Raw genomic sequence first — 57,671 nt, 5'->3', positions numbered from 1 at the left:
GCGTAATATTTTTTAACAACAGCGATATAAGACCTGCAGTAAATCCAACAAAAACACTAAGTAAAAGGATGAAATTTTTGTTGGAGATATTGCGATACCTCCATTTTAAAATTTTGTATAGCAGTGATTTTTTAGAGGGGCTCGACATCTTTTTACATCTAAATATGATTAAAGGTAATAAAAAATCCCGCCAAAAGCGGGATTAGTTATAGCTACAAATCAAGTTTGATGTTTAATTCTTTTAGTTGCTCTTTATCAATAGTGGCTGGAGCATCGATCATTACATCCCGGCCGCTATTGTTTTTTGGAAAAGCAATAAAATCTCTTATGGTTTCCTGTCCGCCCAGTATAGCAACCAATCTGTCGAATCCAAAGGCAATTCCACCATGTGGTGGGGCACCATATTGAAAAGCATCCATTAAGAAACCAAATTGTGCTTTGGCCTCTTCAGGGGTAAATCCTAGGTGGTCGAACATTAATGCTTGTGTTTCTTTATCATGAATACGAATAGAGCCTCCTCCAATTTCATTTCCATTTAAGACAAGATCATATGCATTTGCTCTTACATCACCTGGTTTAGTGTCTAGTAAAGGAATATCTTCTGGTTTAGGTGAAGTAAACGGATGGTGCATGGCGTGATAGCGCTCTGTATCTTCATCCCATTCAAGTAATGGGAAGTCTACAACCCATAATGGAGCAAATTCTTCTGGATTTCTTAGTCCTAACCTTTCTGCCAACTCCATTCTTAGAGCACTTAATTGAGCTCTTACTTTGTTGGTTTGACCAGAAAGTACGCAAATCAAATCTCCAGGTTTTGCACCTGTAACCTCGGCCCATTTTGCCAAATCATCTTGATCGTAAAATTTATCCACAGAAGATTTATAGGTTCCGTCTTCATTACATTTTACGTATACCATTCCAAGAGCTCCTACTTGTGGTCTCTTAACCCAGTCGATGAGTTTGTCAATTTCTTTACGGGTGTAGGATGCTCCACCAGGAACGGCAATCCCAACAACCAACTCGGCCTCATTAAAAACTTTAAACTCTTTATGTTGGGTTACAGCATTTAGCTCTCCGAATTTCATCCCAAAACGAATATCTGGTTTGTCGTTACCATACATTTTCATGGCTTCGTCATAGGTCATTCTTGGGAAATCACCTATTTCTGCACCTTTAATTTCTTTAAGTAAATGGCGAGTAAGTCCTTCAAAAATGCTTAATATATCTTCTTGTTCAACAAACGCCATTTCACAGTCTATTTGTGTAAACTCTGGCTGTCTGTCTGCTCTTAAGTCTTCATCCCTAAAACATTTTACGATTTGGAAATACTTATCCATTCCTCCAACCATAAGTAATTGCTTGAAGGTTTGTGGGGATTGCGGTAACGCATAAAATTGTCCTTCATTCATTCTAGAAGGCACTACAAAATCTCGTGCCCCTTCGGGAGTAGATTTTATCAAATATGGTGTTTCAACTTCTATAAAGCCTTCTTCCGAAAGATAGTTCCGAACCTTCATGGCAACTTGATGACGAAACATCAAACTATTTTTTACTGGGTTTCTACGGATATCAAGATATCTGTATTTCATTCTAATATCTTCACCACCGTCGGTTTCATCTTCAATAGTAAAAGGAGGTACTATAGCTTCATTTAGCACTGTCAATTCTTTAACCAGAATCTCAATTTCTCCCGTAGGTATATTCGGATTTTTAGATTCACGCTCAATCACCGTTCCTTGTACTTGAATAACGAACTCTCTTCCCAGAGTTTTTGCTTTTTCAACAACATCTGCAGGGGTGCGCTCTTCATCAAATATTAATTGAGTAATGCCATAGCGATCTCTAAGATCTACCCAAATCATAAAACCTTTATCTCTTGTTTTCTGAACCCAACCGGCCAGTGTAACCTCGGTATTGATATTTGATGAGTTTAATTCTCCACAAGAATGACTTCTATACATAGTAGCTCGTATTAAGGCTGCAAAAATAAGAAGTTTATTGGATAAGTAATACTGTCTGAGTGGATAGTTTTTGGGTTAATTGTAATCGACAAATCACTTAATTGCTTTTAAGGTTTTGACTACCATAATACAGGGAGGCATTAAAAAAGAAAACGTAGAATAATGTAAAATATGGTTTTTATGCAAACTTTTAACGGTTTAAACTTAAACTTGATAAATATTGTGGTTTTTAAGTGCGAACACATGTTAGTTTTAACATTTTTTTATAAATATCTTTTAATAGCTTTAACCGAACATTTAAACAAATCATTATGAAAAAACAGGCTCATTTTAGCAAAATGAAGATTTTGCTATTCTTATTTTTTTTGCCAGCTTTAATGATTGCTCAAGAAACGGTTACCGGAAACGTATTGAGCAAATCATCTAACCAAGCGGTTCCATTTATTAATATAGTTGAAAAAGGAACATCCAACGGTACAACCACAGATATTGATGGTAATTTTTCGATGACCGTAAATTCATTTCCAACCACCTTGGTCTTTTCTTCAGTCGGTTTCAAAACAGTAGAGCAAGAAGTTTCTTCAAGTGCTGCAATAACCGTGTATATTGAAGAAGGCGCAGTTCTTGATGAGATTGTAATTGTTGGAAACAGGGCCAAACCAAGAACTGTAATAGAGTCTCCTGTAGCTATCGACAATATCACATCCGAAGAATTAACTATAAGTGCGCAACCAGAATTAGATAAGATGATTGCGTTTAGAGTACCTTCTTATAATTCTACACAACAGACTATCTCTGATGCAACTGCACATTTCGATCCATCTGAACTTAGAAACCTTGGGCCAAGTAGAACCTTGGTTCTTGTTAATGGTAAACGGAAAAACCAAAGTGCTTTGGTGTATGTTAATGAAACTCCGGGCCGTGGTGAGGTAGGGGTCGATATGAAGAGTATTCCTCCCGCAGCTATCGAAAGAGTCGAGGTGTTGAGAGACGGAGCTTCGGCTCAATATGGGTCTGATGCCATTGCAGGTGTAATAAACATTATTTTGAAAGAAGATGTAGAGAAATCTACTATAAATCTTGGTACAGGAGTTACCACAGAAGGTGATGGATTTACCTATAGCGGAAGTTTTAATACTACCATCAATCCAGACTTTGGAGGTTACATTAATTTTACCGCAGATTTTTATCATCAGGATTACACAAATCGGGCGGGAGAACCAGGAAATGATTTACTTTTTGGAAATGTATTTCAACCAGATCCAGATGCAGTAGCCAATGGTGATCTCACGCAAGAAGAGTTTGACGCACAACAGGCCTTGGCAAATAGCCTACTTGATGGGAGCAACCCATGGATTCAGGAAAATCCGGATTTGGGGATGATCGTGGGACAGCCCGAATATGATCGATTAGGGTTGGCAATTAATGCAGGGTTTCCTTATGCAAGTGATACAGCAGAATTTTATGCATTTGGAAGTTTTCAAAAAAGAGATGGAAAAAGTTTTGCACTTTATAGAGCTCCGTACTGGGTGCCAGATCCATTTAATTTATTGCATGAACCGGGAACCGAATATCAAGGTTTTCAACCTACTTTTGAGACCGACATTAGAGACAATTCATTTTCTGTGGGAAACCGATGGAAGATGTTTAAAGAATGGAATTTTGATATAAGTTATACCTTCGGAAGGAATGCGGTCGACTATGAGGTAAACAACTCTTTGAACCCGGATCTTGGAGCGAACAGTCCAACAAGCTTTAATCCTGGAGGATATAGCTTTAGTAATCATATTGGAAACTTGGATATCTCTAGAAATTTCGGAGATGTTAGTGTGTCGTTAGGTTCTGAAGTAAGACAAGAACGATTTGTTACCAAAGCAGGTGAATTGGCTTCTTATTTTGGTGGCGGAGCTCAATCTTTTCCTGGGTTAACACCAGAAAATGCATTGAATGAGACACGATCTAATTTTGGTGTTTATGGAGGGGTAGATTGGGACATCGATGAAGCTTTTCTAGTTAGTGGTGCGGTTAGGTATGAAGATTATAGTGATTTTGGAGAAAATTTTACCTGGAAAGTAGCGGCAAGATATCTTCTTAATAATAGTAGAGGTGCCATTAGAGCATCTGTGAATACGGCCTTCAGAGCACCTTCACTGCATCAGATCTATTTAAGTAACATTCAGACCTTACAGTTGGCAGATGGTTCTATAGGGCAACAGGGGACTTTTAATAATGCAGATCCTATTATTATTGATCCGGTAAATGGCCTTGGAGTTCCACAACTTGATGCCGAAGAATCTTTTAATATTGCGGGTGGGGTAACCTATAGATTTACACCAAACTTTTCTATTGCAGTAGATTATTATAACATAAAGGTAGAGGATAGGGTATTACTTACCAATCCCTTGGGATTTGATGATGATGATACTTCTATCAATGCAGTAGAACAAGTGCTTATCGATAATGCTATCGGTAATATTACATTTTTTGTAAATGCGGTCGACACTAAAACACAAGGGGTAGATTTAGTGGCTAATTATAGAGGAATTTCTTTGGGGAAGGGAACTCTTGATGTGAATGCTGCCTTTAACTGGAATGAAACCGATATTGATGGTACGATTACAGTTCCCGAAAAAATATTGAATGCCGGATATACCAATATTTTTAATAGAGAAGAACAATCACGAATTACAACAGCCAGACCAAATGTCAAAGGTGTACTGGGTTTAAGCTATGATATTGCAAAGTTTAATTTTGTATTAAATAACACTTATTTTGGTGAAGTAACCTGGAGAAGTTCGTCAGGTCCGGATTTTGATCAGACCTTCGCTGGAAAAGTTCTTACCGATCTAACCGTTTCTTATAGATTTGCAGATTGGGTAACAGGAAAGGTCACAGCAAACAATCTATTAGACGTATATCCTGACGAAATCGAAACTTTTGGAGATTTCGGAACTGATTTGGGAGGAAGGTTTAGATATCCTTGGGAGGTAAACCAATTTGGTTTTAATGGAACGTTCTTACAAGCAGGGCTTAATTTTACATTTTAAACCAAATCGATAATGGATAATAAACAAAAAAACGCCGCTAATTGCGGCGTTTTTTCATCAATTTTACATATCCCTATGCGGTTGCAGCTGTAACAGGTACTTCTACAACTTTCTTTTTACTAAATCGTACTTTTACTCTATTCACAATAAAAAACAAACAGGGCACAATAATTAGAGTAAGGAAGGTAGCAATGATCAATCCATAGATTACGGCCCATGCTAATGGCCCCCAGAAAATCACATTGTCACCACCAAAATATACTCTTGGGTCACCTGTGCTAAATAATGAAAAGAAATCAATATTAAAGCCAATAGCTAGTGGGATTAGTCCCAATACCGTTGTGATTGCCGTTAATAATACTGGACGTAAACGAGCTCTTCCTCCTTTAATAATAAGTTTCATTACTTCTTCATTGGGTAAAAGATCCCTTTCGGCAACATTTAGTTCTACTTTTTTACGATCAATAAGTAGCTGGGTGTAATCTAATAATACTACACCATTGTTTACCACAATTCCGGCAAGGGAAATAATTCCCATCATCGTCATCATGATTACAAAGGAGGCTCCTGTCACCAAAATTCCACCAAACACTCCTATAAAACTCAAGAATATAGCGATCATGATAATGGTTGGTTTTGAAATAGAACTAAATTGAAAGATCAAAATCAACATGATTAATCCTAATCCTGCAAAGAAGGCACTCATCAAGAAAGCCATTTGTTTATTTTGCTCCTCTATTTGGCCTGTATAATCTATTTTTATACCTCTAGGTAAAGTTGGGAAACTCGCCATTTCGGTCTGAATTTGCGACACAATTGCTCCTGCATCTGTATATCCTGGTTGAAGACCAGAATATACCGTAACCACACGCTTCGTGTCTTTATGTTTGATAGCACTAAAGGATGAGGTATTCTTTTTTGATGCTACTGCCGAAACAGGGATTTCCTTAAGTCTTCCTGTTGCTTGATCTCTGAACGTGATATTCTGTTCAAAAAGAGCACTGGTATTGTACCTGTTGTCTTCATTAAATCGAACGTATATATCATAATCTTCGCCATCCTTTTTGTAGACCCCAGCTTTCTCTCCAAAAATAGATCGACGTAGTTGATTACCCACTTGCCCAGCGGCAACCCCTAATTCTCCTGCTTTTTCGCGATCTACAACTACTTGCATTGCGGGTTTACCTTTGTTAACATCGATTTTTAATTCTTCGATACCGGCTATATTTTTCTCATTGATGAAGTTTCGCATTTGTTCTGCTATATTGATCAATTCGTCATAATTTGGTCCTTCAATTTCGATATTGATCGGGTATCCTGCAGGTGGACCAACGGGGTCTTTTTCTACAGAGATCGCAACCCCTGGATAAATGCCTTTAAGGTTTTCCTGTACTTTTTGGCGTAGCACTTCAGAGTCTTTCCCTTTTCTGAATTTAAACTCCCTCATCGTTGCAGTGATCTTTGAACGATGTGGCATTTCGGCACTACTTCCTCCATCGGTTTGTGGATTACCGGCACCTTCACCAACCTGTGAAACTGCAGATTCTACCAAGAAATTATAGTTTTCACCTTCTACATATTCACGATCGTTTACAACCGCATATACGCGCTGCTCAATCTCTTTGGTAATGGCATTGGTTTTATCAATATCAGTTCCTTGGGGATATTCGATATACACAACAATTTGGTTGGGTTTATTATCGGGGAAGAACTCTACTTTGGTTCGTTGACTTTCTATAGAACCTCCAAACATGGCAAAAACAACAAACAATAAAATAAATGTACCAAACACAAAACCATAAGCGCGCCACCCTCTAAGGGCAAAAGATAAAAAGCGCTGATATTTATCTTCTAGCCATGCCAAAATTCTTCGTTGAAAGAAATTTGCAGCACCCTTAAGCACATAGCGGTACACCCAAAACATGATTGCGGTAACAATCATTAGGCTACCTAAGGCTCTAACTTGTCCTCCAATAATTAATATGAAAATTCCGATCCCACCAAGAATAATACTAAGTCGAATAAGTTGTTTGCGGGTTAGTTTTTTTTCACCAATTTCCATAAACTGAGAAACGAGCATCGAGTTAATAAAAATGGCCACAAAAAGCGATGATCCTAGTACAACGGATAAAGTAATAGGGAAATAAATCATAAATTCGCCCATTACCCCGGGCCACATTCCCAATGGAATAAAAGCAGCTACGGTTGTGGCGGTTGAAATGATGATAGGATAAGCAATTTCACCAATACCTTTTTTTGCAGCCTGTATACGAGACATGCCTTCTTCTTCCATCAATCGATATACGTTTTCTACCACTACAATACCATTATCTACCAGCATTCCTAATCCCATAATCAGAGCAAAAAGAATCATGGTATTCATAGTGTACCCTAAAGCCGAAAGTATCATAAAAGACATAAACATCGACATAGGGATTGCAAACCCAACAAAAAGTGCATTTCTGAAACCTAGAAAGAACATTAATACTCCCACCACTAGAATAATCCCAAAAATGATATTATTTACCAGGTCGCTTACTTGGTTTTCGGTTTTTTCAGATTGATCGTTGGCTACGGTTACACTAAGATCTGATGGAAAGACATTTTCTTCAGCATTTTCAAGAATCTTATCTATTTTCTCTACGGCTTCAATCATGTTCTTTCCAGAACGTTTCATGACATCCAACATCACTACATTATGGCCAAATTCTCTGGCATACGTGGTCTTGTCTTCCTCTTTAAAAGTTACTTCGGCAATATCCCTAAGATACACTGCACCGTCTTGAGATTTTACAACAAAATCATCAAGTTCTGTTGGGCGATCAATCTCGCCAAGTATTCTTATCGTTCTTCGCTGTCCGCTGGTAATCATATTTCCAGCAGACATGGTTACGTTTCCATTTTTGATGGTGTTGATTATATCATCAAAACTTACTTTGGCGGCCATCATTTTATAAATATCTACGGCAACCTCTACTTCTTTTTCCTGAGCACCTCGAATTTCTGCCTTTTTGATTTCCAAAAGATCCTCTATTTCATCCTCAAGATACTCGGCATATTCTTTTAGCTTGTCTACTGGATAATCACCCGCAATATTGATATTTAAGATTGGTGTTTCTTCTGATATACTGAGATCGAAAACATCTGGTTCTACTTTGGCATCATTAAATGTAGGCCAGTCTTCGTTTGCTTTTTCAGAATCTACTTCATCTTTTACCTTTTGTTTGGCTTCGGCAACAGTAAGTTCTTCTTCAAATTCTATAGTGATAATACCATAATCCTCTTGTGAAGTAGAAAGAATCTCTACTACATTACTTACATTTTTGAGTCTGTCTTCTAGTGGATCAACGATTAATCGCTCAATATCCTCTGCCGTATTTCCTGGGTAGGGAATGCTTATATATATTTTAGTCTCGTTAATTTCTGGAAAATTTTCTCTAGGCATAGAGAAATACGCAGAAAGCCCTAAGACCAAAAATATAGCAATCATTACATATATAGTAGTTGGGTTGTCTATGGCCCAGGAGGATAATTTAAACTCCTTATCTACCTTTTTCTTATTAACTTCCATAGGGTATGTTAGTTTAAAATTTTAACTTTCTGACCATCTTTAACGCTTCGGGCACCTTCACTAATAATAGCATCTCCATTATTGAGTCCATTTATAACCTCTATAAGGTCCCCTTGTGTTTTTCCGGTTTTTATAACTACTCTATTGGCTTGAGCTATGTTTTGAGCATCCTTACCCGAAGTAACATAGGTATATTGATCTCCTTCGGCATTTTCTGAAATGATACTTTGGGGTATCAATATCGCTTTCTCATTGGTGTAATCATTAATCTTTACCTTTGCAGTAAGATTTGGTTTGATAGTTCCCCCGTTTGAAGGAATACCCACTTCTACCATAAAAGATCGGTTGTTTGGGTTAATATAGTTGCCTACTTGTCTTACTTTGGTTTCTATGGTTTTGCCTAGTACCGGAAAGTAAACCTCTACATTTTTACCTTTAGTTATGCTGGCAATATATCGTTCTGGTACTTCAGTCTCGATATACATATCATTAAGATTAACAATACGAATAACTTGGTTTTGGCCAGCAGAAACTACACTACCTTGTTCGGTGATCACATCATCGATTACTCCAGAAAAAGGAGCGTTAATGGTAGTTTTTGCCAACTGTCGTTTAATTTGATTTACTGCATTTTGCTGAGCCTCATAATTTGTTTTTGCTTCGAGATATTGAATTTCAGAACCAATCTTTTGCTCCCAAAGTCTTTTTTGGCGATCAAAAGTTGTTTTTGCTAATTGCGCTTGTACTTCTACTTGCGAAAGTTGCTGACTCAATCCGCCATCGTCAATTCTTGCTAGCAATTGTCCTCTAGTCACTTTTTGACCCTCTTTGACATATACTCGGGTAAGTATACCGCTCATTTCGGGATATAAAACTATGTTCTGTTTTGTTTCAACATTTCCTTGTAACTCAAGGTAGTGATTAAACAAAGTGTCTTTGGCCATTATAGTGGTAACCAGAGGAAGTTTTTTTACGGTATCCAAAGAAGCGATAGCTTCATCAATTTGTTTTAACTGATCAGCAATTTCTTGTTGTTGACCAACAACTTCGGTTCTTTTGGCACGTAAGGCAGTCAGGTCTTTATCTTCAATAATTTTTTCTATCGATTTTGAACTGTTTTGCCCACATGAAATGATCAAAAGCGAAATGAATAAAATGGTAAGTATCTTTTTCATAATTGGTTACTTATTATTTTTTGGTGTGTTTAAAATCGTTTCTAGTTCTGCTTTTTTGTTGATGATATCAAGCATGGCTTGTAATACTTCTTGCTGTGTATTGTATAGTTGTAACTGGGCTTGTCTAAGATCAAAACTTGTGGCAAGACCTTCAGAATATTTAATTTGATTCTTGTTTTCTATTCGTTCGGCAAGTCCCAAGTTTTGCTTGGAGGTATCATAGTTTTCAATAGAAAGTTTATAATCACTTATTGCAGAATTATATTGTAATTGAATTTCCTGTTGTGCTTGTATAAATTCGGTATTAGATTGCTCAAAGGCTATTTTGGCTTGTTGTGTTTTTGCACTGCGTCTAAGAGAACTAAAAATAGGAATCTCCAGACTTGCCCCAAGAATAGATGATTGAAACCATGGAGTTTCACTATCCAAAAACACAAAGTCGTTGTCAAATGCAGCAGTACCATAATTGATAAATGCTGATAGTTTTGGCAATGCTCTACTTTTTTCGAGCTTAAGTTCTAATCTTCTTTGCTCGGTTAAAAGATAGGCTAGTCTGTAGTCTACATTGTTTTCCATTATAAAAGGAGTAGTAGTAACAGATTGATCCATGTTTTTTAAGGTTAAACTATCCAAATCATCTGTCAGCTTAGTGTTAGAGTCAACATCAACACCAATAGCAAGATTAAACATTTGCAGAGCAATTTTCTCCATTCGTTTAGCATTGCTTAGTTGATTTTGAATTTGTAGTAAAGTGATTTGTAGTTGTTCTACATCTTCTTCTTCAGCCAGACCGTTTTCAAAAATTTTCTTAGTCTCTTGATAATTTTTTTCTAGTGCGGCTACATTATTTTCAAGAATTTTTACACTTTCTTGGGCTACAAGTACACTGCCATAGGCATTGATCACACCTTTGCGCACTTCGAGTTGTACTTTTTCTTCAGAATCATTGTTGAATTGTAAGAAACTCTTTGCAGCTTCAAGACCTACAAGATAAGATCCATCAAAAATAAGTTGATTTAATGTGGCAGTGGCCGAGGCTTGTTGTTTAACTCCAAAAACAACAGGTACAAAAGTTCCTGGTTCTCCGCCAACAAGTTCTCCTGGTAAGGGAGTAACAGGTTGTTTTAATTGATTTTGATAATCAACAACTCCGCTAATTTGAGGTAAACCATCTGCCGTAGTTTCCCATTTTCTTTTAATTGCTTTTGCAACATCTCGTCTTGCATTGATTGATTGGTAACTGTTTTCTAATGCAAACTCAATGGCCTCGTCTATAGTAAACGAATAAATAGAATCGGTTGGCGATTGCTGAGCCTGCAAAGAGGCTATCGATAACAAACCAAGACAAAATAACCAAAGGTTGTTTCTCATATTTGATGTTCTTTAATAAGATTGTTTAAAATTTTGCGTCCTTTTTCTGTTGTGATCCCCAGAATATGATATTCCAGATAGTCGTCCATCAGTTTGGCAACCGGAAACATCTGTTCGGGAAACATGTTTTTATCTTTTATTCCGTTGGTACCTATAAAATAGATTCGCGAAATGAATTGGATATCTATGTTTTTTCTAAAAACTCCCTTTTCTATACCTCTTTTAAGATTATCTACTACGCATTCCTGAAATACCTCAAATTGCTTGGATTTTAATCCTTGATGAATTTTTGGATAGTATTTTTCTAATTGATGTAATGGAGCAGTTTTTTCATTTTTAAGATGATGCATCACAAAGGCCTTAATTGCATAAAGTTCTTCAATAGGATCTAGATTTTCTTCGAGAATGGTATTGATTCCTTCGGTTATCTTGCAAAAAAGGTGCTTTGTGGTTTCTTCAACCAGTTTTGTTTTGTTTTGAAAATGCGTGTAGATCGTTTTTTTAGAAATGCCCATTTCCGAAGCAAGGTCATCCATAGTAACGCTCTTAAATCCAAGATTCAAGAACAGATCATTCGCTTTTTCGACTATTTTTTCCTTCATTATTTTGGGGGTAATTGTAATATGACGGGGGCAAATGTACATACGGAAACTATAAAAACAATAAAAGTTTCCAAAGTTTTACATTTATTTAACACATGCATAATAATCCAAACTTTAATGTTAATTTTTTTAAGTAATGACTGATGCTGTGACGTCTAGAGTAATGATTTTTGGACATAAGTTTTGAAATGCATATCCCATTGTTTTACCTTAGCATAAAAATTTGACTGTGCACACAATTTCTGATTATCAGGGGTTCTTTCTAGAGTACCTCTCTAAGAAAACTATTACAAAAGAGCCAAAGAACCTTTACGAACCTATTTCCTATATTTTAAGCCTTGGTGGAAAAAGATTGAGACCAACACTTGTGCTTATGGCGGCTGAAATTTTTGAAGGCTCATATAACGAAGCTTTGGATGCCGCACTGGCTATAGAGATTTTTCATAACTTTTCGCTAATTCATGATGATATCATGGATGATGCTCCTTTAAGAAGAGGAAAAGAGACCGTTCATGAAAAATGGGATGTCAATACCGGGATTCTATCAGGGGATGCCATGCTAATCAATGCATATCAATTATTCGAAAACTATAATGGTACCACATTTAGGGAGCTGGCACAATTATTTACAAAGACCGCAATAGAAGTTTGTGAGGGACAGCAATATGATATTGATTTTGAAACCCGGGATGATGTAACGATTCCTGAATATATCAAAATGATAGAATACAAAACTGCTGTTTTGGTAGGAGCTGCTTTAAAAATGGGAGCGATCGTAGCTGGTGCTTCAGAAACTAGTAAGTCTTCAATTTATGATTTTGGAAGGCTGTTAGGATTGGCTTTTCAGCTTCAGGATGATTATCTCGATGCATTTGGTAACCCTGAAACCTTCGGGAAACAAGTTGGAGGAGATATTATCGAAAATAAAAAAACTTTCTTATACCTCAAGGCATTAGAATATGCTTCTGATGATGAAAAAAAACAACTTCAAGGTTTATTTTCCTTAAACCCCGATGATCCTTCAGAAAAAATCAGTACGGTTAAACATCTCTTTGAAACTACAGGAGCCAAAGATCGTACTCGTGCCGAGATTGAGGCATATACGAAAAAGGCTTTTTCGGCATTAAATGATTTAGAAATTTCAGAAGAAAAGAAAGCGCTTCTACGGCTTTTTGGTTCAACTTTAATGAATAGAAGTGTCTAATAATGATCACATTGTAGCTGTAAATAAACTTTTTGACGAGGTTGCGAAAGCAGATTTGTATCCACAACTGCTGAAACAACTTCAAAAAGATTTACATCGCGCAGGAATTGATCATGACATCGATCCCGAAATAAAGTCAAACAACCTCATTGTGGAGTTAAACAATTTGCTTTATGATCAATTGCAAAATGCTTTTAACGATTTCCTTAATTTATTGTATGCTGTAGATGTGTCGGAAAAAGAAATCAAAGATTTCCAATCCGAGAACATTGAAGAGATCGCTATGTATACTACATATTTAATTCTTAAAAGGGAATGGAAAAAAGTTTGGTTGCGCAATAATCTTTAGAAAAATACTCTCACAAAAGGCGCATAGGCACTTCCATAAATACTTTTATCTTCATCAAAGAGCAAATCGTATCGCAACCCAAAACTTACAAAACCAGTTCTGTATCCTGCGCCAACAAATAATGCAGGATACCAGTAATCCTCGGTAAATGTCTCGCCAGGTACCTCAAAACGACGGTTCACACCCATTTGTTCGAATTCTGCAGAAAATTGAAATTCGGGAACCGGATTAAAAAAAGAAATGATACTAGCACCATAGTTGGTGCTGCTCCCTTCTTCATTAAACCGATCATCATCAAAACTACTATAACCAAAGTTTAATCCAAGTCCGGCACTAAACCAAGGATTAAATTCATATATAGCTGCCGGGGCAAGTACTGCATTGAAGGTATCATTAGAAAAACCAATACCAATATTTCCTCCGAATCTTACATTTGACCAGAAACTTTCCTCTTGAGAATAATTAAATTGTAAGGAAAACAGAATTGTAAATACTAAAACAAAAAGGTTATTATTTTGAGAGGTAAATACTTTCATCGTTAAATTTCAAAAAAAAATGTTGCATAAATATAGATATTTCAATGGTCAATAAATTGTAATTGTTGTATTTTTGTATCGTTTTGTCATAAAAAAGACAATTGAGTACTTACATATGGATAAATATTCATTTTTGAATGCGGCTCATACCGCATTTTTTGCAGATTTATATGATCAATACTTACAAAGCCCTGATAGTGTAGAACCTAGTTGGAGGGCTTTTTTTCAAGGGTTTGATTTTGGTTTAGAAAACGCTAATGGTTCTGGAGAAACGATTTATGTCGAAAAAGAATCTGGAGAAACAACTGCTGTGCCCGAAAGTGTGCAAAAAGAGTTTCAAGTAGTTCGACTTATAGACGGGTACAGAACACGAGGACATTTGTTTACCAAAACGAATCCAGTTAGAGAAAGACGAAAGTATGCACCTACATTAGCTTTAGAAAACTTTGGGTTAAGTCAGGCAGATCTTAATACAGTTTTTAATGCTGGAGAAATTATAGGTATTGGACCAAATACGTTAAGCAATATTATTGTTCATCTGGAACAAATATATTGTGATTCGATAGGGATAGAGTACATGTATATTCGCAACCCAAAAGAACGCGAATGGATCCAGGCCAGGGTTAATTTTAATACCAATCGAACTAAGTTTTCTGCAGATCAGAAAAAACATATTCTTAAAAAACTTAATCAAGCAGTTTCTTTTGAAAGTTTCTTACATACCAAGTACGTAGGTCAAAAACGATTTTCACTTGAAGGTGGAGAGTCTTTGATACCTGCATTGGATGCTTTGGTAGAAAAAGCCGCAGATCTTGGCGTAAAAGAATTTGTGATGGGAATGGCGCATCGTGGTCGCCTGAGTACGCTTACCAATATTTTTGGAAAAAGTCCCAAAGATATTTTTAGTGAGTTTGATGGTAAAGATTATGAAGAAACGGTTTTTGATGGAGATGTAAAATACCATTTGGGATGGACCTCTAAACGAAAAACCGATAACGGTAAGGATATAAACATGAATATTGCTCCAAACCCTTCTCACCTAGAGACTGTAGGAGCAGTAGTAGAAGGGATTACCCGAGCAAAACAGGATCGTCACTATCAAGAGAATACTTCTGCGGTGCTTCCAATTGTTGTGCATGGAGATGCGGCAATTGCTGGTCAGGGATTAGTATATGAGATTGTACAGATGGCCAAGTTGGAGGGGTATAAAACAGAAGGTACCATTCATATAGTAGTGAATAATCAAATTGGTTTTACTACCAATTATCTTGATGCAAGATCTTCAACCTATTGTACCGATGTAGGTAAAGTAACCTTGTCTCCGGTACTTCACGTTAATGCCGATGATGCTGAAGCCGTTGTGCATGCAGCCAATTTTGCCTTGGACTTTAGAATGACATTTAAACGTGACGTGTTTATCGATTTATTAGGGTATAGAAAATATGGTCATAATGAGGGTGATGAACCACGTTTTACGCAACCAAAACTATACAAGGCAATTGCTAAGCATAAAAACCCAAGAGATATCTATGCCGAAAAATTGATTGCCGAAGGTATTATAGATAAGGCTTATGTGACAAAGCTAGAAAAAGAATATAAAGCCTCACTTGAAGAAGAGCTTGAAGACTCTCGCAAACAGGAAAAAACAGTAATTACTCCATTTATGGAGGACGAATGGGCAGGTTTTGAAAGGGTTCAGGAAGATGAAATGATGGAAGTGGTAGATACTACTTTTTCTAAAGAAGGACTTACAGAAATTGCCAAAGTAATTACCAAATTGCCAGAAGATAAAAAGTTTCTTCGCAAAATTGAAAAAATAATTCAGGATAGAAATAAGAGATTTTTTGAAACAGACGAGTTAGATTGGGCGATGGGAGAGCTACTAGCTTATGGATCACTTTTGAAAGAAGGATACGATGTTAGAATGAGTGGGCAGGATGTTGAACGAGGAACATTCTCACATAGACATGGTGTTATTAAGGTAGAAGATAGTGAAGAGGAAGTGCTGCTGCTTAATAATCTTCATGGGGATCAGGGAGATTTCTATATCTACAATTCGTTACTTTCAGAATATGGAGTATTAGGCTTTGATTATGGATATGCCATGGCAAGCCCCGATACTTTGACAATTTGGGAAGCGCAGTTTGGAGATTTCAGTAATGGAGCCCAAATTATGATCGATCAATACATCTCTTCTGCAGAGGATAAATGGAAATTGCAAAACGGTATTATAATGCTATTGCCTCATGGTTATGAAGGTCAGGGAGCCGAGCATTCTTCTGCCAGAATGGAAAGATATCTTCAGTTATGTGCAAAAGACAATATGTTTGTTGCCGATGTTACTACACCAGCCAACATGTTCCATTTGCTTCGTAGACAAATGAAGGCAAAATATCGTAAACCTTTAGTAGTATTTACTCCAAAAAGTTTATTGCGTCACCCAAAAGTAGTTTCTTCAGTAGAAGAGTTAGCCGAAGGTAGTTTCCAAACCATTATTGATGACCCAGATGCCAAGGCTAAAGATGTAAAGACATTGGTTTTCTGTACTGGTAAGTTCTATTACGATTTATTAGAAGAAAAAGAAAAACTAGGCAGAAAAGATGTAGCTTTAGTGCGTATCGAACAGTTATTCCCATTGCCAGCGGCAGAAATGGACAAAATTGTTAAGAAATACAAAGCCGAAGATGTGGTTTGGGCACAAGAAGAGCCTCGTAATATGGGAGCTTTAAGTCATATGCTTATGCATTATGATGATGCAAAAAGTTTTAGATTTGCAAGTAGAAGACCTTATGGAGCTCCGGCAGCGGGAAGCGCAACGCGTTCTAAAAGAAGACATCAGCAAGTAATCGATTATGTTTTTGATAAAACAAAGGATAATCAGAAAAGATAATATTTAATACGTAACTATAATTAAAAGGATTTCCGAAGGAAATTTACAAAGGATAAATTCAAAATTATGGCTTTAGAAATGAAAGTCCCATCACCGGGAGAGTCAATTACAGAAGTAGAAATTGCACAATGGCTTGTAGAAACTGGTGATTATGTTGAAAAAGATCAGGCAATCGCCGAAGTAGATAGTGATAAAGCTACGCTTGAACTTCCGGCAGAAGCAAGTGGTATTATTACATTAATGGCTGAAGAAGGCGATGCTGTGGCTGTAGGACAAGTGGTTTGTCTTATTGATACTGATGCAGCAAAACCAGAAGGTGGTGATTCGGGTCCCGCTCCAGTAGAGGAAGCTCCAAAAGCCGAAGAGAAAAAAGAGGAAGCTCCTGCACCTGCAGCACCTGCGAAAACTGAAACATATGCTACAGGAACAGCTTCGCCTGCTGCCAAAAAAGTGCTTGCCGAAAAAGGAATTGATCCTGCACAAGTACAGGGTACTGGTAGAGACGGACGAATTACAAAAGCCGATGCTCTTGATGCAAAGGCATCTATGGGAACTCCTGGGCCAGGAAGTAGAGGAGAGAGCCGCAAGAAACTATCAATGCTACGCCGTAAAGTTGCCGAACGATTGGTTTCTGTAAAAAATGAAACGGCAATGCTTACCACTTTTAACGAAGTAGATATGCAGCCAATTTTTGATTTACGAAGTAAATACAAAGAAACCTTCAAGGGGAAACATGGTGTAAGTCTTGGATTCATGTCTTTCTTCACTTTGGCATGTGTAAGAGCGTTAAAAATGTATCCTGCTGTTAACTCTATGATTGATGGTAAAGAAATGATTTCTTTCGATTTTCAAGATATTAGTATCGCAGTATCTGGGCCAAAAGGATTAATGGTCCCTGTAATTAGAAATGCAGAAAACCTTAGTTTTAGGGGGGTAGAGTCTGAAGTAAAACGATTGGCCATAAGAGCGCGTGAAGGACAAATTACTGTTGATGAAATGACAGGAGGAACATTTACAATAACCAATGGTGGGGTATTTGGTAGTATGTTATCTACACCAATTATTAATCCACCACAAAGTGCAATTCTAGGAATGCATAATATCGTAGAGCGCCCGATCGTAAGAGATGGACAGATTGTGATCGCTCCGGTAATGTATGTAGCATTATCGTATGACCATAGAATTATCGATGGTAAAGAATCAGTAGGATTCTTGGTAGCTGTAAAAGAAGCACTGGAAAATCCTGAAGAATTACTGATGGATAATAATGTTATGAAGGCGTTAGAATTATAGACACTATCCCATAAAGTGTGTAAGTAAAAATACCGAGGGTTTGGCTTAATTAAAGTTGAACCCTTTTTTCATAGATCATGAGGAACTGATGTAGTATGATGCCCCAGTTCACAGCTGCGCAAAGTCTCCCTACTTTGATTGTTTGGCGAAGTGGGGACTTTGCAGAGGAAGGTGAGTTGGTCTACATAGGTTCTCTAAGCTTCATGGCATCGAGATCTTGTTCTTCGCCAGGCTCTATGACGGTATGCGTGTATTTTGAAAATTATCCATTCTTAAAACTTTTTCATTGTAGCATGACCAATACATGGTTCATAGGTTATATGTAACTTAAATTATTTAGAATGATTCTACACCTGGGAAAAACGCCCCGGAAAACCCGGGATCATTTTCCGGGCCCGGAAAAACGTGCCGGGTTTTCCGGCAGCATATTCCCCGCTCGGAAAGTTGTGCCGGGTTTTCCGGCAACACATTCTGATGGGATAATAAGCTGCCGGAGTTTCAAGCCTGTTTTTCCTTAAAAATTATCCAATAATAGGTGCTACGAGTTTCATTTTTCGTTACAGGGAAGATAAGATAAGAGTGATTTTTTTTAAACTTTTTATTTAAGGCATATCACCGAACTATGAATAGTCGTCTACGAGCGTTTTATAAGGTAGAGAAGTAGCGTTGTAGTATGAGTCATTACAAGGAAATCCAATAAAAGTTTTATCCAGTAGATGCAATGACATTTGTTGTATTTGTAGCTTCTGCCTCCTCCTTTGAAGGAGGATTGAGGAGGATGTTTTAAAAAATCCGAACTATGAATAGTCGTCTACGAGCGTTTTATAAGGTAGAGAAGTAGTGTCATAGCAATCGAAATGACAAAAAAATACTTTTTGGAGGGTCTCTTTACTTTATAAAACCATTTCAAGATAAGAAATAATAGTAGTGTATCCCTTTTCTTTAAAATAATTCATTTCAGAAGATGTACCGGTTACAAGAGCAAAATCTCCACCCCAACCGCCTAAACTTTTTATGCTTCTTGGATAATCTGGAAACAATTTGGATTTCACTGTTTCTGTCTTTATTATTTTAGAGATAGTTTCTTCGTGTTCATCAATTAAACGTTCAAAAGCATCGACAGCAGTGCAATCCACTATTTTTGAAGTTATTTCTGATATTACTTTTTCTGCGTTATCAAAGTCCTTTAAAGGCAAAGATTGATAACGTTTAATAGACTCTTTACTGTCTTGTTTTTGATTCAGATACACAAAGAAAAGTTCTTCTTTAAAGGGAGGATCAAAATCAATTTCTTTAATTATAGGTTTACCTTCGGTACGTGTATATAAAATAGGGGTATCATGTTGCGCGCAGGCTATATCATATCCGCTACCGCCAAAACTTTTTTCCAATAGTTCAAAAGCATCTACTTTTGCCCATTGTGCAATATTATTAATTAGGGTAGAAGAAGAGCCAAGTCCCCATTGGCGATCAAACTCTAATCGAGCCTCAATACTATATCCATGACCAGAAGAAAGAAAATTAGGGTTTAGCTCTTTGGCGGTTGTAAGAATGTTAAGTAAAGTATCGGTAATTGAATCCTCTTCTTGATCATCCTGAACCAGTAGTGGGATACCGTTTTCAATGATTAACATGGTATCAAACCAACAATTCCCATCTTCATCAAAACTTTTCCAGGTTATTTCTTCAGTTTCATTTTCTTCAATAAACAACCATTGTCCTTTTTTGGTAGGTACAGCCAATGCCTCAACTCCATCCAGTACCAAATATTCGGCGGTTAGTAAAAGTTTTCCGTGGCTGTAAAAGGACTTTTTCATTCTCGAAACTTTTATGATTTCAAATTATGACTATTGGCATACAAAAAACCTAAGGATAATAACGATCCCGTAATCAAAGATGTAACCAAAGGTTCGGTAAGAACTGTTTTGTTAAAAATAAAATAATTGCTAAACAGGTTAACCAAAAAGCATCCGGTGCTAATGAGTAAAAAATACGTTATAAAAAATCTTATTTTCATTCTTGTCTCAATTTCTCGATTTGCGTTACCACATCACTATGTGTAACCGTATTTGTTTTAAAATATTTTATAAGCTGTTCTTTTTCACTATCGGTAGCTTTAAATTGATTCAGGATGTTCATAAGGTGCATTTTCATATGTCCTTGCTGAATTCCTGTTGTAATTAAAGAGTTAATAGCAGCAAAGTTTTGAGCAAGTCCTGCTACTGCAGTAATTTCCATTAGTTTTTTTGCATTTGGTTTCCCAAGTAATTGAAGCGCCAATTTAACCAGAGGGTGTAGGTTGGTTAAACCACCAACCGTCCCTAGTGCAAGAGGGATTTCGATAGAAAAAGTAAAAATATCATTCTTTATTTCGGCATGTGTAAGGCTTGAATACTTTCCGTTTCTTGAAGCATAAGCATGAGCTCCGGCTTCGATAGCTCTGAAATCGTTTCCGGTTGCCAAAACCACAGCATCTATACCATTCATGATCCCTTTGTTATGTGTTACGGCTCTATATGGTTCAATTTCGGCAATATTTACGGCTCTAACAAATTTTGTGGCGTACTGCTTTGAAGACAGTTCTGGTTTGGTAGGCAATTCATTAACGGCACAAGAAACAGAGGCTTTTACCAAGCATTCGGGAACATAATTTGATAGGATGCTCATAATGATCTCGATGTTCCTCTCGGTTTCGGTAAATCCATCATACGTTTGTGACTCAGAAATCAGTGTTTTCGCAAATTGCTCCAGGCAGGAATTGATAAAATTTGCTCCCATGGCATCGGCTGTTTCAAAAGTACAGTGCAGCTGGTAGTAATTATCAATTTCTGAAGTTTTACTGCGCAGTTCAATTTCTCGTACACCACCACCGCGTTTTTCCATGTTTTTGGTAATATGAGAAACAGAAGTGATTAACGTATTCTTTATTGTATCAAAAAATTGATTGAGTTTTTCAAAGCTTCCCATATAGCTGAAATGCACTTGCCCAACCTTTGTTGTAGAAATTACCTGGGCCGAAAAACCACCTCTGATCTGCCAAAATTTTGCCGCTTTACTTGCTGCCGCTACCACAGAGCTTTCTTCAATAGTCATAGGTAGGGTATAGCGCTCACCATTGATCAAAAAATTAGGAGCAACCGAAAAGGGTAAATAATAGTTAGAAATCGTGTTTTCTGTAAACTCATCATGAAGACGTTGTAACTGCTCATCAGAATTCCAATAGGTAATAAGCGTATCTGTAGCAGTTACATCATTGTTAAAATGATGTTCTGCTAACCACTTGATTTTATCTTCTTTAGATAGTTTAGAAAATCCAGAAATTACAGGAGCCATTATGTCGTAATATTAATACAAGGACTCAAAGATACTATTCTGTTTTGGGATATTCATAATTAGGTTGGGTTTGGGTGATTTAGAAATGTTATAAGTCTTTTGATAAAAGAGGGTTATTTTAATAATATGTTAAAAAAAATCCAGCTAGGCACTATGATTTTATTGTATTTAACAGCAATTGTTGTATTTTTCACGGATTTTTTAGTATTCTTGGCGTTAACAATTTTTAAAATTATAGTATGAAGATTGCGAAATTGTTTTTTGGAATTACATTTTTTATCGGAATTACGGCTATAGCTCAAAATAAACCTTTCACGTTAGAAGAAATTTGGAAAGGTGAATTTGCAACAAATGGTTTTGAGTCTTTGCACTCGATGAATAATGGAACTCAATACTCAGTTTTAGAAAAAGATAAACTTTCTGGAGCCACCAACATTGAGGTGTATGATTATAAAACAGGAGAAAAAGTAAAAACCCTGGTAAGTTCTTCTTCTATCGATGGGTTAAACTCGTTTCAAGGCTATATCTTTAGCAAAGATGAAACTCGCATTTTACTGTCTAGTGAGATAGAGCAAATTTATCGTCATTCTTCCAAGGGTATTTATCATATTTATGACGTGCCTTCTCAAGGAGTGTTTAAGCTTAGCGATAAAAAGGTACAATCCCCTTTACTATCTCCCGACGGGAATAAGGTGGCCTATGTGATGGATAACAATATTTTTATGCTAAATTTTGTAACAGGTCAAGAAATTCAGCTTACAGATGATGGCAAAAAGAATGAAGTTATTAATGGGATCACAGATTGGGTATATGAAGAGGAGTTTATGTTTGTAAGAGCTTTTGAATGGAGTGCCGATAGCAAGAAAATAGCTTTTATAAGATTTGATGAAAAAGAAGTTCCAGAGTTTTCTATGGATGTATACGGAAAAGCGCTTTATCAAAAACAGGAAGTGTTTAAATACCCTAAAGCAGGAGAGCAAAATGCCAAAGTGTCTTTGTTTATAGCCAATATTGAAGCCATGGCCCTGGATGAAATAAAATTGGGCGATTACAAAGATTTTTATATACCAAGGATTAAATGGAGTGCAAATCCGGATATTTTGAGTGTTCAGGTACTTAACAGACATCAAAATAATCTGGATTTAATTTTTGTAGATGCCAAAACCAAATCCCCAAAGGTAGTGTTAAACGAGAAGGATGAAGCATATATTAATATTACCAATAACCTTACCTTTTTAGACGATAATAGTTTTATCTGGACCAGCGAAAAGGATGGATTTAATCATATCTATCATTACAAAGAAACAGGAGAGTTAATCAATCAGGTTACCAAAGGACCATGGGAGGTGACAGATTATTATGGTTATGATATCAAAAACAAAAAGATATTTTATCAAAGTGTAGAAAATTCAAGTATCAATCGAGATGTTTATGCCATTTCACTGGATGGAAAAGAGAAAAAGAGATTAAGTAAAAAAGATGGAGTTAATGAAGCTGAATTTACTGCAGATTTTAGTTCGTATATCAATTACTTTTCGAATGCTAAAACGCCCTATGAATACACATTGAATAGTGCTGCAACGGGTGATGTAATTCGTGAAATAAAAAATAATAAGGTACTTGCAGATAAATTGGCTACCTACGATATGCGTTTCAAAGAGTTTTCTACCATAGAAGTAAACGGAGAAACGCTTAATATGTGGATGATGAAACCCAAAGATTTTAATCCCAAAAAGAAGTATCCGTTACTCATGTTTCAATATTCTGGCCCGGGATCGCAAACTGTCAAAAATACCTGGAACAAAGAAAGGGATTACTGGCATATGTATTTAACACAACAAGGTTTTATCGTGGCTTGTGTTGATGGTAAGGGGACAGGTTTTAAAGGTGCAAAATTCAAAAAAGCTACGCAAAATAACTTAGGAGATCTCGAGGTTAAAGATCAAATAGCAGCAGCCAAACAACTGGGGGCGTTGGATTATGTAGACGCCGCACGCATTGGTATTTGGGGATGGAGCTACGGAGGATTTATGTCGAGTAATTGTTTGTTCAAAGGAGCAGATACTTTTAAAATGGCAATTGCAGTTGCTCCGGTAACCAGTTGGAGGTTTTATGATACCATCTATACAGAACGATATTTAATGACTCCACAAGAGAATGCAAAAGGATATGATGATAATTCTCCTATTAATTTTGTAAATGGATTAAAAGGAAAATTCTTATTGGTACATGGTAGTGCAGACGATAATGTGCATGTGCAAAACACGATGAGGCTGGCTGAAGCATTAATACAAGCAAATAAAGATTTTGATTGGGCTATTTATCCAGACAAAAATCACTCGGTTTCTGGGGGTAATACCAGGTTACATTTATATAATAAAATGACGAACTTCATTAAAAACAACTTATAAATTAATATTAAACTAACATAATGGCAAATACAGTTAAAGCAGCTCATCAAAAAGAGCTTTTTGGACACCCGGTAGGATTATACATACTATTTTTTACAGAAATGTGGGAACGATTTTCCTACTATGGAATGCGTGCAATTTTTGTATTGTACCTTACTGCCAAGACCATGGATGAAAATGCAGGTTTAGGTTGGTCATCTGGAGAAGCTTTGGCACTTTATGGTTGGTACACCATGTTGGTCTATGTGGCATCTATTCCCGGTGGTTGGATTGCAGATAAATTTCTCGGCCAAAAGAAGTCGGTTTTAATAGGGGGTATTTTACTTGTTGCTGGGCATAGTATTTTGGCCATAGAGCAAATGTGGGCATGGTACTCGGGACTTGGTTTAATTATTGCCGGAGTAGGAATGTTAAAACCAAATATTTCTACAATGGTAGGAGGACTTTATGCGCAAGGAGATATAAGAAGAGATAAAGGGTTTACAATTTTTTATATTGGAATTAACTTAGGCGCTTTTTTATCAAGCTTAATTGTTGGATATGTAGGAGAAGTACATGGATGGCATTATGGTTTTGGACTTGCAGGAATAGGGATGGCTCTTGGGTTACTGCAATACCTGGTAGGACAAAAATATCTTAAAAATGTAGGAAACTTTTTAGGAGCTTCAGAGAAAAAAGAAGATAAAGAAGCTATGAATAAGCCTCTTACCAAGATCGAAAAAGATAGAATCATAGTTCTTCTTATTTCGTTTTTATTGGTAATTGTTTTCTGGGGAGCTTTTGAGCAAGCAGGAGGATTAATGAATATTTATGCTAAAGAAAAAACACACAGAATGTTATTGGGTTGGGAAGTACCAGCTTCTTGGTTCCAATCTTTAAATGCAATGTTTATCATTTTTCTGGGTACTTCAGTAGCCTGGTATTGGGCTAATAGAAAACTTAAAGGTAAAGTATCTAGTTCTTTATTTAAAATGATCATTGGGCTTATCATAATGGGTACAGGATTCTTTTTTATGACTGCTGCCTCAATGGAGTTTGATTCAAAAGGTTCTTCGGCCATGTATTGGTTAGTACTAGCATACTTGTTCCATACCATTGGAGAACTTTGTATTTCACCAGTGGCACTTTCTTTTATTACCAAATTGGCACCTGTAAAATATGGTGCTTTGATGATGGGGGTATACTTTGCAATGACAGGTTTTGGAAACAAGCTTGCAGGTTTATTAGGAGAATGGGCAGAGAGTCAAGGAGAGTTTGCGATTTTTACAGGGATTGCAGTTTTCTGTGTAGCATTTGGATCTATAGTGATGCTATTCCGAAAGAAATTGGAAGTGCTTACGCATGGCGTTGAGGATAAAGAAGGAACAATTCATGAAGAAGCTGAAGGGTTCGAATTGGCTGATAACCCAAGTTAAATTATATAAACATGGATATTACTTTATGGATAATGATTGTAGGATGGATATTCGTCTTACTATGGGTGCCATTTATAATCTACACAAACAAAAAAACACATCCTAAAGCTTTATTCGTTCTTTTCTTTGCAGAAATGTGGGAACGGTTTTCATATTATGGTATGAGAGCACTTCTTACACTGTATATGGCTAAAGTCCTTTTTATTGATTTGGCACAAAATGTTGCCGAAGCAAAAGCCTATGGGATATATGGTTCTTATACTGCAATGGTTTATCTTTTTCCGGTTTTAGGAGGATTAGTGGCAGATAAACTTTTGGGTTTTAGAAAAACTATAATCTGGGGAGGATTTTTGATGGCATTGGGCCATTTCATATTAGCCTTACAAGGAATTGAAGGTTTGGAAGGTAATTTGATCTTTTTCTTTACCGCATTAGCGTTTATTATTGTGGGGAATGGTTTTTTCAAGCCTAACATAAGTTCTTTTTTAGGTACTTTTTACGAGACAGATGACCCTAGAAAAGATGGTGCTTTTTCGATTTTTTATATGGGGGTTAATATTGGTGCCTTCCTATCAACTTTGACTTGTGGATATGTTGGTCAACAAATAAATTGGCATTATGGTTTCGGGCTTGCAGGTATAGGTATGGTTGTCGGATTAGTAGTGTTCTATATTTTCTCTAAAGGATCAGGTTTTGGTGAGAAAGGATTACCTCCTAAAGATGTGATTGAGGGGAAAAGAAAATTTATTGGCCTAAATCCATCTGCAGGGATATATTTAATTTCTTTACTAGCTATCCCAGTATGCGCATTCTTTTTGGATTTAGATGAGGTTATGTCTGCAATATTAATTGTTACTTCTTTGGGGATCATTGGATATCTGGTGTTTATATCACTTACTAACAAAGATAGAGTAGAAGGCAGAAGATTACTTGTAGTAGTAGTTTTGTTTTTCTTTCACGCAGTTTTCTGGGCTTTGTTTGAACAGGCTGGAGGTAGCTTAACAATATTCACTGATAAAAATGTGGACAGATTTATTGGAGGATCAGAAATTCCCGCATCAATATTTCAAAGTTTTAATCCATTATTTATTATGTTATTTGCTCCTCTTTTTTCCTGGATATGGTTACGACTTAACAAAGCAAAAAAGGAACCAAGTACACCAATGAAATTTGTATTAGGTCTAGCGCAATTAGCAATAGGTTTTGCTGTTATCGTTATTGGAGCTAGATTCTTTGCCTCAGATGAAGGACTCGTTCCAATTGTGTTTCTGGCAGTTATGTATTTGCTTCATACAACGGGGGAGCTTTCATTATCGCCAGTTGGACTTTCAATGGTCACCAAATTATCCCCGGGTAAAGTTGTTGGGTTCGTTATGGGAGCTTGGTTTTTATCAATAGCTTTGGCTAATAAAATGGCAGGATTAATAGGAACCTTGACAACTAGTGAAAGTATTGATGAAAATACGCCCGCAATTGTAACTCTTGAAACGTATTCGTCTACGTATTTAGTTTGGGGAGTACTTGTTGTGGGGTGTGCGTCACTTATTTTACTAACTTTGGTACCGTTATTAAGAAAGTGGATGGCAGGAATTCATTAGAAAAATAAAGGAACAGTTTTGATCCTCGACAAATAAAAAAACGTAAATGATGAAATATGCCATATCGATCAGTTCTAAATTAACTTGAATGATTTTTGGCGATTCCATCAGAGCGCTATAATAATACATTACTTCGCTCGTTTCCCAAAGACGACCGAAGTTTTTAAATAAGGAACAGTTTTTGTTCCCGATAAATAAAAAAACTAAAATCATGAAATACCTACTTTCAATTTTTGTATTTCTTTTGTGTTTTGTTTCCCAGGCACAGGAAATTAATTGGATGTCTTTTAACGAAGCTCTTGAAGCTCAAAAAAAAGAACCCAAAAAAATCTTTATGGATGTCTATACCGATTGGTGTGGCCCTTGTAAACTTTTAGATAAAAGAACTTTTCATAACAAAGATGTGGTAGATTATGTAAACAAGCACTATTATGCTGTAAAGTTTAATGGAGAAGGTACCGAAGAAATTCGTTACAATAATTTCACCTATACTAATCCCAATCATAATCCAAACAGAAAAGGTAGAAATAGCCAACACTTTTTTGCTAATGCTTTAAAGATTACTGGATACCCTAGTATGGTGTTTTTTGATGAAAATGCAAAGTTAATTGCCCCCGTAGTAGGTTTCAAAACGCCACAACAACTTGAGATTTATCTTAAAATGATTCAAAGCGATGATTATAAAAAGTTGACAACGGCGGCCGCATGGCAGAAGTATGAAAAATCCTTTGTTGGTACATTTTCGAATTAGAATATACTACATAAATTATAAAAACCCTTCTTAAATACAAAGAAGGGTTTTTTTGTTTACTATTAGATTTTACGATGCATCATAATTTTTAGTATCTTCAAACCACACAATTCACAACGTTCTAATTATGATACGAATAGGCTTACTCACACTTGCGATCCTTTTTTTTTCTTTCTTAAGTGCCCAGGAAAAACCTCAGATTAGCGAAAATAAAAAATCGGTTATTGAAGCCGTAAAAAAACAAGAGAAAAAAATGATTGTTATGAGTGATCAGATTTGGGCGCTTGCCGAAACTGCTTTCGAAGAAAAACAATCTGCAAAAATCTTGGCAGATTATGCCGAATCTCAAGGGTTTATTGTAGAAAGAGGTGTTGCCGAAATGCCTACTGCTTTTGTGGCGACTTATGGTACAGGTAAACCTGTAATTGGTATTTTGGGAGAATTTGATGCTTTACCAGGAATTTCCCAAAAAGCCCAACCTACCAAAGAGCCCTTAAAAAATGGAGCAGGCGGGCACGGTTGTGGTCATAATTTGTTTGGTGTGGCAAGCTTGTCGGCCGCAGTCGCAATCAAAGATCTAATTGCTCAAGGAAAATTAAAGGGTACTGTAAAGTTTTATGGCACTCCGGCCGAAGAAAAGTTTTTTGGAAAACTCTTCATGGCGCGTAAAGGGTTATTTAATGATCTCGATGTGTGCCTGGATTGGCATCCTGCAGCCAAAACCGAAGCAGATGTGCAAAGTTCTTTAGCATTGGTTGATTTTATAGTAGAGTTTAATGGACAAGCCGCACATGCCTCTGCCGATCCATGGAATGGGAGAAGTGCTTCAGACGCGTTAGAATTGTACACTACAGGGATTAATTACCTTAGAGAACATATAAAACCTACAGTTCGTATTCATTACCATATCCAGCAAGCCGGAGATGTGGTAAATGTGGTACCCGATTATTCGAAGATATGGGTGCGGGTTAGAGATACCAAACGCGAAGGAATGGAAGAAGTATGGAAGCGAGTCGAAAAAATGGCCCAGGGAGCGGCAATTATGGCCAACGTTGAGCATAAAATAACATTAGTATCTGGTTTACATGAAATTTTGGTAAACAGGGCTGGAGGTGAGGCTATGCAGAAAAATTTAGAATATTTGGGAGAGATCACCTATACAGATGAAGAAATTGCTTTTGCTCATGGTATACAAGATGCTACAGGTAAGCCCAAAGTAGGTATGGATTCCAAAATAAACCCGCTCGAAGCAACAAAAGAACATCCAGGAGGCGGTTCTACCGATGTGGGTGATGTAAGCTGGTTGGTTCCTGTGGTTCGTCTGGGAGTAACTACAGCTCCCAAAGATACTCCATGGCATTCTTGGGCCGTAGTTGCTTGTGGGGGAATGTCAATAGGGCATAAAGGAATGATTCAAGCGTCAAAAGCACTAGCTATGACTATGGTTGATATGTATGATGACAAAGAATTGGTACAAAAGGTAAAGACAGAATTTAAAGAGCGAAAGGGAGATTATCAATACAAAGCAATTTTACCTGAAGGACCACCGCCTATTCCTGTTGGTTCAAACTAATTGTACTAATTGTTATGGGGCCTTATACTAGAGACGAAACGTAAGAATTCAAAAATTTTAGGACAACATACAATTATTTGATAGTGTTTGCGTTAGCCTATACGTAAACCTTAAAATACCCAAATTTGATATAAAAAAATAGATAATTGTGCATTTCAAAGGATTTTTTGTTACTTTTGTCGATGTTTTTCAATTTTTTTGTATCTGAAACCTACTTATGAAAAAACTTTTAGCCATAGCTACCCCATCTATGCTGTTGATTGCTTTCCTGTTTTCTTTTGTGCCCGCAAAGAAAACTGAGAGAAATGGTAAAACCCTTGCAGAGCATATCAACCCAATTCAATTTCCGCAACCAGAACCTACAGAGCCTCTTTTTTCAGATGTTTCTAAAAAAAGATTAGAACAGGCAATTCAAAAATATTTTGATAACGCGGTCAAAAGAAATCAAATTGTAGGAGCTTCTGTAGCCGTTGTTAAGTGTGATTCGATTATTTACGCTGGTGGATTTGGAAACAGAAATGCCTCTTTAAAAGATACGGTTAATGCCAATACGGTATTTAGAATCGGTTCGGTTTCTAAAGGATTTGCCGGAATATTAACCGGGATCCACGTGCAAGATGGTGATATAGCATGGCAGGATAAGATCATAGATCATATTCCAAATTTCAAATTGGCAAATAAAACTCAAACGAACAAGGTTACCTTATCCCATGTATTATCACATACTTCAGGTTTACCATACCACAGTTTTACTAATCTTGTAGAAGATGGATTAACCCTTACTACCATTGCAGGACGTTTTAATGAAGTACTTCCGTTACAAGAGCCGGGAAATTTCTATAATTATCAAAACGCGATTTTCGCGCTTAGTGGCGAAATTATTGAACGAGTAACAGGGAAACCTCTAAAAGAAGTAATTCAGGATAGAATTTTTGACCCTTTGCAAATGGAAACCGCATCTGCAAGTTATGAGGCTCTTGAAAAATCTGAGAATGTGGCTATGCCACATCAACGGGTAAGACGCGGGTGGAGGCCTATGCGCATTAATAAAAAATATTATAATGCGGTTGCCGCCGGAGGAGTAAATGCCAGTGCAGTTGATATGGGGAAATGGATGAAATTTTTGTTAGGCAATAATCCCGATGTATTATTACCAAGTACAATGAAGGATGTTTTCAATCCTATGGTTCAAGTTGGTGGAAGAAGAAATTACTATCAAAGATGGCCTGGATATAAAGCTTCTTTTTATGCTTTAGGATGGCGTATACACGAATTTAAAGATGCAGAATCTGGTGATGTAAATAAGGTCATTCACCATGGTGGTGGAGTAAATAATTATCGTAGCGAGATAGCTATTTATCCCAATGAAGATATTGGAATTTGTGTGCTTTTTAATAGCCCTAACAAAATGGCAAAAGATTGTATTCCAAAAATACATGAAATCATTAAAGAGGTTATGCAATTAGAATCTCAGGATAATGAATACATGGCAGAGTCTTTGGTGGCACTGTAATCATTAAAAAAAATCACTTTAAAATAAAAGCCCCCTTTTTATCAGTACGATGAAAAGGGATTTTACGTTTTTCACAACTGGCTTCCCATCGATCCAAATAACTTCGATAATTACTTCCATCCGCAATGATTTGTTTTGGAGCAAGACTATCTAGCAAACGATCCAAATGAATTTTTGGAGAATTTGATAAAAGTATCATGTCAGGTTTTATTCTTTTTAATTGGTATATGCCCATGCTGTCTACCACCATTATAACTTGTTTTTTGTATTGATAAACGTTTTTTAAGGGTAGAGACGAAGTATGAATTTTTGCGCGTCTTTGAGTGGTGTAATTACCGAGTAAAAAGTGTTTTGTTTTTTCTGTGATACTGTCACGATAGTAAAGTTGAACGTTCTGATTTTCTAAAACACCAATGACTGTATTGCCAGGATTTTGAAATATAATTAATTCATTGTGTGAAGCCGCAAGATGTTTTTCAAAAAACCCTGTTAAAAACAATAGTGTTAAAGGAATTAATACAAGATAAATCTTATGTTTTTCATGTTTCTTAATCAAGATCACAGAACTTATAATAACCCAATAGAACAGGACCAACATTCTCCATGAGAATGAAATATTACTTATGACAAAATTTTCTTGTTGTGCCACCCAACCTACAATGTTATTCATCATATCTATACAACTTCCAAACGCGTTTGCAAAGCTTTGTGGCAAAATCTCAAAAAGGGCAAGAATGATTACCCCTATACCAAACCCAAGAATACCTCCCAAAAAAGGAATAATGATAAGATTAGATATAAAGAATAATAATGGAAACTGATGAAAATAGAATAAGGAAAGGGGTAGTAGCCCTAATTGAGCCGTTATTGTAACGGTGAACGTTTCCCAAAGTTTTTTAAGAATATACAATCGGGGCTGGTATTTTCTTACTAACATAGGCTGTATCCAAACGATAGAAAAAACGGCTAGGTAACTAAGCTGAAACCCTACAGAAAATAGTAATAAAGGATTGAAGCATAGTAGTATAAATAGCGAAATAAATAATGAGTTATAGATGTTGGTTTGCGAGCCTATTTGCATGCCAATCGCAAGAAAAGAAAACATGGTAACCGCTCTAAGTACAGATGGAGATAAACCGGCAATAACAGCAAAAGACCATAGAAACAGGAGACTAATCAATAAAGCTATAGTTTTTCCTTTCTTTGTTATTTTTTGTATTGGTTTTAATAATAAATTAAGTAGTAATAGCAAAATTCCTACATGCAAGCCTGATACAGCAAGAATATGAATGGCCCCCGCATCTCTATACTCCTCAAAGGTTTCCTCACTAATATCCTGTCGCTGTCCCAAGAGTAATGCATTAATGATGGATAACTGTTTTGGAGTAAAAGAATAATATGAGAGGGAGAGATTGATGTTTTTTCTTACTTGATCCGCTAGGCGGTAGAATGATATTTTTGTTTGATGATTATAGATTAACAGTTCAGGTTGTACCGTAATCTGGTGATAGATGTGTTGATGCTCTAAGTATTTGGCATAATCAAATTGATATGGATGTAAAGGTTTAGGAATTGGACGGATTTTAGCAACTGTCGTATACGTATCGCCAATAGTAAAAGTAGTTTTTATGCTGTCTTTTGCAATTAATAGAAGAAGATCACCTTCTACAGCAGTGTCTTCTATTTGCTCAATAACAATAATGTATTTGTTGTAATAGGATGTCGATTTAAGACGTTCCTTTATAGAAAATCGTATCCCTTTTTTGGAATGTTGTAGGGTGTTTTCATGTATCTTAAAAGTGTAATGATTAGGGTCGTTCCTGGGGTTATGAATAGCGACCAAAGTTATTCCAAAAGAAATAAAGAACAATAAGGTAGCAATGGTAAAGGGATACGATTTGACGAATAATTTTTTCGATCGTTGCCAGGTGAGTATCAAGATAAGTAAGGTAGCAAAAATCGCTGTTAAAGCGGTTTTTACACCAATATTGAAGGAATACCCCAAAAGAACCCCAATACTGGTTGATAAGGTTATAATGATAAAGGGGGTGTTTAAAAACCTAATCTTGGACATTGTAGAAATAATTATATCAATACAATGCAATACTATTTGAAGTTAGTTTCATTTTTTGAAACTAGTATTATTAAATAGAAAACTGCTATAGTTAAACTATAGCAGTTTTATGCATTCTTTTATGTTATTTGCTATTAATAGCTTAATTATTAAGAGAATTAAAAAATAGTATTTTACAATCTATTATTCATTCATAGTTGTTTATGTAGACTCAATAGAAAACTTTCTATTAAGAAAGAATCGTACGATATATAATATTGATCCTATAAAGGGTAATAAAAATAGCACAGCCAACCATAAAAAGAGTTTTATCCCCTTTTCGTATCTAAGTAATAGAAACAAAGAAGAAAACATCAAAATTAAGTATAAAGCAATAATAATAATCAAATGAGTAGGGGTCAAAAGATTTAATAAAAGATAGGTTTTCATAAAAATTCTTGTGATTAAGGTTTAAAATTCATTACAATCTTCTAAGGTAAGATTGGTTTTACTTCCATCTATGTTTATATAGTTTAATTCAACAAATCCGTATTTAGGATTGAAAAGAGCTTGTAATTCGGTTTTGCCTATACTGCTTATGGCCTCCGCTCGTATTTCGTAGCATTCAATTTTTCCAAATTTTGTATTTAACTTCTTTTTACTAGTTATTTTGTAATTGTATTTATTTTCAATAGCTCCTTGCCATGTTTTCCATCGTTTCTCCCCCCAACTACTTCCTATTTTTAAAGACCAATTCCATTTGTTTCCAACTTTAAAAGGAGCTTTGATAAAAGGAAAAGGATTTAGTTCAAGAATTCTAAAATACTTATCTCTGGGTGGGTGCATCCAAATGTTATTTTCATTTTCAATAACGCCAGATACAGAGTTAAATAGCGATTCTTCATTTTTGGTTATATAATTGTATTGAAGTACAGTTTGATTATAATCTGGTATTTGTTCTAGAAAAGGCTGCAAACCAGGCTTTACCTTTATTTTTACTTTTAAAATACTATTTTGAGTTATTGAATCCGAATTTACAAACCTCCAAGCGTACCTCCAATCATCTATATTATGATCTTCCTCAAACAAAAATACTTCTCCGTTAGGAGAAATATGCTTATAAGAATATATGAATTCTGTATGCTTTTTAAAGGTTATGTTATTACTGGTATATCTATCTTCAGCGGTAATTATAGAATCAAACACTTCTACCGAGATACCATTTTCTTCTACCAAAGTGTAATTTTTTACGCTATTTTCAGGTTTTGATTTACATCCTAGTACAAGAAGAAATAGTACTGAATTCATAAAGGATAAAAATCTCATGAGCTTGTATTTATTTTTTATGTTGTGGTGTTTAATACCACCTTAGTATAATGTTAATAGTTTTATAATAAACTCAAAGTAGCCAGATTTACAATGTATTAAACAAAAATCTCTTCCAACTTATAGATTACAATGGTTTTTTCTTTTAAAGGATTGTTATACCATTTTTCCCATTGATTGGTATAGGGATCGTAGCCACATTTTAATGGTTTGGTATAAATGTCATCAGGATTATCTATAAATGCTCTACAGTCTGTGCAAATGTGTCTAAATTCGCAATCTTTACATGTGTCAATTTGATCTTTGTTTATACTCCAATATTTTTTATAATCCTTATTCTTAATAGCTTTTTTAATAGATATCTCTTGTATGTTTCCAAAGCTTTGTGTCATAGATGGACAATTTTTGATATCACCATTTACATCTACAGAAGTCTTCCTATTCAAACAAGAGTTGTAATGTTGAGATTCAGTGAACGATTTAATGTTTATTGAAAATAAACTTGGATCAATGACTCCACAAAATTTTTCATTTTTGATGAATTGATCAGAATATATAACATATCCACTTTTTTTATCTATTGGAGGTATAAATTCTTTGATTGGCGAACCATGAATTCGAAGTGAACATACCCTTCCATGCTCAGACAGAAAGTCCAATATTTTTTCTTTCTCAAAATTAGGATGAAATGGAAGTGTAAAATCTATTGACACAATTGGAGATTCTAAACTATCGATAAATTCAACAATATTTTTAAGTCCGTCAAAATCTACTTTCTTGAAAAATCTTACCTCTAAATGTTTACAACCAACATCATCTAAATCTTTTATTGCTTTATAAAGATCATAATTAGTGTTTTTTCCCACGTCAAGTATTGCATGAGTAATTTGCTTTGGTTCAAACCATTGCAATGATATTTTTGGAAACAATTCTGGGGTGTCAGTAAAAATTATAAACTCTTCTTTTAATAGAAAATCAAAGTACTCGTTTATGATTTCATTGTATTTATTGTTGTAGATTTCTTTGATTTCTTGAATACTTTTACCTTCATGTTCAATTAATATGTTGTATAAATCATTAGGTATAAGTTTTATATCATTACGAGTCAAATCACATATAGTACTTCTTTTTGCTCCTTTAACCGGAATGCAGTTTGCAATAAGTTTAAATGGTAAATCCTGATTCATCATTATATGGATACTATTTTTGAAATTGGCCGATAAAAGTTATAAGGGGCTATTCCATCTGCATAAATATGCTTTACAGCTATAAGCGTAGTTTTTTTGATTTTTGAATTATGTTTTTTAATCTCAGTTCTTTGAAATGTTAAAGGAAGTCTAGGTTTTAGATCATCAAATTTTTCCATAATTATCATTTTTATGCAATCAAGTATTCAGCAATTTCTTTTTCTATATAATAGTTGCAATTTTTAGAAACCCAATCCAGTTGTCCTTGAGGATTTACTTCCAGAAATATATAGTCATTGGATTGACTCACGATTAGATCTAATGAACCAGTAGATAGGGTGGATAAATTAATGAAGTCTTTTACTTTTTTCTCAATTTTCTTTGGCAGCAATACAGGAATGTTTCTATTCGGTTTTTCTCTATTATAATTACGATAATCTACTGCTGTTTTTTGATCATTTTGAGATAGAATAGCCATTGGAAAAAGCCTTTCTTTAAAAAAGAATATCCTTATCTCATATTTTTTCTCTATTTTTTTTTGAACTAATGTAGGGGCAAAATCTTCTTCCATACTTTTAATCATATCATAATTCACTACAAAAGTTCCTGAAGAAAAAATAGTGATATCTGTAAGATTAACTTTAATAGGATATCTAATATCTTTAGTAATAATGCTTTTGTGTTTTTCAAAAAATTGAAATACTTCTTTTTTAGAAGTAGTTATTAACGTTTCAGGAATATTTAAACCTACCTCTTTTGCTAGTAATAAATAATCGAGTTTATAATTCTCAACTTCCATATGATAACTCCCCACATAGTCCACTTTTTTGTTTAAGATATCCTCTAATGATTTCAGTAAACTATTTTCTTCTTTTTTAAGATAAGGATATAAATTTTTCTTGCCTCTAAGGCTTGTTGGTAAAAGGCGAAGCCCACCCCTTCTGTTCCATATTTTTTTAATGGCTATATCTTCTATATCAAGTAGTGCAACATGACAGGAATCATTTGACAATTGTATATAATTTAATTTTGTATAGGATGTAAAATTGCTTCTTACATAATCTGCGTTAAAATGATTAAGCCACTCTATAACCTCATTTGTAGTAATATCATTGGCCTCACTAATTACTAAAATCATAACAAGTCTTATTTTGGATATGTAATTTCAAAAGGAAACCCTTTCCTTCCCTCAAGATGCCACTTGATCATTTCATACTCTACATCTCCGATTCTGGCTGCTTCACATTCTCGCTCTAGCAAGGGTTTTAATTTCTTATGATATTTCTTTGCGGAATGTTGAAAAATCATCCATGCTGCTATAGGTTGATCTATTCTATGAGGAGATGGAAACCCATATTTCTCTGTAATTTCAATTAACCGCTCAGTATTTTTGTTATCAATTTTTTCTTGTAGTTGCCATAACGAATCCCAATTTTCTGGTTTTTTCTTCCCCACTCTATATATAGAATCCAAAGGAGTACGATATAATTGATCGTCTATTTCCATTTTTCGCAATTCGTCCCAAAGTTTTTCATTATTGATTTTTGAAAAAGCCGCTTCTATTTTTTGATCAGTAGGTTCAACCCCTTTACAACAAATTAAAGTCACCGTACTTAGGGTCAATAAAAATAATTTTACTTTTACCATCATATATAATTATCTGTTATCAATTATTTGTAAGCCTGTGTTTTCTGGTATTCCAACCCTACCGGCTAGATGCCATTGCATCAATCCATAAGAGGTGCTGTCTATTCTGCCTGCTTTGTATTCTCGTTCTATCAGGGGCTTAATTTTGTTGTGGTATTTTTTTGGAGAATGATGAAATATTACCCATGCATGGATAGGTTTACCGGTACGATCGGCATAGGGTACCCCATATTTTATTGTAAAATCAATCATCCATTCGGTATTTTTGTTATCGATTTCGTGCTGTAATGCCCATAAAGAATCCTTTTTTTGCTGATAATTGGGCGCCGTTTTGTCCAATTCGCCCATAAGGTTTCTATACCGTTGATCATCTGCATACATTTTTTTAAGTTGGTTCCAAAGTTTTTCATTATTTACTTCGTTAAAAGCCTTTTCCATTTCTAGGTTAGTAGGTCGTTTTTGAGTACATGCTAATACAATAAAAAGACAGGAACATAAAAAGTATTTTGACATATTAACTTGGTTTTAAGATTGTATATTATAAAAGTATACTTTTATAATATAAAGAGATAGATATAAATGCTAATATCTATCTCTTTATTTATAATTCTCTACTTAACAGCATAAGGTTCCATAAAACAAACATGATCTCCTTCATTGAACGCCCCATCTCCATTCGTATCACTCCATCCATCAGTAGCCAATCCATTAGAGTTAATACCGGTAGGGCCATCTCCACCAATAACCGTATTTAAGGCTTTTCTATTTAGCTTATAATCTGTAACACTATTAATTGTTTTCATAATATTCAGTTTTATATTAATTAGATTTATTCGCAGGCTATTCTTTCCATACATTCACCCGGATCTGCTTTTCCATTATCATTTGTGTCCTCTAGACAATCGCAAAAATTACCTGTTTGCGTGTCAATGTATTGTAAGCCTCCATAGATTTGAGTTAAACCTAATTTTTCAATTTTAAAATTTTTAAACTCTTCCATAATTAAAATGATTTAGTTAAAATACCTACTCTATTTAAAGGGCTTTTCGGTTTCTGCCTTATCGCTGCGCAACGATGTTTATTTAATTGATAGAATTGTGTTGTAGTTTTAGATACATTTCTATCTCGATTTAAGAACTATCCCACAAAAGGATTCAATCTAGATCTTTGTCTACCCTTATAGAATCCAAACTCAAATCCTACTTCTTCTTCATAGACATAACTTTGGATGGTCAAGTCAAATACTATAGGGGCATGTAGTTCCCGCATAATGGTTATGGTTCTATGCAGTTTGGTTTTCGAAATTTCTAATCGTCTTGCCAATTGTGACGGGGTACCCGTTGCCTGTAAACGAATTAATTGATCGATACGCTCTATAATTTCGATTTGTTTGATGATGATACTCATAATTTGTTTCCCTTTTTTTGATGGTTTCATTTAATATTGTTTTATCCAAAAAAGGGTTAAACAACCCTGAACTATATATCACAGCTCGTGGTTGGCTAACCCCAAGTAAAAGGTGTCAGTTTTCGGGTAATACTCTGGTAGAAAAAGATTTAAATCCAAATTTTATAGCTAAAGAATTAAATGACATTGTTGTAGAAGAGATTGAAGTTGCTTCGCATGATGGGGAAAAAATCCCTTTATCTTTAATCCACAAAAAGTCATTGAAAAAAGATGGAAATACAGCCACCATGATGGATGGTTATGGATCTTATGGAGTATCTATGGTCCCCTTCTTTTCTTTAAGAAGATTATTATGGGTTATGGAAGGTGGAGTTTATGCAATCGCTCATGTTCGCGGAGGTGGAGAAAAAGGTGACGCTTGGCACAAAGGAGGGTTTAAAAGTACTAAATCAAATACATGGAAAGATTTTATCTCTTGTGGAGAGTATCTCATTGATAATAAATATACTTCAGCGAATAAGCTCGCTATTTGGAGTGGAAGTGCCGGTGGGATAATGATTGGGAATTCAATTACTGAAAAACCCGATTTATTCAAAGCTGCTATTGTAGAATTCGGTTATATGAATCCTTTAAGGTCAGACAATTGGCCTAATGGGGCAAATAATGTTAAAGAATTTGGTTCGGTAAAAGACTCCATTGAATTTCAATCTTTAAAAGAAATGGATGCTTATTATCACATCAAAAAAGGTGAAAAATATCCTGCTACTTTGCTGACAGCTGGATTAAATGACCCAAGATTGCCTGCATGGTTTTCTGTGAAGTTTGCAGCTAAAATCCAAGCATATAATAATTCAAAAAATCCTAACTTATTATTAATTGATTCAGAATCTGGTCACGGTACCGATGATACAAAAATCAAAGAATACGAAAGATATGCCAATATACTAAGTTTTGCTTTTTGGCAAACGGGTCAACCTGAATAATTGAATACTTCAATAATGATTTCAAACCCTTGATAACTAATTAAGGGTTTTTTGTTTTTACAGATGTAAGAGAACACATATTTGTAAAACCAAGGTAAATCTTTATTAAAAAAATAGTTATAATTATAGCTTTGATGCTATGCAAATTTGAATAAGTAGTCTGAAAAGTAACTTTCTCTGTCATTTCGACTCCGCTCAATGGGACAGCACTGCATATATTATACTTTTCAAACTGTCTCTTTTTTGTGTTTTGGTATTTTTTTTCTCCCAGTTTCAAAAAATGAAACTCTTACCACATATACTTACACCTGTCAAACAAAAAAAGAAGAAAATAATATTAAATGAAACCATCAGAACAATTTCATAGTGCAGTATTGTCAAGGAAATATCGATTAGACTATAAAAGTGCCAGGTATACCAATAAAACTATCCATTATACTATAAAACTATAGATTATACTGGGTGAGGAGTTCATTATACCGAGTGAGAAGGCTATTAAACCATAAAAACATGAATTATACCAGGTGAGAAGTCCATTATACCATAAAAACATCAATTATACCGAGTGAGTAGCCTATTATACCGGTTAAAGAGTCGAGTATACGGTCGTAACATTAAATATACGGGTTGAGTAGCTCATTAACCAATACCATAAACTATCAACCATATAATCGTCAACAACCAAACTTACATCACAACCCTCCGCGCACTTACAAAGGCTTTGTTCCAGTATTTTTCGTCAAGACTTGATACTATCACTCCTCTAGAAGTCGAAGCATGAATAAACTTTATGGCTCCTTTGGTTTCGACTACGAGTCCAACATGAGAAATTACATTTTTTCTTTTATTGGTCTTAAAAAATAATAGATCTCCTACACTAACCTTTTTTAGCGAGATAGGTTTACCTTGTGTAGCCATAGTTCTTGAAGTGCGGGGTAAAACTATATTCTCTTTCTTAAAGGACGTATAAACCAATCCAGAACAGTCCATACCCTTTTTGGTGGTCCCTCCATATTTATAGCGAGTTCCACTAAAGGATTTTGCATAGCTCACTATGCTTTTTATTTTTCTATTGCCAGTGTATTCATTCTTTTTGCTTTTTGTAGTTCTTTTTGTCTTTTCAGAAATAACGGCTTTATTCTTGGATGAACTTCCGCAGGAAGAAACTAGTGCACTTAATAGAATCAGAATGTAGGTTATATACTTTTTCATTTTGAGGAGGTTTTTACTTTATAGAGTCAACAATGAATGCGGCCGTTTTATCACTGGCGCCTCTTCCGCCAAGTTTCTTTTCGAGATCATAATAGTCGAGAAACATGACAGCTCTTTTATAGTCGTCTAGTATAATGGTAAGCTCTTCATGAAGTCTTTTTGGGTTAAAATCACCTTGAATGAGTTCGGTTACAATGGGTTTGTCCATAATCAAATTAACCAAAGAGATATAGTCAAGATTGATAATTCGCTTCGCAATTTGGTATGAAATATAGCTTCCTTTGTAACAAACTACCTGGGGGACCTTAAATAAGGCAGTTTCCAGAGTAGCGGTACCCGAGGTCACCAGTGCAGCATTACTGAGGCTTAATAAATCATAGGTCTCATTCATAACCAAATGAACTCCTTCTTTTTTGATAAAAGGGGTGTAAAAAGAAATATCTTGGCTGGGAGCACCTGCAATTACAAATTGATATTCTGGAAAATCATCGACAGCAGTTAACATGATTCCAAGCATTTTTCGGATTTCTTGCTTTCTACTACCAGGTAATATTGCTATAATAGGGCGATCGTCCAAATTATGTTTTTCTTTAAAAGCTTCGGGCATGATTTGTTTGTGATCGGCAATAGCATCGATTAATGGGTGCCCAACAAATTGAACGGGATATTCGTACTTGTCATAAAAATCTTTTACAAAAGGCAATACGACATACATATAATCCACATATGCCTTTATAGCCTTAATACGGCCTTCTCTGGAAGCCCAAAGTTGAGGACTTATATAGTAATGTGTAGTAAACCCTTGAAGCTTGGCCCATTTTGCAACAGGTAGATTAAAACCAGAGTTATCGATCAAAATAACGACATCGGGTTGGTACAGGGCTATATCTTTTTTACAAAATTTGATAAAACCCAATATTTTGCGAAGATTAAACAGGATTTCTATGAACCCCATAAATGACCGCTCTTTGTAGTGCTTTACCAAAGTACCTCCAACGGCTTGCATAAGATCACCTCCCCAAAATCTAAATGCTGCGTTAGGGTCTTCTTTCTGAATGGATTTCATGAGATTAGAACCATGTAAATCTCCAGATGCTTCTCCTGCAATGAGGTAGTACTTCATGCAAATATATCGTTACAGTTTTTAAATATTAACCAAATTTACTAATTGCAATACAAATAGCTGCAATAAGTGTAGCAAGAAGCACGCCGCGAGCTCGATATGCCATTTCTTTTTTCAAAAACATAAAGAAAATAACAAGATTAGGAATGGCTCCAAGTACAATAAGGCTTCCAAATGAGTCATTTTTTAATGATGCGGTTATCGTTTCTGAAAACCCCAAGGTTTGAGGGCTTAAGGCAGAAAATATAAAAACACATATAACAAATCCAATGCTATTTACAAATAAACCAGTTATAAGACCAATTGCTATTTCCTTTTTAATCATGTAATGACCAATTATTTAGTTCTTGTATAAAATGATGAGCGGTAAGATCAAATTGAGTTGGCACTACCGAAACATATCCTTGTCGCAGGGCCCATTCATCTGTATCCTCGCCTTTGTCTTCGTTGATAAATTTACCCGAAAGCCAATAGTATTGTCGACCCATGGGATTGGTTCTTTTATCGAACTCTTCAACCCAATGTGCATTTGCTTGCCTGCAAATTTTTACTCCTTTTATTTCTTCTTCCGGCAATCGCGGGATGTTCACATTAAGAACAACTCCTTTAGGTAACCCATTTTCGAGAACATTTTCTACTATGGATCTCACATATTTTTTTGAAGGCTCAAAATTGGCATTCATACTATAGTCTAATAATGAAAAACCTATGGCAGGTATGCCTTCAATACCGGCTTCGACTGCCGCACTCATTGTACCAGAATAAATTACATTAATGGCAGAGTTTGACCCATGATTAATGCCACTGACACATAAATCTGGTTTTCTTGGCATGATCTCCCGAGCTGCCATTTTTACACAATCTGCCGGAGTGCCAGAGCAACTAAATTCTTTTTGCGAAGCATTTTTGTCAATTACAATGGGGTCACAATAAATTGTGCTATTCACTGTAATGGCATGTCCCATACCGCTTTGTGGACTATCAGGAGCCACTACAAACACATCGCCTATTTCGTTCATTACACTAATCAAAGCCCGTATTCCTGGGGCAGTAATGCCATCATCATTGGTTACAAGAATGAGCGGTTTTTTTTGAGTCATAGCCATGGATTTTTACGACGATAAAAATACACTTTTTTTGCACCAAATATTTAATGAAAAAACGGTAGCAAAGAATATTAGCTCATTTAAGAAAAATTTAGTAATATTACGGGTTATTGGCACGATTTTTAATGTAAATTGCCTGAAACCCCTAAATTTTATTTGAGCGTATGAAAAAGAGTTTTTTGATTTTGATGCTTACCGTAATTGTTTCGGTTGCTTCCTGCAGTTTTACCACCAAAGTAGAGAATGGACCGGACAAGGATAAATTGCTGATTGATTTGATAAGTTATGTTTTGGGTAAAGGACATTACGATGCAAAGGATATAAATGATGACTTTTCGAAAGAAGTATTTGCAGATTATGTGGATGCATTAGATCCTCTGAAACGTTACTTTTATCAAAGTGACATTGATGAGTTTAAGAAATTCGAAAAGCTGATTGATGATGAAATAAGAAATAAAGAGATCATATTCTTTAATTTAACGTATAATCGCTTACAACAACGAATGGTCGAAGCAAGATCTTTGTACAAAGAAATTCTCGAAACACCATTTAATTTCCAGAAGGACGAAAACATTAGTACAGATTATGAAAAGCTTCCTTATGCAAAGAACAAAAAGGAAATGAAAAACCGTTGGAGGTTACAACTGAAGTTTAATGCACTTTCTAGCTACTATGATAAGGTAGAGGAACAATTAGACTCGGTAACAGCTAATAAGAATTACGAAAGAAAGACTTCAATGGCTCTTGAAGAAGAAGCCCGAGAACTTACACGTTCTTCATTAAAAGAATATTTCGAGTTTGCAGACGATCTGGAACGTAAAGATTGGTTCACTATATATATAAACTCTATTGTAGAAGAATTCGACCCACATACTTACTATTTTGCGCCACAAGACAAAGACAGGTTTGATATTGCTATGTCTGGAAAACTAGAAGGTATTGGAGCAAGGCTTCAAAAAAAGAATGATAATGTAAAAATTATTGAAATCATATCGGGAGGACCTGCCTGGAGGGGAAATAAAGTTGAGGTAGGTGATTTGATTATGAAAGTAAAGCAAGAAGATGAAGAAGAACCGGTAAGTGTTGTAGGAATGCGTCTTGATGATGCTGTGAGTTTAATAAAAGGTCCAAAAGGAACCAAAGTGTCATTAACCGTTAAAAAAGTTGATGGTACTACAGAAATAGTAGATATCGTTAGAGATGTTGTAGAGCTCGAAGAAACCTATGCAAAATCATCTGTAGTTAAAAAAGAAGACAAAACCTACGGTATCGTAAACCTGCCTAAATTTTATTTCAATATGCAGGATTATAACCAACGTAATGCAGCAAAAGACGTAAAACAAGAAATTATACGTCTTAAGGAACAGGATATGGATGGTCTTGTAATCGATTTAAGAGATAATGGAGGAGGGTCATTACAAACCGTTGTAGATATTGCTGGTCTTTTTATTGAAAAGGGTCCTATCGTTCAGGTTAAAACAAAAGGAGAATCTCCGGAAGTGTTAAGCGATAAGGATAGAAATATTCTTTGGGATGGTCCTTTGGTTATTTTAGTAAATGAATTATCAGCTTCAGCTTCCGAAATTTTGGCTGCTGCAATGCAAGATTATAAGCGAGCTATTATTATAGGAAGTAAACAAACTTATGGTAAAGGTACTGTTCAAAACGTTATGGATCTTAATAGATGGATGAGAAGTAATGATTTTGGAGATCTTGGAGCTTTAAAACTTACTACTCAAAAATTTTATAGAGTTAACGGAGGTTCTACGCAGTTGGAAGGAGTAAAAAGTGATGTTATAGTACCAGACCGTTATAGTTATATTGATATTGGAGAAAAAGATCAAGAGAATCCATTACCATGGGATAAGATACCAGCTGCAGATTATAATACTTGGGATGGTTATATTGATTTCGAACAAACCATTAATAATAGTAAGGCCAGAATGGCAGAGAATGATCAATTAAAGTTGATTAACGAGAATGCCAAATGGGTTCGTCAAAAAAGAGATATAGATATCTACTCACTACAGTATGATAAATATAAAGCTAATATCGAGCTTAACGAAAAACAAGCAAAACGTTTTGACGCAATCAATGATTATAAGACAGAGTTAAGTTTTGAATCATTACCGTATGAAAAAGAATTGATCAAAAAAGACACAATTTTGGAAGAGAAGAGAAAGAGATGGCATGAGTCTCTAAGCCAGGATGTGTATGTTGAAGAAGCAATAAGTGTATTAGAAGATATGAAGATTAATAATATTCGAAGATCTAAAAACCCTCTTACACTGAAGAATTAAAATAGTTAATGCCAGAAACAAAATCAAACTCTTTAAGCACACTAGCGCTCCAAAAATTTAAAAAGAATTTTTGGGGCGTTTTGAGTTTTTACTTCATTATTTTCTGTGGGTTAATTGCGATTTTTGCTTATGTTTTGGCCCCTGATAATTCTCAGAATGCCAACCAAATGCACTTATCGATTCATTCAAAACCTCCCGGGTTTAATGTGAAAATGCTTACAATACCTTCTCAAAACTCTTATGATCAATCTTTTTTTAGTAAAGTTTTTTTTGGTGAAAAAAATACAGATACCGAAATCCCAATTGAACGATTTACTTTAAAAAAAGATGTTTTGAAGATATATCCATATAGCGAGGGCGAGATTATCGGGATCTCAAAAGAGATTCCCTTGCGTAGTTTTCCTGATGATCTTTCTTCAAATGAGATTATTGATACGTACATTAAGGATCAAAAGTTTATTTTGGGAACCGATAAATATGGAAGAGATTTACTTAGTAGAATGCTCGTAGGGATAAGAATTTCCTTTTCTATAGGATTTGTAGCGGTCCTAATTTCTCTGTTTCTTGGGATATCTTTGGGCGCCATTGCAGGATATTTTGGCGGAAAGGTAGACATTGCTATAATGTGGTTGATCAATGTAACCTGGTCTATCCCAACATTGCTTCTCGTTATTGCAATCACCTTGGCTTTAGGAAAAGGTTTTTGGCAGGTTTTTATTGCCGTGGGACTAACGATGTGGGTAGAAGTAGCTCGTGTGGTTAGAGGTCAGGTATTGAGTGTAAAGCAAATGCAATATGTTACTGCTGCACGAGCATTAGGATTTACTAATTTCAGAATTATTAGTAAACATATTTTACCTAATAGTCTTGCCCCGGTAATTGTTATTTCTGCAGCAAATTTTGCCGCTGCAATTCTCATAGAGAGTGGGCTTAGTTTTTTAGGAATTGGAGCACAACCACCCATGGCAAGTTGGGGGGCAATGATCAAAGATCATTATTCATATATCATTTTAGGAAAAGCCTATCTGGCTGTAATTCCGGGCCTTGGAATTATGAGCCTTGTAATGGCATTTATGCTTATAGGAAATGCTCTTAGAGATGCATTGGATGTGAAAGAGAAGTAATGCTCTCTACCAATAAATAAATATTATTACTATTAATATCACAAAAGGGCTCAGCAATTGAACCCCTTTTAATTTAGTTACTTTTATTTGATCTTAGAAACAATAACAACGACCATTTCTATATCTTCCTCCACTACTTGGACCTACTCCACATTGCCATTGTGCAGTTCCGCAACATTCGGGAGCGCTACTGGGATAGCATTGTTGCAAAATAGGAACTCTTCCTCCAGAAATCGATTTTTGATCTTTTTTCTCAATTTGCTTCGCGTTGTTCAAAGACAAAATGTTCTTTAACATAATTTAAGGTTTTAAGATTAAACTTAAATAAATATAGAGAAATGATTCTTTGACTTATGTTCTAATTGGGTTAATTAAAACATAATGTTTTGTTATGAAAAAGAGTATTTTGTTTTAGTAATTTGATGTTGATGGCCTGTATGCTTGAAATGATTTAAACTTCTACGGTGTGGCCATCCCCAGATACAGTTTCTGTATGTTTTTCTAGCATTATTCCTATAAAATGGAAAAACTCATTATACGTATACTTTTTGGGGTACGTTTTACCATTGATTACAGAGGCTGGAGTATAAGGAATATGATTAGAATTGGACCATTCTGATTGTTTGTGCAATACCTCTACATACATAGGATTGTTTTTTGGAGCATTATATTTTTTGATCCATTTGCTATAGGTTCTGTCTGCAAACCATTCAGAGTATGCTGCTATAAAACTTTCTGAGCCTTGATCATGATAAATTTCCATAAGCCTTAAGGCTATTTGAGTAGGTTCTGCATTTTGATCATCTAGATTTACACCCAAACGTATTACAATTTGCAATTTATCTCCCATAGCTTTTAGTACACGCGTATAGGCTTCAAAAGCGTCTTTACAATATCCGCACATTGGGTTGGTAAAACTTATTACCTTAAAATCCGAATTAGGGTTTCCTAAAACTATTTCATTGGTAAAAGTTGCAGTATCCGATACTTTATCGGATAGGCTTAACAAGTAATCAAATATTTGCCCATCTCTTTTAAACTGATTTAGTTTCATATTATCCGATCTATACTGTTTGTTTTCGGTCACTTTTTCTTTAGCAAAAAGATACATCAGGGTAAATAGTGCAGAAATCATTAAAAATGCGGGTAATAAACTTACTTCAAAAGTAAGCGGAAGCGCTCTTAGGGCAATTGCTGCCAATACCAAAGATATTGCTCCTATGGTGATGCAAATAGCACACCATTTTTTTATGATAAAACCTTGAGAGTAGATAGAGTATATTACAAATGGAACCCCGATTAGTGCAGGAACCAATAATATGCTCGTAAACCCAAAGAAAATTTGATAGAGTGTCAAAGAGCCAAAAAAAGCAATCCCAGCGTCTGATAAAGTAAAACCCTTAAACAGTTTTCCACTATTGTTATTAATAACATCTCCACAATTAGAGTTTCCAACAGAGGTACAGAATTGATGAATAGCTTGGGACTGTATACCTAAGCTTTCGCGAAGAGCAAAGAAGCTAAACACTAACCCTGCTGTAGAAACTAACAAAAATAATGCTTGATCCAGACTCCAAGACCTATTAATCAATGCAATTAACATACCTGCAGCCAAAGTGATCGCCAAAAATGTTTGAATAAATGAGCGGTTCGGAGCAAAACTTTGCTTAGCATTATACTCTACCGCAATAACTTTTGGAACCCAAATTTCTTTAAATTGCTCGAGACTGAACTTTTTTGAAGACAAACTTGTGTGGTTAATCTCAATATTACCTTTTTTTTTGGTGACGGCTACGATCTCGTCTTGTTCATCTTTTTTTACCAGAGAGACAAAGCTTTCAGGTAGTTGATCCAGGGCATCCACAGGCACCTCTACAGCGATATTATCAATATCAAAATAATCTAAGGTATCTGTGATCGATTGAAAACTTGGGTAATTTGGATGTATTTGAAGTTGAAGTTCTAGATCCTTCTTATCGTAATTGCCTATTCTGTTTTGAATGAGTACAGTTTCAACAATTTTTTCAATAGTATTTTTCATGTGTAATTAAGATGGTTTGTTGTGATTGTTATATAAATAACGTCTCTAAAATAAAAATTGAATACTCATAAATCTGATATTTTTTGTTAAATTTTTGAGTAACTTTTTCTTGTAAACAAGTATACTTTTGTTCCAAAAAATCAAAGCAAAGTAAAATAAGAAGGTATATGTGTGTATTCTTTTGGTGAATTAATATTTTTGCCTTTTAAAATTTCTCTTAAATAAACAATAAATTGAAAAGAAAGTATCTATACCCTGTATTGATTATCATTGTGACCATTGGTTTTTATTATATTGAAGAGTATCAAGGTGGTGACTGGTCGAATTCTACAGAAGAAACTATTGACAAATCAGAATTTGGATTCTATTATTTGCCTACATCTACCACAGGATCAATAATTGTTCATGATAATTATTCTTTATCCTATTCTGAAAAACACGAACAGGCCGAATGGGTTGCTTATGAACTTAAAAGAGAACATCTGTCTAATAACAATTTTAAGCGCCCTTATTTTGAAAAGGACGAAAAAGTAAGATCCAATTCTGCAGATTGGCGTAATTATAAAAACTCTGGATATGATCGTGGTCATTTGTGTCCCGCAGGAGACAGAAGGTATGATTATAATGCTTTTGAAGAAACTTTCCTAACCTCGAATATATCCCCACAAAATCATGAATTTAACAGTGGTATCTGGAATGAATTGGAGCAAAAAGTAAGATATTGGGCAAAGAAATATGATGGGCTTTATGTTGTTACTGGAGGTGTTTTGTCGGGAGATCTTAAATCTATAGGTTACGAAGCTGTATCGGTACCCAAATATTTTTACAAGGTGATTCTAAAAGGAGGTGCCGAAAACCCAAAAATGATAGCATTCTTGATGCCTCATCAAAATTCGAATGCGCCATTAAAAGAATTTGTAGTGCCAACAGATAAAATTGAAGAGCTTACAGGTATTGATTTTTTCTCATCCCTAGAGGATACTATCGAAAAGAAACTAGAAAACTCTTCATCGATAAGTGGTTGGAAATTTTAGAAAGATTTACTACCACTCATTTACACGATTCGAATCCAATTTAATAAAAATAAACAATAGAATAGTGAATCCCCAAAGTCCCGATCCACCATAGCTAAAAAATGGTAGAGGGATACCAATGGTTGGGATTAAACCAGTTACCATGCCTATATTAATGGCAAAATGGATAAAAAGAATTCCTACTACACTATAACCATAAACTCGGCTGAATTGTGATTTTTGACGTTCTGCCAAATGAATCAACCGAATAAGCAGTAAAATAAAAAGAATGACTACCATAGTAGCTCCTAGAAACCCCCATTCTTCACCAACAGTACTAAAAATGTAATCGGTATGTTGTTCGGGCACAAACCCACCTTTGGTTTGGGTGCCTTCTTTCCATCCTTTTCCTGTCCAACTACCACTACCAATGGCAATTTGACTTTGATTTGTATTGTACCCAATTCCTTTGGCATCGACTTCTTTACCCAAAACGATGTTAAATCTATCTCTATGCCTTTGTTCGAATACGTTATTAAAAATATAATTCACTGAAAAACAAAAACCAGTGATGACTATAAGAGCTAGGATAAATCTTGAATACTTGGGTTTTTGTTTCCTGTTTTTGATTAAATAAAAAATCATAACAGCAGCAATAACCAAAACAACCCATATAGGCTTAAAAAGTAAGGTAAGAATGAACAAAGCAGCTGCTGAGGCCCCAACAATAAGATAAATAGCAGCAAGACCTTCTCTGTATAGGGGGAAAAAGAAAGCAGCATATACCAGGGCGCTTCCCGGATCCGGTTGGGGTACAATAAGTATAGCTGGCAAAACTATGATTAAAAATGCTCTTAATTGGTGACTTAGCAACTTGATATTAGTTTGCATATCACTTAAAAATTTGGCTAGGGCTAACGCAGTACATGCCTTTGCAAACTCTGAAGGTTGTAATCGTACTGGTCCAAATGCATACCATGATGTTGCTCCAGAAATTGTTTTTCCAAAGACGAAGAGACCCAAAAGAGAAAGTATGGCAATTACATAAATAAGGCCGGCAAAACGTTCATAAAATTTTACTTCGATAGCCTGTATGATAATAATAAGAACAACACTTAATAAAATCCAGTAAGCCTGCTTGACATAGGCTTGAGAAAAATCTGAAAAAGAAAAGGTTTCACCTTCATAAGAAGCAGAATAAATATTGGCCCATCCAAAACCTACCAGCAACAAAAATAACAGAACCGTTATCCAGTCAATAGCGGCAACACTTGATTTTGCCATTATTGATTAATTTTAAAAGGTTCGCCACTATAGGGTTTGGCATATTCTTCTTCAAGACTATGTGTAAGTACCCATTCTTCTAGATCTGTTCTGGTAATAACTCCTTTTAAATATTTTTCGATCATTAAAGAAGCAATTCTTCCGGCATATCGGGCTCCCCAATATCCATTTTCTACAAATACAGCCATAGCTATCTTGGGGTTATCTTTTGGAGCAAATGCCACAAAAACAGAATGATCGGTAAGTTGAGTTTTTACTCCATCTATTTTGGTGAAGTTTTCAGCCGTTCCGGTCTTTCCACAAATATCTATTCCTTCTACTTGAAGGAAACTTGCCGTTCCTTTAGTGTACACCTCATGCATACCTTCAACTACAGGTCCAAAATGTTCCTTGTCTATTGTGGTTATTTTGGGTTTTGTATAATTCTCATTTTCTATGGGTACACCGTCAATTGCTTTAATAATATGTGGCGTGTAATAATGTCCTCTATTGGCAATTGCGGCAGTCATATTAGCCAATTGAATTGGAGTCGCCAAAACTTCCCCTTGTCCAATAGAGTTGGATATTGTTCCAGTGGCATACCATTTATAAGTGGGGTATTTATATAATCTGTTATAATATTTTGAGTCTGGTACTTTTCCCGGTCTACCGGCCGAAAGGTCATTCCCTAAATAATTACCCAATCCAAAGCTTTGTACATGTTTTCTCCAGGTATCTATCCCTTTTTGTGGAGTTTCATATTTTTCTATGATTCTTCTATAGACTGTTGCAAAATAAGCGTTACAGGAATTTGCAATTCCCGGGATCATGTTTAATGGACTTCTATGGGCGTGACATCCTAATTTCTGACCTCTTTTTCCATAATAATATCCCATTCTGCAAGAAACACTTTCTCTGGTGTCGATTACTCCTTCTTGCAATCCAATTAAAGCATTAATTGTTTTGAAAGGGGATCCTGGGGGATATTCTCCTTGCAAACCACGATCAAAAAGTGGCTTTGCAATAGTGTCGTAGTATAATTTTGTGAAATTTGGAGATCTTTTGCGTCCTACGAGCAATTCAGGTTTATACGTGGGGGCTGTTATCAATGCGAGAATTTCTCCAGTAGAAGGTTCAAGGGCTACAATACCTCCACGTTTGTTTTTCATGAGTGTTTGGCCGTAAGCCTGTAATCTACCATCTATAGTAATGGTAAGATCCTTTCCGTTTACTGGAAGCGTGTCAAATTTTCCATTTTTGTAAGGCCCAATATCTCTATTAAAACGATCTTTTTGAATTCGTTTTACACCTTTGATGCCTCGAAGTTCTTTTTCATATTGTTTTTCGACACCATCAATACCAATAAGATCTCCTGAAAGATAATAGGGGTCTTTTTTTATTAAAGCCTCATTTACTTCGCCAATATAACCTAATACATTAGCGGCATGAACAGTTTGATAATCTCGAAGAGATCGCTTCTGAATATAAAAACCTTCAAACTTACGCATCTTTTCTTGCAGATATGCATATTCATCTTTGGTTAACTGTGGTATGACTATAGATGGAACTCGTGGAGAGTAGGATCGAGCTTTTTTTAGTCTTTTTACAAGCTTATCCTTTGTTATGTTTAGAATTGAACAAAATTCTAAGGTGTCAAATGGTTTTAATTCCCTTGGGATTACCATTACATCATATGAAGGTTGATTGGTGACCAATAATCTGGCATTACGATCATAGATCGCACCTCGTTGAGGATAATCATAAATTACTTTTATTGCATTATCTTCAGAAAGAGATGCAAAGGACGTATTGTATATTTGCAAGTAAAATAGCCTTGCAATAAATACAATTCCGGTGGTTATAATAATGAGATACAATAATAACTTTCTCATGAATCACTTGTTCTTCTAAATAATACTAAAACCAGCATGGTTACAATAATGGTGAATAAACTGGAAAATAACGTTTTTTTGACTATTAATAGTATGTGAGAGAAGTTAAAAATTTCTAATGAAAAAAGAACAATGTGATGTGTTAAAACCATAAGGGTAACATAGGCGAGTTTTTCTCCAAAGCCGATGTTACTTAATTTCACCGTTTGGAATTCATAACTAAGCCCAAAAACGGTTCGTAACGCTACAGGACGAAAGAATGCAATGACTAAACATGCTGCTGCATGTACACCTCCAGAATCACCAAATATATCTAATGTTAATCCTAGGATAAAGCTTATAAATAAGAAAAGACTTTTATTAATGTTAAGAGGAGCTAAAAGAATAAAAATGATATAGATATACGGATTGAGATCACCCAAAAAGTTTATATGATTGAGTACCAGAACTTGTGCCAAAATCAAGAGGATAAATCGTCCTATATGTAGTAGGGTATCTCTATTCATTGATCAAGGTTTTCTAAGTTTTTGATTTCGTTAGCGTCATTATTCTTAATGGTATATACAAAACCAATATCGGTCATGTCGTTAAAGAGCTTAACATCGATTAGATAATAACTCTTGTTTTGGTCCAATGTATAATTTACAATAGTACCTATTCCTATTCCCCTTGGGAAAATAGTTGAGCGGCCATGTGTAATAATGGTATCGCCTTCTTTTAAAACAGCTTGTCTAGGTACCGTTTCTAACTGAACAATATTAGGGTCTTTTCCGTTCCAGATTAAAGAACCGTATTGATTTGATTTTTTTAAACCCGCGTTGATTCGTGAATTACTATTAAGAATAGAGATAACTCTACTGTAATTTTTTGAAGTATTTTCTATAATGCCAACGATTCCTTTGTCTGTAATTACTCCCATATCGGGGAAAACACTATCTTTTTCTCCTTTGTTGATAAGGATATAATTGTCAATCTTACTATAATCGTTTTTGATAACCCTGGCTTTTGTATATGAATAGGGTTTGTCAAAAGAAATCGTATCCGTGTATTTTGTGCTAACAGAATCTACTCCCAACGAACTTACAAGATTATGAAGTCTTTCATTTTCCTCGAGTAATCTTTGGTTTTCTTTTCTAAGTCTAAAATAATCACTAATGGAATGTTGCCACCCATATATTCCTCCGCTTAGAAAATTAGTAGAACTTATAAATTTACTTTTGTGGTAAGAATGAGATTGAATTGTGAAAATTAATGATAAAAAAAGAAGCAGAAGAAATAGCAATGAATGCTTATTTCGTATTAAAAAATTAATAATCTGCTGCATTTTTGGATATGGTTATTTCTTTGGTTAAACGTTATAATCAAAAACAAAATTATAAGATGCTTAGACACATCAAAGCAGGATAACGTAAAATAAGAAATTTCGGTATAATAGAAGAAGTGTTTTTTTACTACTTTATTAATACACTTTTATATCTATTTAGGTTTTTTAATGTAATCCCTGTTCCTCTTACTACGGCTCTCAATGGATCTTCAGCGATATAAACAGGCAAATCTGTTTTTTGCGATAACCTTTTATCTAATCCTCTAAGCATAGATCCACCACCTGCAAGATATATTCCTGTATTGTAAATATCTGCAGCAAGTTCGGGTGGGGTTTGTGATAATGTTTCCATTACGGCATCTTCAATGCGTAGTATTGATTTATCCAGAGCTTTTGCCATTTCTCGGTAAGAAATCTGTACCTGTTTTGGTTTTCCTGTCAATAGATCACGTCCCTGAACATTCATTTCTTCAGGAGGTAATTCAAGATCCTCGGTGGCTGCACCGATCTGAATTTTTATTTTTTCTGCGGTACGTTCTCCAACATATAAGTTGTGCTGTGTACGCATATAATAAATGATATCATTGGTGAATACATCTCCTGCAATTTTTACAGACTTGTCACAAACAATTCCACCAAGGGCTATCACGGCAATTTCTGTAGTTCCACCACCTATGTCAACGATCATATTCCCTTTGGGTTGCATGATATCAACCCCGATACCTATGGCTGCGGCCATAGGTTCGTGGATTAGGTATACTTCTTTTCCATTTACGCGTTCGGCACTTTCTTTTACCGCTCTCATTTCAACCTCTGTGATTCCTGAAGGAATACAAATCACCATACGTAGGGCAGGAGCAAAGATTTTTTTCTTTAATGCAGGGATGTCTTTGATAAACATGCTTATCATTTTCTCACTGGCATCAAAATCGGCAATAACTCCGTCTTTAAGGGGGCGAATCGTTTTTATATTCTCGTGGGTTTTTCCTTGCATCATAGCAGCTTCTTTTCCAGCTGCTATAATTTTTCCGGTCATAATATCCCTGGCAACAATAGATGGGCTATCAACTACCACTTTATCATTATGAATTACTAAAGTGTTAGCGGTACCTAAATCTATTGCGATCTCTTCGGTAAAGAAGTCAAAAAATCCCATAAAAAGTCAAAAAAAGGGGTTAAAATTTCGTAAATGTAATAAAATTAATGTTTAAAATGACGTGTTCCTGTCATAACCATTGCAATTCCGTTTTCATCACAGTAATCGATGCTGAGTTGATCCTTAATAGAACCTCCTGGTTGAATTACTGCTTTTATACCAGCTTTGTCGGCCAACTCTACACAATCCGGGAACGGGAAAAAAGCATCACTAGCCATTACAGCTCCATTTAAATCAAAATTAAAGGAAGAAGCTTTTTCTACAGATTGTTTCAAGGCATCAACTCTTGATGTTTGACCAGTACCGCTAGCCAATAATTGTTTTCCTTTGGCAAAAACGATAGTGTTAGATTTGGTGTGCTTACAAATTTTTGAAGCAAACAAAAGATCTTCAATTTGCTCTGTGGTTGGAGCAACTTTTGTTACGGTGTTTAAGCCATCTTTGGCATCTGTTTTAAGATCTTTGTCTTGAACCAAAGCACCATTCAAACAAGAACGCATCTGTGTTTTGGGTAAGTCAATATCTTTTTGAACCAAAAGAATTCTGTTTTTCTTTCCTTTCAAAATTTCTTCGGCATCACTACTAAAAGAGGGAGCAATCACTACTTCACAAAATAGTTTATGAATTTCTTCTGCGGTTGCTTTGTCTATTTCGGTATTACTAATTAATATTCCGCCAAATGCAGAAACAGGATCACCAGCCAACGCATCGACATAAGCTTGAAGAACGGTTTCTCTTTGAGCTAATCCACAAGCGTTATTATGTTTAAGGATGGCAAATGTTGGTGCTTCTCTTTGAAATTCGTTCATTAAATTAACAGCTGCGTCTACATCCAAAAGATTGTTGTACGATAATTCTTTACCATGTAATTTGTCGAACATTGCATCAAAATCACCAAAGAAAAATCCTTTTTGGTGCGGGTTTTCTCCATAGCGCAATACCTTACCTTTGGTTTCACTTACTTTAAGCGCCGGAATCGAATGATCTTCATTAAAATAATTAAAAATGGCAGTGTCATAGTGAGAAGATACATTAAATGCTTTTGCTGCAAAACGTTTGCGATCTTCAATAGAGATATTTCCATTTCCTTCAGAAATAACAGCTAAAAATTCTGCATAATCGTTTACTGATGCTACACAAGTAACATCTGCAAAGTTTTTGGCTGCAGCTCTTATTAATGATATTCCTCCAATATCAATTTTTTCAATAATATCTTGTTCAGGTGCACCAGAAGCAACTGTTTTTTCAAAAGGATATAAATCCACAATTACGATATCGATCTGTGGAATTTCATATTGCTCAAGCTCTGCAACATCGCTATCGTTATTTTGGCGATTTAATATTCCTCCAAATACTTTAGGGTGAAGCGTTTTTACTCGTCCGCCCAAAATGGAAGGATACGAAGTAACGTCTTCTACAGGAATCACATCGATACCTAAATCTTTAATAAATTTTTCGGTACCTCCTGTAGAATAAATAGTAATGTTAAGTTCGTCTAATTTTTTTACGATAGGTGCTAATCCGTCTTTACTAAATACAGAAATTAACGCGGATTTCGCAGTTTTTGTGTTGCTCATGAGAAATTTTAGTTAGTAAAACGCAAAAGTAGCAATTTAGTATGCAATTAGACAACGAATTATGTGTAATTGTTTGAAGTAAATTGTAACAAAAATATAAGGAAAACGTCCTATCTTTAGAATATATAAAATAGTACACAAAAAATAAGGCATGCTAATCTATCTTCGAGTACTAAAAGAGAGTTTCAATTTTGCAATAAATGCGCTTAGAAATAACAAATTACGAACTTTTCTTTCGTTGCTTGGTGTAACAATTGGAATTTTCTCAATAATTGGGGTACTTGCTGCCGTAGATTCTTTAAAACAAGAGATTAAAGGTAGTATTAGTTCTCTGGATAATAGTACAATATATTTGATGCGTTTCTCTTTTGGACCTACAGATGTGCCACAGTGGAAAAGAGAGCAATTTCCTGATGTAACTTTTGATGAATATCAATATATCAAACGCACAATGCCTGATCTCAAGGCGGTAACTTTTTCGTTGAATGTGGCGCCCGAAACTATAAAGTATGAGGATGAAACGGTAAGTAATGTTCAAATTGCTCCTGTAACCAACGATTACTATGATATTGAAGAATTACAGGTAGTAAAAGGGAGGTTTTATAATGAACAAGAATCTGTTTCTGGGGCTCCGGTTATTGTTATTGGAGACGAAATTGCCAATAGTCTTTTTGGAAGCGCAGATCCTATAGGTAAAAAAGTTAGGTTGTACGGTAGAAAATTTACTGTAATTGGAGTGCTTAAGAAAGAAGGAACAGGTCTGTTTGGAAACTCCAAGGATACTATGGTAATGGTACCTGTGAATTTTGTGAGACGAATATTTGGGGATAATAATAAGGCTTCATTTCCTGGTATCATAATCAAACCCGAATCTGGTATCGACGTACCAGAATTTGTAGCTTCTTTAAAACAAAAAGTTAGGGCATATCGAGGTTTAAAACCTGATGAAATCGATAATTTTTTTGTAAATCAATTACAAGGGTTTACTGATTTTATTGATAATATTACAGGAACCATGTCTACTATAGGTGGCTTTATCGGGATGTTTTCATTACTGGTTGGAGGGTTTGGAATTGCCAATATTATGTTTGTAAGTGTCAAAGAACGAACTAATCTTATTGGGATTCAAAAAGCCCTGGGTGCCAAAAGAAAGTTTATACTGTTTCAGTTTTTATTTGAAGCTATCATTTTGGCTATTTTTGGAGGCCTGATTGGTCTTTTTCTTGTATGGTTAATTTCTTTGCTGGCTTCTCAATTCACAGGCGATTTTCAGTTTATACTTTCTGCTTCTAACATGTTTTGGGGCATGTTTTCTGCCACTATTATTGGTTTGATTGCAGGGAT

Annotated in this window: 48 protein-coding genes (2 of these 48 only partly in view); 17 read left to right on the top strand and 31 right to left on the bottom strand. The window is 35.3% G+C overall.

Features of this window, described 5'->3' with window-relative positions; all coding sequences use genetic code 11:
* Together U6A24_RS02240 and aspS are read right to left on the bottom strand one after the other, a co-directional pair.
* Window positions 1-148: the 5' end (the start) of a chloride channel protein gene (locus tag U6A24_RS02240; protein WP_324178308.1), read on the bottom strand. It extends 1,640 nt beyond the left edge of the window; 148 of the gene's 1,788 nt are visible here — the first part of the coding sequence; the start codon lies at window positions 146-148; its stop codon lies off the left edge, out of view.
* A 64-nt stretch (window positions 149-212) separates the two neighbouring features.
* Window positions 213-1,961: an aspartate--tRNA ligase gene (gene aspS, locus U6A24_RS02235; protein ID WP_324178307.1), complete on the bottom strand. Its 1,749-nt coding sequence runs from the start codon at window positions 1,959-1,961 to the stop codon at window positions 213-215.
* A gap of 311 nt (window positions 1,962-2,272) precedes the next feature.
* Here aspS and U6A24_RS02230 point away from each other — a divergent pair, with 311 nt between their 5' ends.
* Window positions 2,273-5,008 carry a TonB-dependent receptor gene (locus U6A24_RS02230; RefSeq protein WP_324178306.1) on the top strand — a complete coding sequence of 912 codons (2,736 nt, stop codon included), beginning with the start codon at window positions 2,273-2,275 and terminating at the stop codon, window positions 5,006-5,008.
* 73 nt (window positions 5,009-5,081) lie between these two features.
* On the opposite strand, the gene U6A24_RS02225 is transcribed toward U6A24_RS02230, so the two are convergent.
* Genes U6A24_RS02225 through U6A24_RS02210 form a run of 4 tightly spaced genes read right to left on the bottom strand, consistent with a single transcriptional unit; the run spans window position 5,082 to window position 11,727 of the window.
* Window positions 5,082-8,579, bottom strand: a complete 3,498-nt coding sequence (locus U6A24_RS02225; RefSeq protein ID WP_324178305.1) for an efflux RND transporter permease subunit — start codon at window positions 8,577-8,579, stop codon at window positions 5,082-5,084.
* 8 nt (window positions 8,580-8,587) lie between these two features.
* The gene (locus U6A24_RS02220; protein WP_324178304.1) at window positions 8,588-9,754 is read right to left on the bottom strand and encodes an efflux RND transporter periplasmic adaptor subunit; all 1,167 of its coding nucleotides are present in this window, start codon (window positions 9,752-9,754) and stop codon (window positions 8,588-8,590) included.
* Window positions 9,755-9,760: 6 nt separating this feature from the next.
* Entirely contained in the window at window positions 9,761-11,125 is a 1,365-nt protein-coding gene (locus tag U6A24_RS02215; RefSeq protein WP_324178303.1) for a TolC family protein, read from the bottom strand.
* Window positions 11,122-11,727 carry a TetR/AcrR family transcriptional regulator gene (locus U6A24_RS02210; protein ID WP_324178302.1) on the bottom strand — a complete coding sequence of 202 codons (606 nt, stop codon included), beginning with the start codon at window positions 11,725-11,727 and terminating at the stop codon, window positions 11,122-11,124. The genes U6A24_RS02215 and U6A24_RS02210 overlap by 4 nt, the downstream gene beginning before the upstream one ends.
* 229 nt (window positions 11,728-11,956) lie before the next feature.
* Between U6A24_RS02210 and U6A24_RS02205 the strand changes: the two genes are divergently transcribed.
* Together U6A24_RS02205 and U6A24_RS02200 are read left to right on the top strand one after the other, a co-directional pair.
* Window positions 11,957-12,931, top strand: a complete 975-nt coding sequence (locus tag U6A24_RS02205; RefSeq protein WP_324178301.1) for a polyprenyl synthetase family protein — start codon at window positions 11,957-11,959, stop codon at window positions 12,929-12,931.
* A complete protein-coding gene (locus tag U6A24_RS02200; RefSeq protein WP_324178300.1) occupies window positions 12,924-13,280 on the top strand; it encodes a hypothetical protein in 357 nt (118 codons plus the stop codon). Before U6A24_RS02205 ends, U6A24_RS02200 begins: the two co-directional genes overlap by 8 nt.
* Here U6A24_RS02200 and U6A24_RS02195 read toward each other — a convergent pair.
* The gene (locus U6A24_RS02195; protein WP_324178299.1) at window positions 13,277-13,816 is read right to left on the bottom strand and encodes an alpha-ketoglutarate decarboxylase; all 540 of its coding nucleotides are present in this window, start codon (window positions 13,814-13,816) and stop codon (window positions 13,277-13,279) included. The genes U6A24_RS02200 and U6A24_RS02195 overlap by 4 nt on opposite strands.
* A 115-nt stretch (window positions 13,817-13,931) precedes the next feature.
* Between U6A24_RS02195 and U6A24_RS02190 the strand changes: the two genes are divergently transcribed.
* The 3 genes from U6A24_RS02190 to U6A24_RS02180 all read left to right on the top strand — a co-directional run bounded on the left by U6A24_RS02190 (window position 13,932) and on the right by U6A24_RS02180 (window position 18,325).
* Window positions 13,932-16,706 carry a 2-oxoglutarate dehydrogenase E1 component gene (locus tag U6A24_RS02190; protein ID WP_324178298.1) on the top strand — a complete coding sequence of 925 codons (2,775 nt, stop codon included), beginning with the start codon at window positions 13,932-13,934 and terminating at the stop codon, window positions 16,704-16,706.
* Between the two features lie 66 nt (window positions 16,707-16,772).
* Window positions 16,773-17,999 carry a 2-oxoglutarate dehydrogenase complex dihydrolipoyllysine-residue succinyltransferase gene (gene odhB, locus U6A24_RS02185; RefSeq protein ID WP_324178297.1) on the top strand — a complete coding sequence of 409 codons (1,227 nt, stop codon included), beginning with the start codon at window positions 16,773-16,775 and terminating at the stop codon, window positions 17,997-17,999.
* Between the two features lie 95 nt (window positions 18,000-18,094).
* A complete protein-coding gene (locus U6A24_RS02180; RefSeq protein ID WP_324178296.1) occupies window positions 18,095-18,325 on the top strand; it encodes a hypothetical protein in 231 nt (76 codons plus the stop codon).
* Between the two features lie 567 nt (window positions 18,326-18,892).
* On the opposite strand, the gene U6A24_RS02175 is transcribed toward U6A24_RS02180, so the two are convergent.
* Both U6A24_RS02175 and U6A24_RS02170 read right to left on the bottom strand, forming a co-directional pair.
* Entirely contained in the window at window positions 18,893-19,816 is a 924-nt protein-coding gene (locus tag U6A24_RS02175) for a GYDIA family GHMP kinase (RefSeq protein WP_324178295.1), read from the bottom strand.
* A gap of 196 nt (window positions 19,817-20,012) precedes the next feature.
* Window positions 20,013-21,332: a hydroxymethylglutaryl-CoA reductase, degradative gene (locus U6A24_RS02170; RefSeq protein WP_324178294.1), complete on the bottom strand. Its 1,320-nt coding sequence runs from the start codon at window positions 21,330-21,332 to the stop codon at window positions 20,013-20,015.
* A gap of 239 nt (window positions 21,333-21,571) precedes the next feature.
* Between U6A24_RS02170 and U6A24_RS02165 the strand changes: the two genes are divergently transcribed.
* From U6A24_RS02165 to U6A24_RS02140, 6 genes are all read left to right on the top strand, one after another.
* Entirely contained in the window at window positions 21,572-23,743 is a 2,172-nt protein-coding gene (locus U6A24_RS02165; protein ID WP_324178293.1) for a S9 family peptidase, read from the top strand.
* Window positions 23,744-23,763: 20 nt separating this feature from the next.
* Entirely contained in the window at window positions 23,764-25,158 is a 1,395-nt protein-coding gene (locus U6A24_RS02160) for a peptide MFS transporter (RefSeq protein WP_324178292.1), read from the top strand.
* Between the two features lie 11 nt (window positions 25,159-25,169).
* Window positions 25,170-26,756 carry a peptide MFS transporter gene (locus U6A24_RS02155; RefSeq protein ID WP_324178291.1) on the top strand — a complete coding sequence of 529 codons (1,587 nt, stop codon included), beginning with the start codon at window positions 25,170-25,172 and terminating at the stop codon, window positions 26,754-26,756.
* A gap of 211 nt (window positions 26,757-26,967) precedes the next feature.
* Window positions 26,968-27,507 (top strand): thioredoxin family protein, encoded by a 540-nt coding sequence (locus U6A24_RS02150; protein ID WP_324178290.1) that lies wholly within the window; start codon window positions 26,968-26,970, stop codon window positions 27,505-27,507.
* Window positions 27,508-27,634: 127 nt separating this feature from the next.
* Entirely contained in the window at window positions 27,635-29,080 is a 1,446-nt protein-coding gene (locus U6A24_RS02145) for an amidohydrolase (protein WP_324178289.1), read from the top strand.
* 217 nt (window positions 29,081-29,297) lie between these two features.
* Window positions 29,298-30,593 carry a serine hydrolase domain-containing protein gene (locus U6A24_RS02140; protein ID WP_324178288.1) on the top strand — a complete coding sequence of 432 codons (1,296 nt, stop codon included), beginning with the start codon at window positions 29,298-29,300 and terminating at the stop codon, window positions 30,591-30,593.
* A gap of 13 nt (window positions 30,594-30,606) precedes the next feature.
* Here the strand turns inward: U6A24_RS02140 and U6A24_RS02135 are convergent, their stop codons facing one another.
* The 10 genes from U6A24_RS02135 to U6A24_RS02090 form a co-directional block, all read right to left on the bottom strand.
* On the bottom strand, window positions 30,607-32,667 hold the full coding sequence (locus U6A24_RS02135) for a ComEC/Rec2 family competence protein (RefSeq protein WP_324178287.1): 2,061 nt from the start codon (window positions 32,665-32,667) through the stop codon (window positions 30,607-30,609).
* 450 nt (window positions 32,668-33,117) lie between these two features.
* Entirely contained in the window at window positions 33,118-33,972 is an 855-nt protein-coding gene (locus U6A24_RS02130) for a hypothetical protein (protein WP_324178286.1), read from the bottom strand.
* Window positions 33,973-34,070: 98 nt separating this feature from the next.
* Window positions 34,071-35,162, bottom strand: coding sequence for a grasp-with-spasm system SPASM domain peptide maturase (gene gwsS, locus U6A24_RS02125; protein WP_324178285.1), 1,092 nt, complete (start codon window positions 35,160-35,162; stop codon window positions 34,071-34,073).
* On the bottom strand, window positions 35,162-35,338 hold the full coding sequence (locus U6A24_RS02120; RefSeq protein WP_324178284.1) for a hypothetical protein: 177 nt from the start codon (window positions 35,336-35,338) through the stop codon (window positions 35,162-35,164). Before U6A24_RS02120 ends, gwsS begins: the two co-directional genes overlap by 1 nt.
* 11 nt (window positions 35,339-35,349) lie before the next feature.
* The gene (locus U6A24_RS02115; protein WP_324178283.1) at window positions 35,350-36,297 is read right to left on the bottom strand and encodes an ATP-grasp domain-containing protein; all 948 of its coding nucleotides are present in this window, start codon (window positions 36,295-36,297) and stop codon (window positions 35,350-35,352) included.
* 8 nt (window positions 36,298-36,305) lie between these two features.
* On the bottom strand, window positions 36,306-36,809 hold the full coding sequence (locus U6A24_RS02110) for a hypothetical protein (RefSeq protein ID WP_324178282.1): 504 nt from the start codon (window positions 36,807-36,809) through the stop codon (window positions 36,306-36,308).
* A gap of 6 nt (window positions 36,810-36,815) precedes the next feature.
* Window positions 36,816-37,319, bottom strand: coding sequence for a hypothetical protein (locus U6A24_RS02105; protein ID WP_324178281.1), 504 nt, complete (start codon window positions 37,317-37,319; stop codon window positions 36,816-36,818).
* A gap of 98 nt (window positions 37,320-37,417) precedes the next feature.
* Window positions 37,418-37,609 (bottom strand): hypothetical protein, encoded by a 192-nt coding sequence (locus U6A24_RS02100; RefSeq protein WP_324178280.1) that lies wholly within the window; start codon window positions 37,607-37,609, stop codon window positions 37,418-37,420.
* 26 nt (window positions 37,610-37,635) lie between these two features.
* A complete protein-coding gene (locus U6A24_RS02095; RefSeq protein ID WP_324178279.1) occupies window positions 37,636-37,806 on the bottom strand; it encodes a hypothetical protein in 171 nt (56 codons plus the stop codon).
* Between the two features lie 137 nt (window positions 37,807-37,943).
* On the bottom strand, window positions 37,944-38,243 hold the full coding sequence (locus U6A24_RS02090) for a hypothetical protein (protein WP_324178278.1): 300 nt from the start codon (window positions 38,241-38,243) through the stop codon (window positions 37,944-37,946).
* On the opposite strand from U6A24_RS02090, the gene U6A24_RS02085 reads away from it, so the two are divergent.
* Window positions 38,234-39,196, top strand: coding sequence for a prolyl oligopeptidase family serine peptidase (locus U6A24_RS02085; protein WP_324178277.1), 963 nt, complete (start codon window positions 38,234-38,236; stop codon window positions 39,194-39,196). The two genes, U6A24_RS02090 and U6A24_RS02085, sit on opposite strands and share 10 nt — an antisense overlap.
* Window positions 39,197-39,883: 687 nt before the next feature.
* Here the strand turns inward: U6A24_RS02085 and U6A24_RS02080 are convergent.
* Genes U6A24_RS02080 through surE form a run of 4 tightly spaced genes read right to left on the bottom strand, consistent with a single transcriptional unit; the run spans window position 39,884 to window position 42,631 of the window.
* Window positions 39,884-40,408: a C40 family peptidase gene (locus tag U6A24_RS02080; protein WP_324178276.1), complete on the bottom strand. Its 525-nt coding sequence runs from the start codon at window positions 40,406-40,408 to the stop codon at window positions 39,884-39,886.
* A 13-nt stretch (window positions 40,409-40,421) separates the two neighbouring features.
* A complete protein-coding gene (gene lpxB, locus U6A24_RS02075) occupies window positions 40,422-41,531 on the bottom strand; it encodes a lipid-A-disaccharide synthase (RefSeq protein ID WP_324178275.1) in 1,110 nt (369 codons plus the stop codon).
* 28 nt (window positions 41,532-41,559) lie between these two features.
* The gene (locus U6A24_RS02070) at window positions 41,560-41,856 is read right to left on the bottom strand and encodes a hypothetical protein (RefSeq protein ID WP_324178274.1); all 297 of its coding nucleotides are present in this window, start codon (window positions 41,854-41,856) and stop codon (window positions 41,560-41,562) included.
* The gene (gene surE / locus U6A24_RS02065; protein WP_324178273.1) at window positions 41,849-42,631 is read right to left on the bottom strand and encodes a 5'/3'-nucleotidase SurE; all 783 of its coding nucleotides are present in this window, start codon (window positions 42,629-42,631) and stop codon (window positions 41,849-41,851) included. Before surE ends, U6A24_RS02070 begins: the two co-directional genes overlap by 8 nt.
* A gap of 170 nt (window positions 42,632-42,801) precedes the next feature.
* Here surE and U6A24_RS02060 point away from each other — a divergent pair, with 170 nt between their 5' ends.
* Together U6A24_RS02060 and U6A24_RS02055 are read left to right on the top strand one after the other, a co-directional pair.
* The gene (locus U6A24_RS02060) at window positions 42,802-44,937 is read left to right on the top strand and encodes a carboxy terminal-processing peptidase (RefSeq protein WP_324178272.1); all 2,136 of its coding nucleotides are present in this window, start codon (window positions 42,802-42,804) and stop codon (window positions 44,935-44,937) included.
* Window positions 44,938-44,945: 8 nt separating this feature from the next.
* Complete coding sequence (locus tag U6A24_RS02055) at window positions 44,946-46,061, top strand: ABC transporter permease (RefSeq protein WP_324178271.1); 1,116 nt, start codon at window positions 44,946-44,948, stop codon at window positions 46,059-46,061.
* 93 nt (window positions 46,062-46,154) lie between these two features.
* On the opposite strand, the gene U6A24_RS02050 is transcribed toward U6A24_RS02055, so the two are convergent.
* Together U6A24_RS02050 and U6A24_RS02045 are read right to left on the bottom strand one after the other, a co-directional pair.
* A complete protein-coding gene (locus U6A24_RS02050) occupies window positions 46,155-46,358 on the bottom strand; it encodes a hypothetical protein (protein ID WP_324178270.1) in 204 nt (67 codons plus the stop codon).
* Between the two features lie 154 nt (window positions 46,359-46,512).
* Window positions 46,513-48,102: a vitamin K epoxide reductase family protein gene (locus tag U6A24_RS02045; protein ID WP_324178269.1), complete on the bottom strand. Its 1,590-nt coding sequence runs from the start codon at window positions 48,100-48,102 to the stop codon at window positions 46,513-46,515.
* A 233-nt stretch (window positions 48,103-48,335) separates the two neighbouring features.
* On the opposite strand from U6A24_RS02045, the gene U6A24_RS02040 reads away from it, so the two are divergent.
* Entirely contained in the window at window positions 48,336-49,136 is an 801-nt protein-coding gene (locus U6A24_RS02040; RefSeq protein ID WP_324178268.1) for a DNA/RNA non-specific endonuclease, read from the top strand.
* A gap of 9 nt (window positions 49,137-49,145) precedes the next feature.
* On the opposite strand, the gene rodA is transcribed toward U6A24_RS02040, so the two are convergent.
* From rodA to purH, 6 genes are all read right to left on the bottom strand, one after another.
* Window positions 49,146-50,399, bottom strand: coding sequence for a rod shape-determining protein RodA (gene rodA, locus U6A24_RS02035; protein ID WP_324178267.1), 1,254 nt, complete (start codon window positions 50,397-50,399; stop codon window positions 49,146-49,148).
* Window positions 50,399-52,270, bottom strand: coding sequence for a penicillin-binding protein 2 (mrdA, locus tag U6A24_RS02030; protein ID WP_324178266.1), 1,872 nt, complete (start codon window positions 52,268-52,270; stop codon window positions 50,399-50,401). Before mrdA ends, rodA begins: the two co-directional genes overlap by 1 nt.
* A complete protein-coding gene (locus U6A24_RS02025) occupies window positions 52,267-52,776 on the bottom strand; it encodes a rod shape-determining protein MreD (RefSeq protein WP_324178265.1) in 510 nt (169 codons plus the stop codon). The genes mrdA and U6A24_RS02025 overlap by 4 nt, the downstream gene beginning before the upstream one ends.
* Window positions 52,773-53,594 (bottom strand): rod shape-determining protein MreC, encoded by an 822-nt coding sequence (mreC, locus tag U6A24_RS02020; protein ID WP_324178264.1) that lies wholly within the window; start codon window positions 53,592-53,594, stop codon window positions 52,773-52,775. Before mreC ends, U6A24_RS02025 begins: the two co-directional genes overlap by 4 nt.
* Before the next feature lie 127 nt (window positions 53,595-53,721).
* Window positions 53,722-54,750 (bottom strand): rod shape-determining protein, encoded by a 1,029-nt coding sequence (locus tag U6A24_RS02015; RefSeq protein WP_024772404.1) that lies wholly within the window; start codon window positions 54,748-54,750, stop codon window positions 53,722-53,724.
* A 44-nt stretch (window positions 54,751-54,794) separates the two neighbouring features.
* A complete protein-coding gene (gene purH, locus U6A24_RS02010; RefSeq protein WP_324178263.1) occupies window positions 54,795-56,327 on the bottom strand; it encodes a bifunctional phosphoribosylaminoimidazolecarboxamide formyltransferase/IMP cyclohydrolase in 1,533 nt (510 codons plus the stop codon).
* 151 nt (window positions 56,328-56,478) lie between these two features.
* Here purH and U6A24_RS02005 point away from each other — a divergent pair, with 151 nt between their 5' ends.
* A protein-coding gene (locus U6A24_RS02005; protein WP_324178262.1) for an ABC transporter permease crosses the window boundary here: on the top strand, window positions 56,479-57,671 show its 5' portion. The gene runs 61 nt beyond the window's last position; only the first 1,193 of its 1,254 coding nucleotides appear in the window; its start codon is at window positions 56,479-56,481; its stop codon lies off the right edge, out of view.

This window comes from Aquimarina gracilis (assembly GCF_035285365.1).
Classification (GTDB): Bacteria; Bacteroidota; Bacteroidia; order Flavobacteriales; family Flavobacteriaceae; genus Aquimarina; species Aquimarina gracilis.
This window is presented reverse-complemented; position numbering and strand designations above follow the sequence as displayed.

What these genes read in the sequence shown, in the direction of transcription:
- aspS (WP_324178307.1), bottom strand. Translation starts at nt 1,961, where the DNA reads ATGTATAGAAGTCATTCTTGTGGAGAATTAAACTCATCAAATATCAAT.
- U6A24_RS02230 (WP_324178306.1), top strand. Translation starts at nt 2,273, where the DNA reads ATGAAAAAACAGGCTCATTTTAGCAAAATGAAGATTTTGCTATTCTTA.
- U6A24_RS02225 (WP_324178305.1), bottom strand. Translation starts at nt 8,579, where the DNA reads ATGGAAGTTAATAAGAAAAAGGTAGATAAGGAGTTTAAATTATCCTCC.
- U6A24_RS02220 (WP_324178304.1), bottom strand. Translation starts at nt 9,754, where the DNA reads ATGAAAAAGATACTTACCATTTTATTCATTTCGCTTTTGATCATTTCA.
- U6A24_RS02215 (WP_324178303.1), bottom strand. Translation starts at nt 11,125, where the DNA reads ATGAGAAACAACCTTTGGTTATTTTGTCTTGGTTTGTTATCGATAGCC.
- U6A24_RS02210 (WP_324178302.1), bottom strand. Translation starts at nt 11,727, where the DNA reads ATGAAGGAAAAAATAGTCGAAAAAGCGAATGATCTGTTCTTGAATCTT.
- U6A24_RS02195 (WP_324178299.1), bottom strand. Translation starts at nt 13,816, where the DNA reads ATGAAAGTATTTACCTCTCAAAATAATAACCTTTTTGTTTTAGTATTT.
- U6A24_RS02190 (WP_324178298.1), top strand. Translation starts at nt 13,932, where the DNA reads ATGGATAAATATTCATTTTTGAATGCGGCTCATACCGCATTTTTTGCA.
- odhB (WP_324178297.1), top strand. Translation starts at nt 16,773, where the DNA reads ATGGCTTTAGAAATGAAAGTCCCATCACCGGGAGAGTCAATTACAGAA.
- U6A24_RS02180 (WP_324178296.1), top strand. Translation starts at nt 18,095, where the DNA reads ATGATGCCCCAGTTCACAGCTGCGCAAAGTCTCCCTACTTTGATTGTT.
- U6A24_RS02175 (WP_324178295.1), bottom strand. Translation starts at nt 19,816, where the DNA reads ATGAAAAAGTCCTTTTACAGCCACGGAAAACTTTTACTAACCGCCGAA.
- U6A24_RS02170 (WP_324178294.1), bottom strand. Translation starts at nt 21,332, where the DNA reads ATGGCTCCTGTAATTTCTGGATTTTCTAAACTATCTAAAGAAGATAAA.
- U6A24_RS02165 (WP_324178293.1), top strand. Translation starts at nt 21,572, where the DNA reads ATGAAGATTGCGAAATTGTTTTTTGGAATTACATTTTTTATCGGAATT.
- U6A24_RS02160 (WP_324178292.1), top strand. Translation starts at nt 23,764, where the DNA reads ATGGCAAATACAGTTAAAGCAGCTCATCAAAAAGAGCTTTTTGGACAC.
- U6A24_RS02155 (WP_324178291.1), top strand. Translation starts at nt 25,170, where the DNA reads ATGGATATTACTTTATGGATAATGATTGTAGGATGGATATTCGTCTTA.
- U6A24_RS02150 (WP_324178290.1), top strand. Translation starts at nt 26,968, where the DNA reads ATGAAATACCTACTTTCAATTTTTGTATTTCTTTTGTGTTTTGTTTCC.
- U6A24_RS02145 (WP_324178289.1), top strand. Translation starts at nt 27,635, where the DNA reads ATGATACGAATAGGCTTACTCACACTTGCGATCCTTTTTTTTTCTTTC.
- U6A24_RS02140 (WP_324178288.1), top strand. Translation starts at nt 29,298, where the DNA reads ATGAAAAAACTTTTAGCCATAGCTACCCCATCTATGCTGTTGATTGCT.
- U6A24_RS02135 (WP_324178287.1), bottom strand. Translation starts at nt 32,667, where the DNA reads ATGTCCAAGATTAGGTTTTTAAACACCCCCTTTATCATTATAACCTTA.
- U6A24_RS02130 (WP_324178286.1), bottom strand. Translation starts at nt 33,972, where the DNA reads ATGAGATTTTTATCCTTTATGAATTCAGTACTATTTCTTCTTGTACTA.
- gwsS (WP_324178285.1), bottom strand. Translation starts at nt 35,162, where the DNA reads ATGATGAATCAGGATTTACCATTTAAACTTATTGCAAACTGCATTCCG.
- U6A24_RS02120 (WP_324178284.1), bottom strand. Translation starts at nt 35,338, where the DNA reads ATGGAAAAATTTGATGATCTAAAACCTAGACTTCCTTTAACATTTCAA.
- U6A24_RS02115 (WP_324178283.1), bottom strand. Translation starts at nt 36,297, where the DNA reads ATGATTTTAGTAATTAGTGAGGCCAATGATATTACTACAAATGAGGTT.
- U6A24_RS02110 (WP_324178282.1), bottom strand. Translation starts at nt 36,809, where the DNA reads ATGATGGTAAAAGTAAAATTATTTTTATTGACCCTAAGTACGGTGACT.
- U6A24_RS02105 (WP_324178281.1), bottom strand. Translation starts at nt 37,319, where the DNA reads ATGTCAAAATACTTTTTATGTTCCTGTCTTTTTATTGTATTAGCATGT.
- U6A24_RS02100 (WP_324178280.1), bottom strand. Translation starts at nt 37,609, where the DNA reads ATGAAAACAATTAATAGTGTTACAGATTATAAGCTAAATAGAAAAGCC.
- U6A24_RS02095 (WP_324178279.1), bottom strand. Translation starts at nt 37,806, where the DNA reads ATGGAAGAGTTTAAAAATTTTAAAATTGAAAAATTAGGTTTAACTCAA.
- U6A24_RS02085 (WP_324178277.1), top strand. Translation starts at nt 38,234, where the DNA reads ATGGTTTCATTTAATATTGTTTTATCCAAAAAAGGGTTAAACAACCCT.
- U6A24_RS02090 (WP_324178278.1), bottom strand. Translation starts at nt 38,243, where the DNA reads ATGAAACCATCAAAAAAAGGGAAACAAATTATGAGTATCATCATCAAA.
- U6A24_RS02080 (WP_324178276.1), bottom strand. Translation starts at nt 40,408, where the DNA reads ATGAAAAAGTATATAACCTACATTCTGATTCTATTAAGTGCACTAGTT.
- lpxB (WP_324178275.1), bottom strand. Translation starts at nt 41,531, where the DNA reads ATGAAGTACTACCTCATTGCAGGAGAAGCATCTGGAGATTTACATGGT.
- U6A24_RS02070 (WP_324178274.1), bottom strand. Translation starts at nt 41,856, where the DNA reads ATGATTAAAAAGGAAATAGCAATTGGTCTTATAACTGGTTTATTTGTA.
- surE (WP_324178273.1), bottom strand. Translation starts at nt 42,631, where the DNA reads ATGACTCAAAAAAAACCGCTCATTCTTGTAACCAATGATGATGGCATT.
- U6A24_RS02060 (WP_324178272.1), top strand. Translation starts at nt 42,802, where the DNA reads ATGAAAAAGAGTTTTTTGATTTTGATGCTTACCGTAATTGTTTCGGTT.
- U6A24_RS02055 (WP_324178271.1), top strand. Translation starts at nt 44,946, where the DNA reads ATGCCAGAAACAAAATCAAACTCTTTAAGCACACTAGCGCTCCAAAAA.
- U6A24_RS02050 (WP_324178270.1), bottom strand. Translation starts at nt 46,358, where the DNA reads ATGTTAAAGAACATTTTGTCTTTGAACAACGCGAAGCAAATTGAGAAA.
- U6A24_RS02045 (WP_324178269.1), bottom strand. Translation starts at nt 48,102, where the DNA reads ATGAAAAATACTATTGAAAAAATTGTTGAAACTGTACTCATTCAAAAC.
- rodA (WP_324178267.1), bottom strand. Translation starts at nt 50,399, where the DNA reads ATGGCAAAATCAAGTGTTGCCGCTATTGACTGGATAACGGTTCTGTTA.
- mrdA (WP_324178266.1), bottom strand. Translation starts at nt 52,270, where the DNA reads ATGAGAAAGTTATTATTGTATCTCATTATTATAACCACCGGAATTGTA.
- U6A24_RS02025 (WP_324178265.1), bottom strand. Translation starts at nt 52,776, where the DNA reads ATGAATAGAGATACCCTACTACATATAGGACGATTTATCCTCTTGATT.
- mreC (WP_324178264.1), bottom strand. Translation starts at nt 53,594, where the DNA reads ATGCAGCAGATTATTAATTTTTTAATACGAAATAAGCATTCATTGCTA.
- U6A24_RS02015 (WP_024772404.1), bottom strand. Translation starts at nt 54,750, where the DNA reads ATGGGATTTTTTGACTTCTTTACCGAAGAGATCGCAATAGATTTAGGT.
- purH (WP_324178263.1), bottom strand. Translation starts at nt 56,327, where the DNA reads ATGAGCAACACAAAAACTGCGAAATCCGCGTTAATTTCTGTATTTAGT.